At 41.7% G+C, this 51,171-nt stretch carries 44 protein-coding genes, 1 tRNA gene, 1 other RNA gene and 2 pseudogenes; 45 read left to right on the plus strand and 3 right to left on the minus strand.

The genetic code is table 11. The annotated features are described in order from the left end of the window. On the plus strand, positions 1-798 hold a 798-nt coding region (locus B7709_RS10250; protein WP_239822496.1), incomplete at its 5' end, for an SIALI-17 repeat-containing surface protein. Between the two features lie 137 nt (positions 799-935). On the opposite strand, the gene B7709_RS03450 is transcribed toward B7709_RS10250, so the two are convergent. After that, positions 936-1,343, minus strand: coding sequence for a DUF6556 family protein (locus B7709_RS03450; protein WP_084971671.1), 408 nt, complete (start codon positions 1,341-1,343; stop codon positions 936-938). Positions 1,344-1,481: 138 nt separating this feature from the next. Between B7709_RS03450 and B7709_RS03455 the strand changes: the two genes are divergently transcribed. The 10 genes from B7709_RS03455 (at position 1,482) to B7709_RS03500 (ending at position 11,383) form a co-directional block, all read left to right on the plus strand. Next, the gene (locus B7709_RS03455) at positions 1,482-2,624 is read left to right on the plus strand and encodes a cysteine desulfurase family protein (RefSeq protein ID WP_084971673.1); all 1,143 of its coding nucleotides are present in this window, start codon (positions 1,482-1,484) and stop codon (positions 2,622-2,624) included. 11 nt (positions 2,625-2,635) lie between these two features. Continuing rightward, the gene (thiI, locus tag B7709_RS03460; protein WP_084971675.1) at positions 2,636-3,850 is read left to right on the plus strand and encodes a tRNA uracil 4-sulfurtransferase ThiI; all 1,215 of its coding nucleotides are present in this window, start codon (positions 2,636-2,638) and stop codon (positions 3,848-3,850) included. 136 nt (positions 3,851-3,986) lie between these two features. After that, complete coding sequence (locus B7709_RS03465) at positions 3,987-4,811, plus strand: alpha/beta hydrolase (RefSeq protein WP_084971677.1); 825 nt, start codon at positions 3,987-3,989, stop codon at positions 4,809-4,811. Between the two features lie 20 nt (positions 4,812-4,831). Beyond that, positions 4,832-5,572 carry an esterase family protein gene (locus B7709_RS03470; RefSeq protein WP_084971679.1) on the plus strand — a complete coding sequence of 247 codons (741 nt, stop codon included), beginning with the start codon at positions 4,832-4,834 and terminating at the stop codon, positions 5,570-5,572. 12 nt (positions 5,573-5,584) lie between these two features. Continuing rightward, positions 5,585-6,751 carry an ATP-grasp domain-containing protein gene (locus tag B7709_RS03475; RefSeq protein WP_084971681.1) on the plus strand — a complete coding sequence of 389 codons (1,167 nt, stop codon included), beginning with the start codon at positions 5,585-5,587 and terminating at the stop codon, positions 6,749-6,751. 157 nt (positions 6,752-6,908) lie between these two features. Further along, positions 6,909-7,778 carry an aquaglyceroporin Gla gene (gla, locus tag B7709_RS03480; RefSeq protein WP_049477633.1) on the plus strand — a complete coding sequence of 290 codons (870 nt, stop codon included), beginning with the start codon at positions 6,909-6,911 and terminating at the stop codon, positions 7,776-7,778. Positions 7,779-7,901: 123 nt separating this feature from the next. Next, positions 7,902-8,627 (plus strand): CppA N-terminal domain-containing protein, encoded by a 726-nt coding sequence (locus B7709_RS03485; protein ID WP_084971683.1) that lies wholly within the window; start codon positions 7,902-7,904, stop codon positions 8,625-8,627. Beyond that, positions 8,624-9,559 carry a serine hydrolase domain-containing protein gene (locus tag B7709_RS03490; RefSeq protein ID WP_084971685.1) on the plus strand — a complete coding sequence of 312 codons (936 nt, stop codon included), beginning with the start codon at positions 8,624-8,626 and terminating at the stop codon, positions 9,557-9,559. Before B7709_RS03485 ends, B7709_RS03490 begins: the two co-directional genes overlap by 4 nt. 9 nt (positions 9,560-9,568) lie before the next feature. Further along, the gene (locus tag B7709_RS03495) at positions 9,569-10,480 is read left to right on the plus strand and encodes a DMT family transporter (RefSeq protein ID WP_061453419.1); all 912 of its coding nucleotides are present in this window, start codon (positions 9,569-9,571) and stop codon (positions 10,478-10,480) included. Between the two features lie 144 nt (positions 10,481-10,624). Continuing rightward, positions 10,625-11,383: a CPBP family intramembrane glutamic endopeptidase gene (locus B7709_RS03500; RefSeq protein WP_084971687.1), complete on the plus strand. Its 759-nt coding sequence runs from the start codon at positions 10,625-10,627 to the stop codon at positions 11,381-11,383. Positions 11,384-11,472: 89 nt separating this feature from the next. On the opposite strand, the gene def is transcribed toward B7709_RS03500, so the two are convergent. Further along, positions 11,473-12,084, minus strand: coding sequence for a peptide deformylase (gene def / locus B7709_RS03505; protein ID WP_084971689.1), 612 nt, complete (start codon positions 12,082-12,084; stop codon positions 11,473-11,475). A 155-nt stretch (positions 12,085-12,239) separates the two neighbouring features. On the opposite strand from def, the gene B7709_RS03510 reads away from it, so the two are divergent. From B7709_RS03510 to B7709_RS03625, 24 genes and pseudogenes are all read left to right on the plus strand, one after another. After that, positions 12,240-13,547: a CapA family protein gene (locus B7709_RS03510; RefSeq protein ID WP_084971691.1), complete on the plus strand. Its 1,308-nt coding sequence runs from the start codon at positions 12,240-12,242 to the stop codon at positions 13,545-13,547. Positions 13,548-13,570: 23 nt separating this feature from the next. Next, positions 13,571-14,398 (plus strand): HAD family hydrolase, encoded by an 828-nt coding sequence (locus B7709_RS03515; RefSeq protein WP_084971693.1) that lies wholly within the window; start codon positions 13,571-13,573, stop codon positions 14,396-14,398. A 1-nt stretch (position 14,399) separates the two neighbouring features. Then, the gene (locus B7709_RS03520) at positions 14,400-15,035 is read left to right on the plus strand and encodes an SGNH/GDSL hydrolase family protein (RefSeq protein ID WP_084971695.1); all 636 of its coding nucleotides are present in this window, start codon (positions 14,400-14,402) and stop codon (positions 15,033-15,035) included. A gap of 58 nt (positions 15,036-15,093) precedes the next feature. Continuing rightward, positions 15,094-15,441: a transfer-messenger RNA gene (gene ssrA / locus B7709_RS03525) on the plus strand. Between the two features lie 71 nt (positions 15,442-15,512). Further along, positions 15,513-15,600 (plus strand) — tRNA-Ser (locus B7709_RS03530). A 78-nt stretch (positions 15,601-15,678) separates the two neighbouring features. Continuing rightward, positions 15,679-16,590 (plus strand): hypothetical protein, encoded by a 912-nt coding sequence (locus B7709_RS03535; protein ID WP_084971759.1) that lies wholly within the window; start codon positions 15,679-15,681, stop codon positions 16,588-16,590. Positions 16,591-17,195: 605 nt separating this feature from the next. Continuing rightward, positions 17,196-17,606: a GNAT family N-acetyltransferase gene (locus B7709_RS03540; protein ID WP_084971697.1), complete on the plus strand. Its 411-nt coding sequence runs from the start codon at positions 17,196-17,198 to the stop codon at positions 17,604-17,606. Positions 17,607-17,805: 199 nt separating this feature from the next. Then, on the plus strand, positions 17,806-18,015 hold the full coding sequence (locus B7709_RS03545) for a helix-turn-helix transcriptional regulator (RefSeq protein ID WP_001107502.1): 210 nt from the start codon (positions 17,806-17,808) through the stop codon (positions 18,013-18,015). Beyond that, a complete protein-coding gene (locus B7709_RS03550) occupies positions 18,005-18,493 on the plus strand; it encodes a DUF6773 family protein (RefSeq protein WP_084971699.1) in 489 nt (162 codons plus the stop codon). The genes B7709_RS03545 and B7709_RS03550 overlap by 11 nt, the downstream gene beginning before the upstream one ends. A gap of 116 nt (positions 18,494-18,609) precedes the next feature. Continuing rightward, complete coding sequence (locus B7709_RS03555; RefSeq protein ID WP_084971701.1) at positions 18,610-20,070, plus strand: nicotinate phosphoribosyltransferase; 1,461 nt, start codon at positions 18,610-18,612, stop codon at positions 20,068-20,070. Continuing rightward, a complete protein-coding gene (gene nadE, locus B7709_RS03560; RefSeq protein WP_084971703.1) occupies positions 20,067-20,891 on the plus strand; it encodes an ammonia-dependent NAD(+) synthetase in 825 nt (274 codons plus the stop codon). Before B7709_RS03555 ends, nadE begins: the two co-directional genes overlap by 4 nt. 158 nt (positions 20,892-21,049) lie before the next feature. Further along, positions 21,050-21,601, plus strand: coding sequence for a GNAT family N-acetyltransferase (locus B7709_RS03565; protein WP_084971705.1), 552 nt, complete (start codon positions 21,050-21,052; stop codon positions 21,599-21,601). Between the two features lie 163 nt (positions 21,602-21,764). Continuing rightward, the gene (gene ccdA2 / locus B7709_RS03570; RefSeq protein ID WP_084971707.1) at positions 21,765-22,475 is read left to right on the plus strand and encodes a thiol-disulfide oxidoreductase-associated membrane protein CcdA2; all 711 of its coding nucleotides are present in this window, start codon (positions 21,765-21,767) and stop codon (positions 22,473-22,475) included. A gap of 13 nt (positions 22,476-22,488) precedes the next feature. After that, positions 22,489-23,052: a redoxin family protein gene (locus tag B7709_RS03575; RefSeq protein ID WP_084971709.1), complete on the plus strand. Its 564-nt coding sequence runs from the start codon at positions 22,489-22,491 to the stop codon at positions 23,050-23,052. Between the two features lie 9 nt (positions 23,053-23,061). Beyond that, positions 23,062-24,174 (plus strand): peptide-methionine (R)-S-oxide reductase MsrB, encoded by a 1,113-nt coding sequence (msrB, locus tag B7709_RS03580; protein WP_084971711.1) that lies wholly within the window; start codon positions 23,062-23,064, stop codon positions 24,172-24,174. 70 nt (positions 24,175-24,244) lie between these two features. Continuing rightward, positions 24,245-24,982 (plus strand): response regulator transcription factor, encoded by a 738-nt coding sequence (locus B7709_RS03585; RefSeq protein WP_084971713.1) that lies wholly within the window; start codon positions 24,245-24,247, stop codon positions 24,980-24,982. Continuing rightward, positions 24,979-26,670 carry a cache domain-containing sensor histidine kinase gene (locus B7709_RS03590; protein ID WP_084971715.1) on the plus strand — a complete coding sequence of 564 codons (1,692 nt, stop codon included), beginning with the start codon at positions 24,979-24,981 and terminating at the stop codon, positions 26,668-26,670. Before B7709_RS03585 ends, B7709_RS03590 begins: the two co-directional genes overlap by 4 nt. A 109-nt stretch (positions 26,671-26,779) precedes the next feature. Beyond that, on the plus strand, positions 26,780-27,343 hold the full coding sequence (locus tag B7709_RS03595) for a TIGR01440 family protein (RefSeq protein WP_162279149.1): 564 nt from the start codon (positions 26,780-26,782) through the stop codon (positions 27,341-27,343). A 55-nt stretch (positions 27,344-27,398) separates the two neighbouring features. Then, positions 27,399-27,926, plus strand: a complete 528-nt coding sequence (locus B7709_RS03600; RefSeq protein ID WP_084971722.1) for an AAA family ATPase — start codon at positions 27,399-27,401, stop codon at positions 27,924-27,926. A gap of 234 nt (positions 27,927-28,160) precedes the next feature. Next, a complete protein-coding gene (gene pabB, locus B7709_RS03605) occupies positions 28,161-29,882 on the plus strand; it encodes an aminodeoxychorismate synthase component I (RefSeq protein ID WP_084971724.1) in 1,722 nt (573 codons plus the stop codon). Further along, positions 29,883-30,500 (plus strand): alpha/beta fold hydrolase, encoded by a 618-nt coding sequence (locus B7709_RS03610; RefSeq protein ID WP_084971726.1) that lies wholly within the window; start codon positions 29,883-29,885, stop codon positions 30,498-30,500. Between the two features lie 60 nt (positions 30,501-30,560). Further along, a pseudogene (locus B7709_RS03615) lies at positions 30,561-30,971 on the plus strand (excalibur calcium-binding domain-containing protein); the annotation flags it as partial. Between the two features lie 114 nt (positions 30,972-31,085). Further along, positions 31,086-32,045 carry an ROK family glucokinase gene (locus B7709_RS03620; protein WP_007521387.1) on the plus strand — a complete coding sequence of 320 codons (960 nt, stop codon included), beginning with the start codon at positions 31,086-31,088 and terminating at the stop codon, positions 32,043-32,045. A gap of 97 nt (positions 32,046-32,142) precedes the next feature. Continuing rightward, complete coding sequence (locus B7709_RS03625) at positions 32,143-32,982, plus strand: thymidylate synthase (RefSeq protein WP_084971730.1); 840 nt, start codon at positions 32,143-32,145, stop codon at positions 32,980-32,982. Positions 32,983-33,024: 42 nt separating this feature from the next. Here the strand turns inward: B7709_RS03625 and B7709_RS03630 are convergent, their stop codons facing one another. Then, positions 33,025-33,195 (minus strand): DUF3042 family protein, encoded by a 171-nt coding sequence (locus tag B7709_RS03630; protein ID WP_001051782.1) that lies wholly within the window; start codon positions 33,193-33,195, stop codon positions 33,025-33,027. Between the two features lie 120 nt (positions 33,196-33,315). Between B7709_RS03630 and miaA the strand changes: the two genes are divergently transcribed. From miaA to B7709_RS03680, 10 genes and pseudogenes are all read left to right on the plus strand, one after another. Then, positions 33,316-34,200, plus strand: coding sequence for a tRNA (adenosine(37)-N6)-dimethylallyltransferase MiaA (gene miaA, locus B7709_RS03635; protein ID WP_084971732.1), 885 nt, complete (start codon positions 33,316-33,318; stop codon positions 34,198-34,200). Continuing rightward, complete coding sequence (gene hflX, locus B7709_RS03640) at positions 34,193-35,431, plus strand: GTPase HflX (RefSeq protein ID WP_084971734.1); 1,239 nt, start codon at positions 34,193-34,195, stop codon at positions 35,429-35,431. Before miaA ends, hflX begins: the two co-directional genes overlap by 8 nt. Beyond that, on the plus strand, positions 35,424-36,047 hold the full coding sequence (locus B7709_RS03645; protein WP_084971735.1) for a cystathionine beta-lyase: 624 nt from the start codon (positions 35,424-35,426) through the stop codon (positions 36,045-36,047). The genes hflX and B7709_RS03645 overlap by 8 nt, the downstream gene beginning before the upstream one ends. A gap of 14 nt (positions 36,048-36,061) precedes the next feature. Continuing rightward, positions 36,062-36,991, plus strand: coding sequence for a ribonuclease Z (rnz, locus tag B7709_RS03650; protein ID WP_084971737.1), 930 nt, complete (start codon positions 36,062-36,064; stop codon positions 36,989-36,991). Between the two features lie 20 nt (positions 36,992-37,011). Further along, positions 37,012-37,767: an SDR family NAD(P)-dependent oxidoreductase gene (locus B7709_RS03655; RefSeq protein WP_084971739.1), complete on the plus strand. Its 756-nt coding sequence runs from the start codon at positions 37,012-37,014 to the stop codon at positions 37,765-37,767. A 251-nt stretch (positions 37,768-38,018) separates the two neighbouring features. Then, positions 38,019-44,957, plus strand: a complete 6,939-nt coding sequence (gene bgaA, locus B7709_RS03660; RefSeq protein WP_084971741.1) for an LPXTG-anchored adhesin/beta-galactosidase BgaA — start codon at positions 38,019-38,021, stop codon at positions 44,955-44,957. Positions 44,958-45,360: 403 nt separating this feature from the next. Next, the gene (asp1, locus tag B7709_RS03665) at positions 45,361-46,953 is read left to right on the plus strand and encodes an accessory Sec system protein Asp1 (RefSeq protein ID WP_084971743.1); all 1,593 of its coding nucleotides are present in this window, start codon (positions 45,361-45,363) and stop codon (positions 46,951-46,953) included. After that, positions 46,940-48,502, plus strand: coding sequence for an accessory Sec system protein Asp2 (gene asp2, locus B7709_RS03670; protein ID WP_084971745.1), 1,563 nt, complete (start codon positions 46,940-46,942; stop codon positions 48,500-48,502). Before asp1 ends, asp2 begins: the two co-directional genes overlap by 14 nt. Beyond that, positions 48,499-49,533 carry an accessory Sec system protein Asp3 gene (gene asp3, locus B7709_RS03675; protein WP_084971747.1) on the plus strand — a complete coding sequence of 345 codons (1,035 nt, stop codon included), beginning with the start codon at positions 48,499-48,501 and terminating at the stop codon, positions 49,531-49,533. Before asp2 ends, asp3 begins: the two co-directional genes overlap by 4 nt. Before the next feature lie 330 nt (positions 49,534-49,863). After that, positions 49,864-51,171: pseudogene (locus B7709_RS03680) on the plus strand (hypothetical protein); the annotation flags it as partial.

The following is a 51,171-nucleotide window of genomic DNA, read 5'->3' on the forward strand; positions in this document are numbered from 1 at the left end:
GTGGAACTTCCAGAGTACACAGGCCCACTAGGCACAGCAGGAACAGAAGCGACTCCTACAGTGGAACTTCCAGAGTATACAGGCCCACTAGGCACGGCAGGAACAGAAGCACCACCTACAGTGGAACTTCCAGAGTATACAGGCCCACTAGGCACAGCAGGAACAGAAGCGACTCCTACAGTGGAACTTCCAGAGTATACAGGCCCACTAGGCACGGCAGGAACAGAAGCGGCTCCTACAGTGGATCCGTTGAAAGCAGTAGTAGATAAGACCGGAAATATTGAAATTATCGGAAAAAGTCAGGAACTAGCGGATGTTGATCAAGTAGAAAGTAATTCAGAGACTAACAAGAATTTGTCCGGTAAGAAGTATGATGTATATAACCTTCAACTTAAGAACCAAAAAGGACAAGTGGTTAAATCAAACGGTAATCTTCTTGTTAGATTGCCAGTTTCAGGGGAAGTGGAGGCACTTTATGCTATTACTCCAAGCAAGAACTTGCAAGAACTCGCTTACACTATCCAAGATGATAAACTTGAATTTACAACAGCAGACTTGACCGCTTACGCTATCGTCTATAAGGCAGCAAGCAATGATACTCCTACAGCTGTTGATGAGAATGTAAATCCTTCTGCTTCTAATAACCAAGAAGAAGAGCAAAAACCTCAAACGGTTGCTGTTGAAGAGAAGGGACAACTTCCAGCTACAGGGGAACAAAACCCAACTGCTCTAGCTTTGTTAGGTGGTCTAGCTTTAATTTTCTCAGCTGCTTTCATCAGAAACAGAAAGAGAAACTAAACGATAAAATTCCTTTGGACAGATGATTTTTGTAAAATCATTTATCCTAAATAACTACAAAAAAATCAGGAACGTCTGTTCCTGATTTTTTCTATGATACGAAAAAACCAGCTCTAAGTGCTGGTAAATGTTTGAGTTTAGGAGCCACCATTACTTGCAGTTGTCCCAGTCTCACTTGTTGGGCCATTTGATGAGGAAGTGTCTTTTTGTTCAATTTTGCTTGTACCGTCCTCTTTTGTTTTCTCCTCTTTACTACTAGAAGGTTGGGTTTCTTCTTTTTGAGGTGCATCTTGGTTTGGAGTTTGTTTTTGCGTAGGGCTATTTGTATCTGTAGGAGCCTCTTTTTGAATTTCTCTAATGACTGTCGTTTGTTGAGGAGTGGTTGGCTCCTCTTTTTTATTTTTATCCATTGCGTTCATGATGGTGATAGTTGCGGTGATCAGACCAAGGATACTACCGATGGTAGCAATCGTTTTTTGAAAGACCGTAAATCCCTTTTTGATGTGTTCAGTTTTTGGTTTTGAAGTTCGACGATAGTTAGACATGATACTCTCCTTTGATTATGATTTATTATACCTCATTTCTTTAAAAAAATCTTAAAAAAAAGAGGAATTGCCCTTTCTTGTCGCAGGTCTCTTTTCGTGATACAATAGAGGGAGTGATTTTAGAAAGCGTGAGAAAACATGATCTACTTTGATAATTCGGCGACAACCAAGCCTTATCCTGAAGCACTAGAAACTTATACTCAGGTCGCTTCGAAAATTCTAGGAAACCCATCCAGCCTCCATCGTTTGGGAGACCAGGCAACACGAGTTTTAGATGCTTCCCGGCAGCAAATTGCAGATTTGATTGGAAAGAAGAGTGATGAAATTTTCTTTACCTCTGGTGGAACAGAAGGGGATAACTGGGTCATCAAGGGTGTAGCCTTTGAAAAAGCCCATTTTGGCAAGCACATCATCGTATCAGCTATTGAGCATCCAGCAGTCAAAGAGTCAGCCCTCTGGCTGAAAAGTCAAGGTTTTGAGGTGGATATTGCCCCAGTTGATGAGAAGGGATTTGTAGATGTCAAGGCTCTAGCAAGTTTGATTCGATCAGATACGACCCTCGTTTCGATTATGGCAGTTAACAATGAAATCGGCTCTATCCAGCCTATTCAAGCTATTTCAGAACTTTTAGCTGATAAACCAACCATTTCCTTTCACGTTGATGCAGTTCAAGCACTTGCTAAAATTCCAACTGAAAAGTATCTGACGGATCGTGTGGATTTTGCGACCTTCTCGAGTCATAAGTTCCACGGTCTCAGAGGTGTTGGTTTTGTCTATATCAAGTCTGGTAAGAAGATTACGCCTCTTTTAACTGGTGGTGGTCAAGAGGGAGACTATCGTTCGACAACCGAAAATGTTGCAGGGATTGCCGCAACTGCCAAGGCTCTCCGTTTGTCTATGGAAAAGCTGGATCTCTTTACCAGCAAGACAGGACAGATGAAATCAGTCATTCGTCAAGCCCTTCTGAACTATCCAGATATTTTTGTCTTTTCAGATGAGAAAGGCTTTGCTCCTCATATCCTGACTTTTGGGATTAAGGGTGTTCGTGGAGAAGTTATCGTTCACGCCTTTGAAGACTATGATATTTTCATCTCAACGACCTCTGCTTGTTCGTCCAAAGCAGGAAAACCTGCGGGTACCTTGATTGCTATGGGAGTGGACAAGGATAAGGCCCAGTCAGCTGTACGCCTCAGTCTAGACCTGGAAAATGATATGAGTCAGGTTGAGCAGTTTTTGACCAAGCTAAAATTAATTTACAATCAAACTAGAAAAGTAAGATGATAGGAGCATTCATGCAGTATTCAGAAATTATGATTCGCTACGGAGAGCTTTCAACCAAGGGAAAAAATCGTATGCGTTTCATCAATAAACTTCGCAATAACATTTCGGACGTTTTGTCCATCTATCCCCAAGTTAAGGTAACCGCTGATCGCGACCGTGCCCATGCTTATCTTAACGGAGCGGATTATACAGCAGTAGCAACATCACTTAAACAAGTCTTTGGGATTCAAAACTTTTCTCCAGTATATAAGGTTGAAAAGTCTGTTGAAACTCTCAAAGCTACCGTCCAAGAGATTATGAAAGACATCTACAAGGAAGGCATGACCTTTAAGATTTCTAGTAAGCGTAGCGACCACAACTTTGAACTCGACAGTCGTGAACTCAACCAAATCCTTGGTGGAGCTGTTTTTGAAGCTATTCCTACTATTCAAGCCCAAATGAAAAACCCTGATATCACTCTTCAAGTGGAGATCCGTGAGGAAGCAGCCTATCTTTCCTATGAAACCATTCGTGGAGCAGGTGGTTTGCCAGTGGGAACTTCTGGTAAGGGGATGCTCATGTTGTCAGGTGGGATTGACTCACCTGTAGCAGGTTATCTTGCCCTTAAACGTGGGGTAGATATTGAGGTGGTTCACTTTGCTAGTCCACCATATACTAGTCCTGGTGCCCTCAAGAAAGCCCAGGACTTGACCCGCAAATTGACCAAGTTTGGTGGCAATATCCAATTTATCGAAGTGCCTTTCACTGAAATTCAAGAGGAAATCAAGGCCAAGGCGCCAGAAGCCTATCTCATGACCTTGACGCGTCGTTTTATGATGCGGATTACCGACCGTATCCGTGAAGTGAGAAAGGGTCTGGTCATTATCAATGGGGAAAGTCTTGGTCAGGTGGCAAGCCAGACTTTGGAAAGCATGCAGGCTATCAACGCTGTGACCAACACTCCTATCATTCGCCCTGTGGTTACTATGGACAAGTTGGAAATCATTGACATCGCTCAGGAAATTGATACCTTTGAAATTTCTATCCAGCCTTTTGAGGACTGCTGTACTATTTTTGCGCCTGACCGTCCTAAGACCAATCCTAAGATAGAAAATGCTGAGCAGTATGAAAAACGGATGGATGTTGAAGGTTTGGTTGAGCGGGCAGTGGCAGGGATTATGATTACTAAGATCACACCTCAAGCTGAAAAAGATGAAGTCGATAACTTGATTGATAATCTCCTCTAATCAGAAAAACCAGAAGAATTCAGAAAGTATATATGAAAAAGTTAGTTATTTATCCTTAAAATGGACATTTACTGACTTTTTTTCTATTTTTATGGTATAATGAGATAAAATTTTGAATATAGAGAGTTTTCTGACAATGAATCATTCCTACTTTTACTTAAAAATGAAAGAACACAAACTCAAGGTTCCTTATACAGGAAAAGAGCGTCGTGTGCGTGTTCTTCTGCCTAAGGATTACGAGAAAGACACAGACCGTTTTTACCCTGTTGTCTATTTTCATGACGGGCAAAATGTCTTTTACAGCAAGGAATCCTATATTGGACACTCTTGGAAGATAATCCCAGCTATTAAGCGAAACCCAGACATCAGTCGCATGATTGTTGTTGCTATTGACAATGATGGAATGGGACGGATGAATGAGTATGCGGCTTGGAAGTTCCAAGAATCTCCTATCCCAGGCCAGCAGTTTGGCGGTAAGGGCGTGGAGTATGCTGAGTTTGTCATGGAAGTGGTCAAGCCTTTTATCGATGAGACCTACCGAACCAAAGCTGATCGGCAGCATACGGCTATGATTGGTTCGTCACTAGGAGGCAATATTACCCAGTTTATCGGATTAGAGTACCAAGACCGAATTGGTTGTCTAGGTGTCTTCTCATCTGCTAACTGGCTCCACCAAGAAGCCTTTAACCGCTATATCGAGCGCAAGAAACTGTCGCCTGATCAGCGTATTTTCATCTATGTTGGAACGGAAGAAGCAGATGATACAGACAAGACCTTGATGGCTGGCAATATCAAGCAAGCCTATATCGACTCATCACTTCGCTATTACCATGATTTGATTGCAGGAGGAGTACACTTGGATAATCTTGTTTTGAAAGTTCAGTCTGGTGCTATCCATAGTGAGATCCCTTGGTCGGAAAATTTACCAGACTGTCTTCGTTTTTTTGCAGAGAAATGGTAACTTAGGAAAGGAGAAAGCCAATGCATATTGAACATCTTAGCCACTGGAGTGGCCACCTCAACCGTGAAATGTATCTCAACCGTTATGGACACGCTGGGATTCCAGTCGTGGTTTTTGCTTCATCTGGTGGCAGTCACAATGAATACTATGATTTTGGCATGATTGATGCCTGTGCTTCCTTTATCGAAGAAGGTCGTGTTCAGTTCTTTACCCTATCCAGTGTTGACAGTGAGAGCTGGTTAGCCACTTGGAAAAATGGTCATGACCAAGCAGAGATGCACCGTGCCTACGAACGCTATGTGATTGAGGAGGCCATTCCTTTTATCAAGCATAAGACAGGTTGGTTTGACGGTATGATGACGACAGGTTGCTCCATGGGGGCCTACCATGCACTCAATTTCTTCCTCCAGCATCCGGATGTCTTTACCAAGGTGATTGCTCTCAGTGGTGTTTACGACGCACGTTTCTTTGTCGGTGATTACTACAATGATGATGCTATTTACCAGAACTCGCCAGTAGATTATATTTGGAATCAGAATGACGGCTGGTTTATCGATCGTTACCGTCAGGCGGAGATTGTCGTCTGTACGGGTCTTGGTGCTTGGGAACAAGATGGTCTGCCATCCTTCTACAAGCTCAAAGAAGCCTTTGACCAGAAACAAATTCCAGCCTGGTTTGCGGAATGGGGACACGATGTCGCCCATGACTGGGAATGGTGGCGTAAACAAATGCCCTATTTTCTTGGACACCTGTATCTATAAAAGGAGTTGCCTATGAATTACCTTGTTATTTCTCCCTACTATCCACAAAACTTTCAACAGTTTACTATTGAACTAGCCAATAAAGGTATCACAGTTTTGGGGATTGGTCAAGAACCTTACGAGCAACTGGATGAGCCTTTGCGTAATAGCCTGACCGAGTATTTCCGTGTAGACAATCTTGAGAATATAGATGAAGTCAAGCGTGCAGTAGCTTTTCTTTTCTACAAGCATGGTCCTATCGACCGCATTGAGTCCCACAATGAATACTGGCTTGAGTTGGACGCAACACTTAGAGAACAATTCAATGTCTTTGGTGCCAAACCAGAGGATCTCAAAAAAACCAAGTTTAAGTCTGAGATGAAGAAACTTTTCAAAAAAGCAGGTGTCCCTGTGGTACCTGGAGCTGTTATCCAGACAGAAGCAGATGTCGACCAAGCAGTTGAGACGATTGGCCTACCAATGATTGCTAAACCTGATAATGGAGTGGGAGCAGCAGCCACCTTTAAGCTTGAGACAGAAGACGATATCAATCACTTCAAGCAAGAATGGGACCGTTCAACCGTTTATTTCTTTGAGAAATTTGTCACTTCCAGCGAAATCTGTACCTTTGATGGACTAGTGGATAAGGATGGTCAGATTGTCTTCTCAACAACTTTTGACTATGCCTATACACCACTTGATCTGATGATTTATAAGATGGACAATTCCTACTATGTCCTCAAGGATATGGACCCCAAACTGCGCAAGTATGGTGAGGCCATTGTCAAGGAATTTGGTATGAAAGAACGTTTTTTCCATATTGAGTTCTTCCGTGAAGGGGACGACTATATCGTCATTGAGTACAATAACCGTCCTGCGGGTGGCTTTACCATTGATGTTTATAACTTTGCTCACTCCTTGGACCTCTATCGTGGTTATGCGGCTATTGTAGCAGGAGAAGAGTTTCCAAGATCAGAGTTTGAGCCCCAGTATTGCTTGGCAACTTCACGTCGTGCCAATGTCAACTATGTGTATTCAGAAGAAGACTTGCTTACTAAGTATAGCCAACAATTCAAGGTCAAAAAAATTATGCCAGCAGCTTTTGCAGAGCTACAAGGGGATTACCTTTATATGCTAACAACTCCAAGCCGTCAAGAGATGGAGCAGATGATTGCAGACTTTGGTCAACGTCAAGATTAATGAAAAGGATGAAAGGAGTTTGACTTCTTTTGTCCTTTTCTTAAACATAGGTTAAATAAAGCGTTTTCCATAGATTCTTTTAGAAAAGATATTGCTAAAAGGCCTAAAAATTGATAGAATAAGGATTGTCTAAAAAAATTTAAGGAGAATCTATCAAATGGATTTTACATGGGCTATTAAATATGCCACAGAATTCTTGGGAACTGCTATTTTGATCATTCTTGGTAATGGTGCAGTTGCTAACGTTGAACTTAAAGGTACGAAAGGTCACCAAAGTGGCTGGCTCGTTATCGCTGTTGGTTATGGTATGGGGGTTATGATCCCAGCCTTGATGTTCGGTAACGTTTCTGGTAACCACATCAACCCAGCTTTCACTCTTGGACTTGCTGTTAGCGGACTTTTCTCTTGGGATCAAGTACCATTTTACATTCTAGCGCAAGTTTTGGGAGCAATCTTCGGTCAAGCTTTGGTTGTAGCGACTCACCGTCCTTACTACTTGAAAACAGAAAACCCAAACAATATCTTGGGTACCTTCTCAACAATTTCAAGCATCGACCACGGTACAAAAGAATCACGTTTTGCAGCTACTGTTAACGGCTTCCTCAATGAGTTTGTAGGTTCATTTGTTCTTTTCTTTGCAGCACTTGGTTTGACTAAAAACTTCTTCGGTGCTGAGGTTCTTCAATACATGAAACAAATGGCTACTCAAGCTGGACAAACTGTTGATTTAAGTGAATTGGCAGTGAAAGCTCAAGTAGCTCCACATACAGCTGCTGGGATCTCAGTTGCACACTTGGCACTTGGTTTCCTAGTGATGGCCTTGGTAACTTCACTTGGTGGACCTACTGGACCTGGTTTGAACCCAGCTCGTGACTTTGGACCACGTCTTCTTCACGAACTCCTTCCAAAATCAGTTCTTGGTCAACACAAGGGTGATTCAAAATGGTGGTATGCATGGGTTCCAGTTGTAGCTCCAATTGCAGCAGGTATTGCAGCAGTAGCACTATTCAAACTACTTTACCTATAAGAAATGAAACTGGGGAACCCCAGTTTTTTTACCGGAAATTTTTGTAAAAAATTCTGGAATTTAAGTGGAATAGCTTGTAAAAAATCTTAAAATCCTTTAAAATAAAGAGAGTTGGAGGAAGTTATGAATGGAAATCAAATGATACAAATTATTCCGACTTTGAAGGTCAATAACCGAAAATTAAATGAACGATTTTATATTGAAACCTTAGGGATGAAGCCCTTATTAGAAGAATCAGCCTTCCTCTCACTTGGTGACCAAACAGGTGTTGAAAAGTTGATACTGGAAGAGGCTCCAAGTATGCGTACTCGGAAAGTTGAAGGGCTAAAAAAACTAGCCAGACTAGTCGTCAAGGTGAAGGATCCATCTGAAATCGAGGGTCTTCTTTCACAGATGAAGTCTCTTCCTCGCCTATTTAAAGGAAGTCGTGGTTATGCTTTTGAGATTGTTTCTCCTGAACAGGATGTGATTCTTGTTCATGCGGAAAATCATATTAAAGATTTGGTTCCACTGGAAACTGTTCCTGAATTTTCTTCAAATACAAGTATAAGATATTTGAGTCAATTTGAGATTTCTATGGAGTTGCGCTTACCTGAGGGGACGGAGAGTATACTTGCTCCTGAAAAAGTGGGTACAGTTATCACATTTACTCAAGGGGAAGGGCCAGATTTGGCTGTTGAAAACAATGTTACTTGGGACTTGTCTATGCTGAAATTTTTGGTAAAGAATCTAGATTTAACTAGTCTTCGTCAGAAATTTGAAGGCACAGACTATTTTATTCCAAAGTCTGAAAAATTCTTCCTTGGTAAAGATACGAATAACATCGAATTGTGGTTTGAAGAAGCATGAAGTGGACAAAAATTCTAAGAAAAATAGAAGAACAAATCGAGGCAGGGATCTATCCCGGGGCCTCTTTTGCGTATTTTAAGGACGGAGAATGGAGAGAATCCTACCTAGGCTTGAGTGATCCTGAGAAAGGATTAAAAACAGAGTCAGGGTTAGTTTATGACCTAGCCAGTGTTAGTAAGGTTGTGGGAGTAGGGACAGCCTTGACCTTCTTGTGGCAACAGGGGAAATTAGATATTGATCGACCAGTGACGGATTTTTTTCCTGAATGTGATTACCCAGATATTTCTATTCGTCAACTCTTGACCCACGCAACAGACTTGGACCCTTTTATTCCCAATAGGGACCAGTTAGGTGCTGAGGCATTAAGAGAGGCCATGTTTCATCTGAATAGACGTAGTCAGCCTGCTTTTCTATACTCGGATGTTCATTTTTTACTCTTGGGCTTTCTTTTGGAGAAAATCTTTGAACAAGACTTGGATCAGATTATAAAAGAACAAGTTTTGAACCCATGGGGGATGAAGGGAACCATGTTTGGCCCTGTTGAGCTTGCTGTACCGACAGTGAGGGGAGTAGAGGCAGGCAGTATTCACGATCCCAAAGCTCGTCTTTTGGGAAAACATGCTGGAAGTGCAGGTTTATTTTCAACTATTAAGGATTTGCAAATCTTTCTGGAACATTACTTGAAAGACGATTTTGCTGAAAACTTAAGCCGAAATTTTTCTCCCTTAGATGATAAGGAGCGTTCGCTAGCCTGGAATCTAGAAGGAGCCTGGCTTGACCATACGGGCTATACGGGTACCTTCATCATGTGGAATCGAAAGAAACAGGAAGCTGCTATCTTTTTATCCAATCGAACGTATGAGAAGGATGAACGCGCTCAGTGGATAGTTGATCGAAACCAAGTCATGGATATGATTCGTAGTGAAAGGTAGAGGGAAAGTATGTCAAAAACCGTAAAAGGAACTCTCTTTACAGTAGTTGCAGGCATTGCTTGGGGCTTGTCTGGAACTAGTGGCCAATACCTGATGGCACACGGAATTTCCGCTCTAGTCTTGACCAATCTGCGGCTCATTATTGCAGGATTGGTCCTGGTATTTTTAACTTATGCGACCGCAAAGGATAAACTCCTTGCTTTTTTAAAAGACAGAAAAAACCTTTTCTCTCTCTTGTTATTTGCCTTGTTTGGACTTTTCTTAAACCAGTTTGCCTATCTTTCTGCCATTCAGGAGACCAATGCTGGAACGGCGACGGTTCTCCAGTATGTATGTCCTGTTGGGATCTTGATTTATACCTGTATCAAGGACAAGGTAGCACCGACTCTGGCAGAGATTATTTCAATTGGTTTAGCAATTGGAGGAACTTTTCTTATTGCAACGCATGGGGAACTTGACCAGTTGTCGGTCACACCTGCTGGTCTTTTCTGGGGACTCTTTTCTGCCTTGACCTATGCCCTCTATATTATCCTTCCTATCGCTTTGATTAAGAAATGGGGAAGTATCTTGGTGATTGGTGTGGGCATGGTTATTTCTGGTGTGGTGGCTCTTCCTTTCACAGGAGTTTTGAGGGCCAGTATACCGACCAGTTTGGATTTTCTCTTTGCATTTGCTGGCATTATCATCATCGGAACGGTCTTTGCCTACACAGCTTTCTTAAAAGGAGCCAGTCTAATAGGACCTGTTAAGTCTAGTTTATTGGCTTCTATAGAGCCAATCTCAGCTGTTTTCTTTGCCTTTCTGATTATGAAGGAGCAATTCTATGCGATTGATTTTGTTGGTATGGCCATGATTTTGCTTGCAGTCACTATCATTTCTTTGAAAGATTTGTTGCTAGAAAATAAACGGAAGGTTGAATGAGAAACGAGTTACTCGTAAAAAGTGGCTGGTTTGAATATCCTATCGAAATACTGATTGCGGATAAGGAATGGGAGTGGAATTTTATAAAATTTTAAGTTTCTTTTCTTACAATAAACCAATCTTTAACTGCTAGAAGGAGGAGATATGAAAATTTTACAAAGCATTCACCCAACTAAGCCCCTGCGCTACTTGAGATGGTTTGATATTCTGATTATTACAGTTCTAATGTTTGGCCAGTTTATCATTCGGTCAACGGAGCTCTTTTTAGCAAGTATGTTTCCGACAGGTCTGTCAACTACAATGGATACGGTAAGTAATACTGTCGGCGAGGGAGTAGGCTATTCGAGCAACTTCACCTTGCAAGTGATACTTCTGACCTTGACCTTTCTTTACCTTTTGATTCGAAATTATGACTTCAAACAACTTCCCATTCGTTGGACCTGGTCCCTTCTCTTTTGGGTTCCTTTTATATTTGCCATTGTGGGATTGTTTGGAGACCTGGTGACGACACTAACTGGTGAATACAATTACTTAAATCCAGCTCTTTTTGCCCACATAGATCCCATGGAAATTATACGGAAATTCCTAGCGCTTAGTCCGATGGCAATTGCCTATGCCTTGCTAAATGGCTTCTATGAAGAGTTTTTCTTTCTAGGATTATTGACTTCAGTGAAAGAAAAGCACAAGTGGTGGGTTTTGCTTTATTCTACCATCATTCGGATTTCTTTTCACACTTATCAAGGACTGGTGTGGGCACTGGTTATTGGTGTCGTTTATGGCTTATTCTATTACTTCTTATACAAGTATAAATTCAAAAATCTCTTGCCATTTTTCCTCATGCATGCTCTAGCAGATATGTTTGGTTCTAGCCTCATGTATCTCTTGATTGCGTGGGGAGCATGAGAAAAAAACTCCGTTCAATGTACCGCACCACAAAAGTAAGATTCTTCTGTCTAACTTTTTGGGGGCAGTACATTGCAACGGGATTTTCTTTATTCCAGAATTAGTAAACCATCTTTAACAGCAAACGGATCTTTCTCATTGATACGATCGTAAAACATGATTCCGTTTAGATGATCAATTTCATGTTGGACAACGATGGAGTTGTAGCCTTTGAGCTTGATACGATGTTTTTCGCCGTCCTTATCAAAGTAGTCAACTGTAACGCGAGCATGGCGGACTACGTAGCCTGGAACTACACGGTCGACAGATAGGCACCCTTCTCCTTCACCGAGGGCGGCGTCCTGAACAGAGTGAGAGACGATTTTTGGATTGTACATAATAGCTTGTAAATCGTAGGCTTCCTGTGGAGTTTCACCTTCTTCCACAATATTTGGCACTAAAACAGCGATAACGCGTTTTGAGATATCTAACTGAGGAGCGGCAAGTCCAACACCACCACGGAGTCCCATTTTCTCAGCCATAACAGGATCCTGAGAATGTTTGAGGAATTGCATCATTTTTTCACCTAGGATGATTTCCTGATCAGATAGTGGGAAAGTGACCTCCTCAGCAACTGCGCGAAGAGTCGGATTCCCCTCGCGGATAATATCTTTCATATCAATCAAATGAGCAGCTTTTGTAATACGTTCTATAGCAGACATTTTCTCTCCTTTCATTACCTCTACATGATAACACAAAATAGGTTAGAAAGAAAGTCGTAGAAGTTCCTAAAAAATAATATAATAAACGCTATTCCCCTTTTGTCTGTGGTATAATAAAAGAAAAGACTTGCAGTAAAAGCAAGGGGGGAATAAAGATGGAAAAGCGACAAAATAGACGGCCTCATGGTCCTCTTTATGGATTGTTGAAGGCTAGTATTAGTTTCTTTAGGAGATATAAATCTTGGACCAATGCCCAGTTTATTACAGTGTTGTTGCTGGCAGTTGCCTTGTCCATGGGGCTGAACTTGTTAGTTCGAGCAGTACAAGGCAACAAGGGAACGAATCCAGTTGATTCTGCAAGTACTTCTAGTCAATTCAAGGAAAATGATTCTGATGAAAAGACAGCCCGTATCATGGCAAATGGTGACCTTCTCTATCATATCCCTATCTACCGAACAGCTCTAAAAGAAGGTGGGACCTATGATTTTCATGAAAATTTTGAGTATGTGAAGCCCTGGCTCAAGCAAGCGGATTTGGTGATTGGTGATTTTGAAGGAACTGTGAACAAGGATCACTATTTGGCAGGTTATCCTCTTTTTAATGCACCTGGTGAGGTAATGGATGCGATTAAGGAGGCAGGCTATCAGGTTTTAGACTTGGCCCACAATCATATCCTCGATTCTCAGATAGAGGGAGTTGTTTCAACGGCAGAGGCTATTGAAAAGGCAGGGATGACGCCTATCGGAGTTTACACAAAGAAACCACGGGACGAGTCTCCCCTTGTTATCAAGGAAGTCAACGGTATCAAGGTAGCTCTCTTGGCCTATTCCTATGGCTTTAATGGCATTGAGCAGTATATTTCTCAAGAGGACTATAATCGCTATCTTTCTGACTTAGACGAAGAAAAGATGAAGGCGGAAATCGAGCGTGCAGAGAAAGAAGCGGATATCACTGTTGTTATGCCTCAGATGGGAATTGAGTACCAGCTAGAACCGACGGAAGAACAAAAAACACTTTATCATAAGATGGTGGACTGGGGAGCTGATATTATCTTTGGAGGGCATCCTCATGTCGTTGAACCTGCCGAAACGGTTGAAAAAGATGGTGACAAAAAACTGATTATCTATTCCATGGGAAATTTCCTCTCAAACCAGCGCATTGAAACCATGCAAGATGAGGAAAATGCCAAGTGGACAGAGCGCGGTGTTCTCATGGATGTGACCATTAAGAAAAAAGATGGAAAAACAAGGATTGAAACTGCCAAAGCGCATCCGACTTGGGTCAATCGAACTCCAAAAGGAACTTATTCACCAGAAGGCTATCCGCTCTTCCTCTATCAGACCTATATCCTAGAGGACTTCATTGAGGGGGGGGGTCACCGTGACAAGTTGGATGAGGCGACCAAGGAACGAATTGACACAGCTTATAAAGAAATGAATGAACATGTAGGGTTGAAGTGGTAGAAACTCGCCCTAAAGGAGACGAGATGACGATTAAATTGATTGCAACAGATATGGATGGGACCTTGCTGGATCCAAGAGGCCAGCTGGACTTACCACGTTTAGAAAAGATTTTAGACCAATTAGATGAACGAGGTATCCGTTTTGTCATTGCGACAGGAAATGAAGTCCATCGGATGAGACAATTGCTTAAACATTTGGCGAGTCGAGTAGTCCTGATTGTTGCTAACGGTGCTCGGATATTTGAGTACGATACCTTACTTCAGGCTCAGACCTGGGATGATGCTATGGTTGACAAGGCTCTCCTTCATTTTAAAGGAAGAGAGTGTCGAGATCAGTTCGTCGTCACCAGTATGAATGGGAGTTTTGTCAAGGAAGGAACTGTTTTTACAGACCTAGAAAAATTTATGACTCCAGAGATGATTGAAAAACTTTACCAAAGGACCAATTTTGTGGATGAGCTAAACTCAGACCTCTTTGGAGGAGTACTAAAGATGAGTATGGTCGTTGGAGAGAAACGTTCTAGTTCTGTTTTGCAGGAAATCAATGACATCTTTGATGGTCGTGTAAGGGCTGTTTCTAGCGGTTATGGCTGTATTGATATCCTGCAAGCTGGTGTTCACAAGGCTTGGGGATTGGAAGAATTACTCAAGCGCTGGAATTTGACATCGGAACAGATCATGGCTTTTGGTGATAGCGAAAATGATGTCGAGATGTTGGAGATGGCTGGTATTGCCTATGCGATGGAAAATGCAGATGATGAGGCCAAGGCAGTTGCGACTGCTCTAGCACCAGCTAACAGCCAGGCTGGTGTTTATCAGGTTCTAGAAAATTGGTTAGAGAAAGAGGGATAAGGTGGCAGTACAGTTATTAGAAAATTGGCTCCTAAAAGAGCAGGAGAAGATTCAAACCAAGTATCGTGAATTGAATCAAATCTCTGTCCTAGAGCCAGATATCATCTTTATTGGTGATTCGATAGTTGAGTATTACCCTCTTCAAGAGTTACTTGGGACTGCAAAAACGATCGTCAATCGTGGCATCCGAGGCTACCAGACAGGACTGTTACTAGATAACCTTGATGCCCATCTTTATGGTGATGCTGTCGATCAAATTGTTCTCTTAATTGGGACAAACGATATCGGAAAAGATATTCCTATGAATGATGCTTTGGATAATCTTGAAGGTGTGATTCAATCGCTTAACCGAGATTATCCACTGTCACAAATAAAGCTCCTTTCGGTTCTGCCGGTCAATGAAGGAGAAGAATACAAGCAGACAGTATATATTCGTACCAATGAAAAGATTAGAAAATGGAATCAGGCCTATGAGGCTCTAGCCTCCGCCTATATGCAAGTAGACTTTGTACCGATTTATGATAGTTTGACAGATACAGAGGGACAACTTAAATCAGCCTATACAACGGATGGTCTCCATCTAAGTGTAGCAGGTTATCAAGCCCTATCAGATGCTTTGAAAATGTATCTTTTCTAAAGAATAGGCTTGATTTTGCATTTTTTATGAAGATAGGTTATAATAGTTCTATAATCTTGGGGTCGTTACGGATTCGACAGGCATTATGAGGCATATTTTGCAACCCGTGTGGCGACGTAAACGCTCAGTTAAATATAACTGCAAAAAATAACACTTCTTACGCTCTAGCTGCCTAAAAACCAGCAGGCGTGACCTGATTTGGATTGCTCGTGTTCAATGACAGGTCTTATGATTAGCGAGATACGATTAAGCCTTGTCTAGTGGTTTGATAAGAGATTGATAGACTCGCAGTTCCTAGGCTTGAGTTATGTGTCGAGGAGCTGTTAAAACAATACATAACCTATGGTTGTAGACAAATATGTTGGCAGATGTTTGGACGTGGGTTCGACTCCCACCGGCTCCATTTTGAACAGGAATACAGTGTAATTTTTTAAAATTGTATCCTTTGTTGTATCCTATTTATTTTAGTGTGTTTTTGGAGAATTACTCAAGAGGCTGAAGAGGACGGTTTGCTAAATCGTTAGGTCGGGTAACCGGCGCGGGGGTTCGAATCCCCCATTCTCCGTTAGATGAACCCGGTGTTTTTCTAAGTAACTCTACCTGGAGGTGGTCTCCAAGAGTAAGTTTTCATAAAGAGGTGAAACTGAAAAAGATTAAGTTACTAAGTATCTTAGCACTTTCAACAGTTGTCTTGGGTGCATGTTCTGCATTGTCTAAACAGTCATCTGAAGCTTCTTCTGATAACAAGGAGAATACGGAACAAGTTGAGAAGAAGGATGAAGCAGCAGAAGTTAAAGAGAAAGTTACAAAAGATGCTGAGATTCTCTTAGACTCAGTTCTTACTAGTGACTCTGCCCGATTCAAGAAGATTTATGGTGAAACCTATGAAAAATGGACTGAGGCCATATTTGCAGTTCAAACAAGTGAAAAAATCAAAGAAGAAGGTCTTTCGCCTGCATCTACCTACTCAGTACAATGGCACAAAGATTTTCCTGTAGAAACACCAGAAGAAACAATTTCAGGTTTCTTGAAAATGAGACGTAGATTATACCAAGATATTGGTTCTTATTCAGTTAAAGATGTGAAGGTAGATGAATCCGGTAATACAGCAACTGTTACTTTTAACTCTAAAAAGTTGCACTCTAAGGGATTGGCTTCATCTACAAGGGAAGTTCTTACGACTCTAATTGGAGGCATTGACAACTTAGGTAAGTACAACCAATCCGGTTCAGATGTTGACATCAAGCGTTATCAAACATTAATCTCTTACTGGATTTTCGAAAACCTCTTCAAGAATGATTTCACTATCTATAGCGACGTAGATCCAAATCTAGCTCATACACCTTTTACTACTGGGGATTTTGATACAGAAATCAAATTAACCAAGGACAAGGATGGCAACTGGCTCATTTCTCAAGAAGATTATCGTACTCTAGCAACTGAATTGATTGACTATACAGAAGGATATGACAAAATTGTCCGCAATAATTCTCCAAAGTCTAAAGATAAAACTACGGACAAATCTTCAGATAAAAAAGATAAAAGTAATATCTAACCTTTGATTTAAAAGTAAAGCAAGTAGTTCTATGACAGACTACTTGTTTTTAGATTTCAATGACAGTGGAAGTGAGTGATTCATAACTAAACTCGAGGGAGAATCACCTTGCTTCTCTTTTTCTTGGCATTGAAAACGATGACCATATTAGATTTAAATTTTTGAAGTTTTAATATCTAAAAACTCACTTCTTTCACATTTGTAATGTTTGCTGATTACTTTTAATGTAACTCAGGACAGGGAATTCAAGAGTATTAGTGACGTAAGCTTTATTTTAAATATTCGATTTAGAGCAAGCAAATTCTCTTCTATACAAACCAAAGAAATCTGTCTTCTCTCTTTTCTTGGAAGTAGAAAAATGCATGGTAATTGATTTGAAATCATCAGGTGAATAAAATATTGATGTTTGTCTCTTCTCAACTGATTAAATATGTGGTATTCTTAAGATATCTCATAGAAGCCTTACGAGTGAGTTGATTGAATAACTATCATCATAAGGAGGGTGGAATTTGTTTGATAGACAGAAAAATCTATGATATTTTTAGTATTTTTACTCATTAGAGATATTATTGAGGCATTTTAGCCTAAAATCAAAGGAGACAGGGATGTACATTAGATTGGACAATAAGGAGCCCGAGAAAGCGCAAGAAATTGGGAATCAAATTCGTGCTTATAATCGTTCAAAAAGAGAAAAGGCTGAAAGTGAGTCGCTTAATCTTTATGTCGAAGACGAAAAGGGCGATCTCTTGGCGGGCTTGGTAGCAGAGACTTTTGGAAATTGGTTGGAAATCGAATATTTGTTTGTGGAAGAGGAGCTACGAGGACAAGGAATTGGTTCTAAACTACTGCAACAAGCAGAAAATGAAGCCAAGAATCGAAATTGTTGTTTTGCATTTGTGAATACCTACCAGTTTCAAGCGCCAGATTTTTATCTAAGCCATGGCTACAAGGAAGTTTTTACCTTGCAAGACTATCCCTACACAGGGAAAAGATACTATTACCAAAAGGATTTGTGATCTAGACTTATTTCCTTTGAAGAGGAGCTTAGCTAAGTATCAAAAAAGAACGAATACTCTCTATCATGTAAGAGGATAGAGAGTTTTTTTGTTAACAAAACATTACAAAATGACATTTATATATTGCATTGAGTTGGATATATGGTATAATATATTTAAAAAGAAGCGCAACTTTTTAAAAATGTGAAGGAGGACGCTAGTGGCTAAAAATTTAAAATTAAAATTAGCTCGGGTAGAGCGTGATTTAACACAAGGGGATTTGGCAGAAGCTGTAGGTGTTACTAGGCAGACTATAGGCTTGATTGAAGCTGGGAAATACAATCCTAGTCTCTCCCTCTGCCAGTCCATTTGCAGATGCTTAGGCAAAACTTTAGATCAATTATTTTGGGAGGAAGAAGATGAAAAATAGATTTTTTTATTATCAATTATTAGACGAAAGGGAAGAACAACTGATTAACAAAGCTGGGACAGAGTCTTTTAATGTGTTTATCGGGCTCATTCTGCTAAGCTATCTGGTGGCTGTATTATCACCTGCTCTTTTTAATCCTAATATTCTTCTGGTTACCCTTCTTTTAGGAATTTTCTTCTTTTTCAATCGTGCACGACAACTTGGAGTGAACTACTATAGTCGTTTTCATTTTACGATTGTAGGGTGTTTGCTGGTGACTCTCGCTATTACGACTCTCTTGATGTTGGAGAATTATCAATTCAATATCGAAATTTATCAGCACAATCCTTTGAACGTTAAATATTTGTCTGCTTGGGCCATCACTTATCTGATCTACCTTCCTTGGGTTTTTATCGGCAATCTTGGCCTTAAAAGTTATGGCGAATGGGCTCAAAAAAAGTTTGAGCAAGATATGGATGAACTGGAGAATGGAGAATAGCTTGTTAGCTTTTTATCAATCTCAGTAAAATGTGTTATAATAGTACTAATTTATCGGATGGTGTGAAAGTGGTAGAATACATTCATACCTTTGTAAAGTAGGAAGAAGGAAAACAGATGTATCCAGATGATAGTTTGACATTGCACACGGACTTGTACCAGATTAACATGATGCAAGTTTACTTTGACCAAGGAATTCACAATAAGAAGGCGGTTTTTGAGGTTTACTTCCGCCAGCAACCGTTTAATAACGGCTATGCTGTTTTTGCTGGTTTGGAAAGAATTGTACATTATCTTAAAGACTTACGCTTTTCAGATAGCGATATTGCCTACTTGGAAACGCTTGGGTATCATGGAGAATTCTTGGATTACCTCCGCAATTTCAAGTTGGAGTTGACGGTTCGTTCTGCCCAAGAAGGAGATTTGGTTTTTGCCAATGAACCGATTGTGCAGGTGGAAGGCCCTCTAGCCCAATGTCAATTGGTCGAAACGGCTCTTTTAAACATCGTTAACTTTCAAACCTTGATAGCGACCAAGGCGGCTCGTATTCGTTCGGTTATTGAGGATGAACCCTTGATGGAGTTCGGGACACGTCGTGCGCAAGAAATGGATGCGGCTATTTGGGGAACACGCGCAGCTGTGATTGGTGGCGCCAATGGTACTAGTAATGTACGGGCAGGGAAACTCTTTGGTATTCCAGTATTGGGGACTCATGCCCATGCCTTGGTACAGGTTTATGGAAACGACTATGAAGCCTTCAAGGCTTATGCTTCAACCCATCGTGACTGTGTCTTTCTAGTAGATACTTATGACACGTTGCGAATCGGTGTGCCAGCTGCTATTCAGGTAGCTCGTGAATTGGGAGACAAGATTAATTTTAAAGGCGTTCGTATCGACTCTGGGGATATTGCCTACATTTCCAAGAAAGTCCGTCAGCAACTGGACGAGGCTGGATTTACAGAGGCTAAGATTTATGCTTCTAATGATTTGGATGAAAATACTATTCTCAACCTCAAGATGCAACATGCTAAGATTGACGTTTGGGGGGTGGGTACCAAGCTGATTACGGCCTATGACCAGCCAGCCCTTGGAGCGGTTTATAAGATTGTAGCTATCGAAGATGAAACTGGTAAGATGCGCAATACCATCAAGCTTTCAAGCAATGCTGAAAAAGTATCGACCCCAGGTAAGAAGCAGGTATGGCGCATTACTAGTCGTGAAAAAGGCAAGTCAGAAGGTGACTACATCACCTATGACGGTGTGGATGTTGCCAGTATGACAGAAATCAAAATGTTCCATCCGACATATACTTACATCAAGAAGACCGTTCGAAATTTTGATGCCGTTCCTCTCTTGGTGGACATCTTCAAAGCAGGAACATTAGTTTACGATTTGCCTAGTTTGACTGAGATTCAGGCCTATGCTCGTAAGGAATTCGACAAGCTATGGGATGAATACAAGCGCGTGCTTAATCCGCAACACTATCCAGTGGACTTGGCGCGTGATATTTGGCAAGATAAGATGGACTTGATTGATAAGATGCGCAAGGAAGCCCTTGGTGAAGGAGAAGAAGAATGAGTTTGCAAGAGACCATTATCCAGCAACTGGGTGTCAAGCCAGTGATTGACGCCCAGGAAGAAATTCGTCGTTCGATTGACTTCTTAAAAAGATACTTGAAAAAACATCCCTTCCTTAAAACCTTTGTACTAGGGATTTCTGGGGGTCAGGATTCAACCTTGGCAGGGCGTTTGGCGCAATTAGCTATGGAAGAAATGCGAGCAGAGACAGGAGATGACAGCTACCAATTTATCGCTGTCCGCCTGCCCTATGGAGTACAAGCTGATGAAGCAGATGCTCAAAAAGCTCTTGCTTTCATCCAGCCAGATGTCAGCTTGGTTGTGAATATCAAGGAATCAACTGATGCCATGACAGCTGCAGTTGAAGCGACAGGAAGTCCTGTTTCAGACTTTAACAAGGGCAATATTAAAGCTCGTAGTCGTATGATTGCCCAATATGCCCTTGCAGGTGCCCATAGCGGAGCGGTCATTGGAACAGACCATGCCGCGGAAAATATCACAGGCTTTTTTACTAAGTTTGGTGACGGTGGTGCAGACATTCTACCTCTTTACCGCCTCAATAAACGCCAAGGAAAACAACTCTTGAAGGAACTTGGTGCAGACCCAGCCCTTTATGAAAAAATCCCAACAGCAGACCTTGAAGAAGATAAGCCGGGCTTGGCTGACGAAGTCGCTCTTGGAGTCACTTATGCAGAAATTGATGACTACCTTGAAGGCAAAACCATCAGCCCAGAAGCCCAAGCGACTATCGAAAACTGGTGGTACAAAGGTCAACACAAACGCCACCTACCAATCACCGTATTTGATGACTTTTGGGAGTAAAAAGGTCCGGGGGACCTTTTTAGCTTCTTGCCTTGAAACTAGAGAGCAAGAATGACCTCCAGTGGAGGTTTTTACCCTGAGCCTGGAAATGAGAAAGCGAGGAAGGTCCGGGGGACCTTTTTAGCTTGAGCCTTAAGCTTAGAAAGCGAGGTAACATTATGAAAGCAATCGGTACGCAAATGTTAGAGACGGAACGTTTAATCTTGAGAAGATTTGTGGAGAGTGATGCGGAAGCCATGTTTCAAAATTGGGCTTCGTCTGCTGAGAATCTAATCTATGTCTCTTGGGATCCTCATCCTGATGTTGAGGTGACTCGGAACTCGATTCGAAATTGGGTTGCCTCCTATGCCAATCCCAACTACTATAAATGGGCCATTTGTCTCAAAGAGAACCCAGAGCATGTGATAGGAGATATCAGCATCATTGAAATGCACGAGGAAGATTTAAGTTGTGAAATTGGCTATGTTTTAGGAAAAATCTATTGGGGCCGAGGTATGATGACGGAGGCCCTGAAAGCTGTGTTAGACTTTTGTTTTACTCAATCAGGCTTTCAAAAGGTCAGAGCTCGTTATGCTAGTCTCAACCCAGCTTCAGGCCGTGTGATGGAAAAAGCGGGAATGTCTTATCTAAAAACTATTGCCAATGGTGTGGAGAGAAAAGACTACGTTGCGGACCTTATTTATTACCAGATAAGCAGGGAAGACAGGTGATTCTCTTTTCTGTTTCTATCAAAGTCAGACCTTGTCTGGCTTTTTTTGTGCCAGATTTCTAAATAAACTGATTAAATTCCTATTTTTGCCTATCATTGTCCCTGTTTTTTCTGGAGTTTTGGGGATATAATAGACCTATCAAATCAAAGAATGGAGGAAGGCAATGGACAATGCAATCTTTTTTATCAGTGTTTTTCTTGCTGGAATTCTCTCCTTCTTTTCTCCTTGTATTTTACCCTTGTTGCCAGTCTATGCGGGGGTCTTGTTGGATGATAAGAATGATGCTCAGGCTTCTAGTGGAAAATTTTCAATCTCACTTGTTAGTTTATTGCGAACTTTGGCCTTTATAGCGGGGATTTCCTTTGTTTTTATCTTACTGGGTTATGGAGCTGGTTTTTTAGGCAATTTGCTGTATGCTTCTTGGTTTCAGTATGTGACGGGTGCGATTATCATTCTCTTGGGCTTGCACCAGATGGAAGTCTTACATTTGCAGGGACTCTACAAGGAAAGAAGGCTACAATTAAAGAGACAAGGGCAAAAGGGTAACGGCTATAGTCAGGCATTTTTACTGGGGTTAACCTTTAGTTTTGCTTGGACGCCATGTGTGGGGCCGGTTCTGGGGTCTGTTTTGGCCTTGGCGGCTTCAGGTGGTTCAGGAGCTTGGCAGGGTGCTGGTCTCATGTTAGTCTATACGCTAGGTTTGGCGCTACCATTTTTGGTTCTAGCTCTTGCTTCCAGCTATGTTTTGAAACATTTCCGAAAACTCCATCCTTATCTCGGAACCTTCAAAAAAGTGGGTGGTTTTCTCATTATCGTGATGGGAATCTTGGTGCTTTTGGGAAATGCTTCCATTTTGACTACATTATTTGAATAGAGAGGAAAAAGAAATGAAAAAATGGCAAACATGTCTCCTTGGAGTAGGCTCAATTTGTTGCTTGGCAGCCTGTTCGGCTAAAAACATGTCAGACGAGTCTACTATGAAGGAGCAAACCAAAACAGAACAAGTTAGTTCACAAACTGCGACTAAAGGTCAGGAAGTCGCTGATTTTGAACTAACAGGTGTAGATGGCAAGACCTATCGTTTGTCTGATTACAAAGGCAAGAAAGTCTATCTCAAATTCTGGGCTTCTTGGTGTTCCATCTGTTTAGCCAGCCTTCCAGATACGGATGAAATTGCTAAAGAAGCTGGTGATGACTATGTGGTCTTGACAGTGGTCTCTCCTGGTCACAAGGGGGAGCAATCTGAAGCGGACTTTAAGAATTGGTACAAGGGCTTGGATTATAAAAATTTCCCAGTTCTAATTGATCAATCAGGCAAACTTTTGGAAAGTTATGGTGTCCGTTCTTACCCGACTCAAGCCTTTATAGACAAGGAAGGCAAGCTGGTCAAAACGCAACCAGGTTTTATGGATAAGGATATGATTTTAAAAGAATTGAAAGAAATGGGGTAGAGAAAGGCTATGAATGATAAAGTAAAACTATTTGTCTTGGCAGTGGTCATTCTCCTAGCCATAACCGGTCTTTATTTTCTATTGATGCGAAATGCAGGGCAGACAGATAGCTCGCAAATTGAGAAAGCGTCAGTTAGCCAAGGAGGAAAAACAGTGAAAAAAACAGAAATGAGTAAAGACGCAGACTTGCACGAAATTTATCTAGCTGGGGGATGTTTCTGGGGAGTTGAGGAATACTTCTCACGCGTGCCCGGAGTGACAGATGCCGTTTCAGGCTATGCAAATGGTAGAGGGGAAACAACCAAGTACGAATTGATCAACCAAACAGGACATGCAGAGACTGTCCATGTCACCTATGATGCTAATCAAATTTCCCTCAAGGAAATCCTGCTTCATTACTTCCGCATCATTAATCCAACCAGCAAAAATAAACAAGGAAATGATGTGGGGACTCAGTATCGTACCGGCGTTTATTACACAGATGACAAGGATTTGGAGGTAATCAACCAAGTCTTTGATGAGGTGGCTAAGAAATACGACCAACCTCTAGCAGTTGAAAAGGAGCCCTTGAAGAATTTTGTAGTGGCTGAGGATTACCACCAAGACTATCTCAAGAAAAATCCAAATGGCTACTGCCATATCAATGTCAATCAGGCGGCCTATCCCGTCATTGATGCCAGCAAATATCCCAAGCCAAGTGATGAGGAATTGAAAAAGACCTTGTCAGCTGAGGAGTATGCAGTTACTCAGAAAAATCAAACAGAACGAGCTTTTTCAAACCGCTACTGGGATAAATTTGAATCTGGTATCTATGTGGATGTGGCAACTGGCGAACCCCTCTTTTCATCGAAGGACAAGTTCGAGTCTGGTTGTGGCTGGCCTAGTTTTACCCAGCCAATCAGTCCAGATGTTGCCACCTACAAAGAAGATAAGTCTTACAACATGACGCGCATGGAAGTGAGAAGTCGAGTTGGAGATTCTCATCTTGGTCATGTCTTTACAGACGGTCCACAGGACAAGGGGGGCTTGCGCTACTGTATCAATAGTCTTTCTATCCGCTTTATTCCCAAAGACCAAATGGCAGAAAAAGGCTATGCTTATTTACTAGATTATGTCGATTAAGAAGTCTTTCCTAAGCAGTTAGAGGAGAATTTTGCTATACTGATACTAGTAAGTGGTAAAGGAGCAGAGCATGACCTACACAATCTTAATCGTAGAAGACGAGTATCTGGTAAGACAAGGCTTGAGCAAGCTGGTCAATGTAGCAGCCTACGATATGGAAATCATCGGTCAGGCTGAAAATGGAAGACAAGCTTGGGAATTGATTCAACAACAAGTGCCGGATATCATTTTAACCGATATCAACATGCCTCAGCTAAATGGCATCCAATTGGCCAGTCTGGTCCGAGAAACCTATCCTCAGGTTCATCTGGTTTTTTTGACAGGTTACGATGATTTTGATTATGCCTTGTCTGCTGTCAAACTCGGTGTGGATGACTACCTGCTCAAACCCTTTTCTCGTCAGGATATTGAGGAAATGTTGGAAAAAATCAAGCAAAAACTAGACAAGGAAGAAAAGGAAGAGCAGTTACAAGATCTACTGACCGATAAGTTCGAAGGAAACATAGCCCAGAAGATCCAGTCTCATCTAGCTGATAGCCAATTCAGTTTAAAGACCTTGGCCAGTGAATTGGGCTTTAGTTCAACTTATCTGAGTTCTTTGATTAAGAAAGAGTTGGGTTTGCCTTTTCAGGATTATCTGGTGAGAGAACGTGTCAAACAAGCCAAGCTCTTGCTCCTGACAACGGATTTAAAGATTTATGAAATCGCAGAGAAGGTTGGCTTTGAAGATATGAACTACTTTACCCAACGCTTTAAACAGATTGCAGGTGTGACGCCTCGTCAGTTTAAGAAGGGAGAAGGTCGATGAAGCGTTCTTCTCTCCTAGTCAAAATGGTTATTTCCATTTTTCTGGTCTTTCTCATTCTCCTAGCTTTGGTTGGGACTTTCTACTATCACTCTAGTTCTTCAGCCATTGAGGCTACCATTGAAGGCAATAGCCAAACGACTATCAGTCAGGCTAGTCACTTTATCCAGTCTTATATCAAAAAATTAGAAACAACCTCCACCAGTTTGACCCATCAGACAGATGTCCTAGCCTATGCTGAGAATCCCAGTCAAGAAAAGGTCAAGGAAATCCGAGATTTGTTTTTGACCATCTTAAAGGCAGACCAGGACTTGAAAACTGTTGTGCTAGTGACTAAATCCGGTCAGGTCATTTCTACAGATGAGAGTGTGCAGATGAAAACATCCTCAGATATGATGGCTGAGGATTGGTACCAAAAGGCCATTCATCAGGGGGCCAAGCCCATTTTGACACCAGCTCGTAAATCAGACAGCCAGTGGGTCATTTCTGTCACTCAAGAACTTGTTGATGCAAAGGGAGCCAATCTGGGAGTGATTCGTTTGGACATTTCCTACGAAACTCTGGAAGCCTATCTCAACCAACTCCAGTTGGGTCAGCAAGGCTTTGCCTTTATCATCAATGAAAACCATGAATTTGTCTACCATCCTCAACACACAGTTTATAGCTCATCTAGCGAAATGGAGGCCATGAAACCCTATATTGAGACAGGGAAGGGTTATACTCCAGACCACCAATCCTATGTCAGTCAGGAAAAGATTGCAGGAACAGATTGGACGGTGCTGGGCGTGTCTTCACTGGAGAAGTTAGACCAGGTTCGGAGTCAACTCATGTGGACCTTGTTTGGAGCTAGTGTCACATCTCTTCTTGCCTGTCTCTGTTTGGTATGGTTCAGTCTTAAACGATGGATTGCCCCCTTGAAGGACCTGAGAGATACCATGCTGGAAATTGCTTCTGGTAATCAGAATCTTCGTGCCAAGGAAGTTGGTGCCTATGAACTGAGAGAAGTGACTCGCCAATTTAATGCCATGTTGGATCAAGTTGAGCAGCTGATGGCAGATGTTCGTAGACAGGAAGAAACAACCCGTCAGTATGAACTTCGAGCCCTATCAAGTCAGATTAATCCGCATTTCCTCTATAACACCTTGGACACCATCATCTGGATGGCTGAATTTCAGGATAGTCAGCGAGTGGTTCAGGTAACCAAGTCCTTGGCGACCTATTTCCGCTTGGCTCTCAATCAAGGGAAGGACTTGATTTGCCTGTCTGATGAAATCAATCATGTCCGCCAGTATCTCTTTATCCAGAAACAACGCTATGGAGATAAGTTGGAATATGAAATTGATGAGAATCCTGCCTTTGATAACCTAGTCTTACCCAAGCTGGTGCTACAGCCCCTAGTAGAAAATGCTCTTTACCATGGTATCAAGGAAAAGGAAGGTCAGGGTCATATTCGAGTTTCTGTCCAGAAAACGGATATAGGACTAGTCATCCGTGTTGAGGATGATGGAGTTGGTTTCCAAGATGCTAGCGATAGTAGTCAAAGTCAACTCAAACGTGGAGGAGTTGGTCTTCAAAATGTCGACCAACGACTCAGACTTCATTTTGGAGAAAACTATCAGATGGAGATCAATTCTGCACCCGAAAAAGGGACGACGGTTGAAATATACATAAATAGAATAGAAACTAGTTAACTCCCAGTCAATTCTGGGAGTTTTACTTTTAAAAATCAGAATGATCAGTCCGTCTTGATAAAATCAGTAAAAAAAGATATGATAGATAGTGATAAAAGAGGTATCAAGTATGAAGGAAAAAGACATTCAAAGAGCAACAAGCCAGATTGTTGAAGATGTAATAGACAAGGCTAACTTGAAGCAAGGAGCTATCTTTGTTTTGGGCCTTTCTTCTAGTGAGGTGATAGGTGGTCAGATTGGCAAGGAATCCAGCCAAGAAATTGGGGAAATCATTGTGAAGACGATTTTAGATATACTGGGAGGGGAAGGAATTCATCTAGCTGTTCAAGGTTGTGAACACGTCAATCGTGCCCTCGTCGTCGAACGTCAGGTGGCGGAGCAGTTTGGTCTGGAAATCGTCAGTGTCCTTCCTACTCTTCATGCAGGAGGTTCAGGTCAGTTGGCAGCCTTCAAGTTTATGCAGGATCCAGTTGAGGTTGAATTTATCAAGGCTCAGGCTGGATTGGATATCGGAGATACCGCAATTGGTATGCATGTCAAGCATGTGCAGGTTCCGATTCGACCAGTTTTGCGTGAGATTGGGCACGCCCATGTAACGGCTCTCGCAAGTCGTCCAAAATTAATTGGAGGTGCGCGTGCGCAGTATCCAGAAGACTTCATAAGAAAGTCATAAGTGGGCGGAGAATGATCATAAGTTAGAGATCTATTTCAAGTATATAGAGGTTAAAGTGGAAAATTGTGTTTATATTATTTCGGGTCCCCCGGGTGTTGGAAAGAGCACTGTCAGCAAAGAGTTGGCCTATTCTTTTAACAAAAGTGCAGTTATAGAGGGGGATATGATTTACTTAATGATAAAAAGTGGTCTCGTAGCTCCTTGGAAAGATGATGGATTTTACATGGATTTGTTCTGGGATAATATCATCAGTTTGACCAATAATTTCTTGGATCGTGGTATTACTGTCGTGATAGAGTATGTCATATTTGAAGATCAACTGAAGAAAATTGCAGCCTTCTTAAAGGCAAAACAAATTAAGCTAAAATATTGTGTCCTAATGGCAGAAGAAGAAACCTTGAAAGATAGGGATTCTTCTCGGAAAGAAATTGAGAGAACAGGCGATTTATCAATCCAAGCAAGAAATGAATTCTTAGCTAAAAATAGTGAGAAACTTCATTTTCTGTATACGGATGATTTAGATGTCAAAGAAACGGTAGGCATCATTAAAACCTCAAATCAATTTTTAATTTCTGAACAGTAAAAGACAGAGAGAGTAAGGGTATAGAAACCATTACTTCCTCTGTTCTTTTTTGTTGAATTTTTGTGCAAAGTGTTCCAAATAAGGCCTTCTTTAACTAGAAAAACTAGTGCCATCTGATAGAGAATTGCCAAAAGTAGAAAAAAGTAACTTAGAGAAGATATTTCGTTATAGGAATCAGTAAACAAAGCTTGATTTAGCTGTTCTAGGTCGGCTTTTTTATGCTATACTAAAGGTATGCATAGAAAAACAGTGATTGATTTTAGGGATTTGGGTGAGAGATACACCTTTACCCAGCCGATTAAAGAGTTAAAAACGAGAGATTTAGCAGAAGTGGCAGATTTGTTGGCGCAAGTGGAAAGCTACCAAGAACAGGGCTATTATGTCGTGGGTTATGTCAGCTATGAGGCTGCACCTGCATTTGAGGAGAAATTAGCAGTTCGTAAGGCTCCCCTACTGGCAGAGTATTTGCTATATTTTACAGTTCATGATAGGGTGGAAACATCCCCTATTCCTCTGACTTATGAGGAAGTAGATCTACCTTCAAATTGGCAGGAAGTAACGTCAGCAGAGGACTATGAAAAGGCTATTGCCCAGATTCACCATCATTTGCGTCAGGGGGACACCTATCAGGTCAATTACACTGTCCAACTCAAGCAAGATTTAAGTGCCAATCCTTTTTCTATCTACAATCGTATGGTGGTAGAGCAGGAGGCGGGCTACAATGCCTATGTTGAACACGATGAGATGGCAGTGATTTCCATGAGCCCAGAGCTCTTTTTTGAGCAAAATGACCGGGAATTAACGACTCGCCCGATGAAGGGAACAACCCAGCGGGGAGTGACTGACGATGAAGATTTGAAAGAGGCAGCTTGGTTGGAGCAAGATCCTAAAAATCGCTCTGAAAATATGATGATTGTGGATCTCTTGCGCAATGACATGAACCGTATTTCTGAAGTGGGCAGTGAACATGTAGAACGTCTCTGTCAAGTGGAGCAGTATTCGACGGTTTGGCAGATGACTTCAACCATCAAGAGTCAGTTACGAGAGGATGTGGACTTGGTTGTCATTTTTCGCTCTCTCTTTCCTTGTGGTTCCATAACAGGAGCGCCCAAAATTGCGACCATGGAAATCATCAAGGACTTGGAGCCACAACCCAGAGGAGTTTACTGCGGAACTATTGGTATCTTGCTTCCAAATGGGCGACGAATTTTCAATGTCGCTATTCGGACTATCCAACTGCATCAAGGGAAAGCCATCTATGGAGTTGGCGGAGGGATTACTTGGGATAGTACTTGGGAATCTGAATACCGAGAGGTTCATCAAAAGGCGGCTGTACTCTATCGTAAACAAGCTCGTTTCCAACTGATTTCAACTGGTAAAATCAGCCAAAAACAACTGCTGTTTGAAGATCAACATCTGGAAAGACTGACAAAGGCGAGTAGGTATTTTGCCTATCCTTTTGATCCGGAAGACCTGAGACAAAGGATAGAGGAAGAGTGCCAAGCTTGCGATTCCCACCAAGACTATCGTTTGCGAATTACTCTTAACAAGTCTGGAGAGCTGGAACTCAGTCGCCAAATCTTAACACCCCTTAGTCCGACCTTCTGCCAAGCCAAACTTTGCCTTCAGGAAGCTGATTTGCAACAAGTATTTAACTACTTCAAAACCACTCACCGACCACATTTGAACCTAGGGGAACAAGAGAAGATTTACCATAATGAAAGAGGAGAATTGCTTGAAACCTCTATCGGGAATCTAGTTCTGAAAATTGCTGGGAAACTCTACACACCGCCTACCAGTCTAGGAATTTTGCCAGGAATTTACCGTCAGCATTTGCTGGAAAGAGGACAGGTAGAGGAAAAAGTGCTGACTTTGGCAGACTTGAACCAGGCGGAGGCTATCTACGGCTGCAATGCGGTTAGAGGTTTGTATGAGTTGTTATTGAAGGAGAAATAAATGAAATTGATATTTTTACATGGCTTAGGTCAGACAGCCGCAAGCTGGAAGGAAGTTCAGGATCTACTTGTCGACCATCCTTCTGAGGCCCTTGAATTGTTTCCTTCGGGAGTTGGTTCTTATCAGGAAGCCAAAAAACGGATAGCTAAATACCTATCAGAGGAGAAGAAACCTTTTGTTTTAATCGGTTTATCCCTTGGTGCTACTCTTGCACTAGAGCTTTCAAGTTACGATGTGCCAAATCTTCAAGGTTTGGTTTTGTCAGGCTGTCCAGTGAAACTAGCAGGCAATATCTTGTTTAAAATCCAGTTGATGATTTTTAAACTACTTCCAAAAGGTTTTTTTGAAAAGCAGGGAGCAGACAAAGCTCTCATGGTTGGTGTTTCTGAGGAATTGAAAACACTTGATTTAACCCAAATAGCACAGAATTGTTACTATCCAACCTTGTTAATTTGTGGTAGCCAAGACAAGCCTAACCTCAGTTATATGAGAGATCTTCATCAATTGATGTCAGATTCTAAGTTGCAGATTATTCCTGACGGTCCTCATACACTGAATACTGACAAACCGAAGGAGTTTGCAGAAAAGACTAGAAGTTTTCTTGAATTGCTGGGATAAGTCTGGTAAAATAAAAGTGAAAGCGATATCAAAAAAGGAGAAAATAAGGAAAAAACAGTTTTGCTAAAAGTGGCTTTTGCTGCCCTTTTAGTTTGGGGTCTATTTGCCCAACCAGTTACTGCAGAGGAAAATATTCATTTTTCTAGTTGTAGGGAAGCATGGGAAAATGGTTACTCTGATATTCATAGAGGAGAACCAGGTTACTCTTCAAAACTAGACCGTGATGGTGATGGGATAGCTTGTGAACGTGCCAATGCACCTCGGGGAGTCTTTAAACCACGCCAGTCGGGTTCGCAATCCAGTATCACAGTTAGCGGATGGGTCAAACAGGACGGCTATTGGTATTATTTTGCTGAAAATGGGCATGCAGTTAGGAATGCTTGGCAAGGTAGCTATTACCTTAAGTCAGATGGCAAGATGGCTACGAATGAGTGGGTTGATGGTGGTCGCTACTATGTAGATGCTTCTGGTTTGTGGAAACCATAAAGCAAACAAATTCTAGGGAAATCACGCAAACCTTTGCACAAATCTAACGATTTTGTTATACTATATCTGTAAGCATTTTCAATTAAAAAGGAGAAGACGATGAGTCAAAAGATTATTGGGATTGACCTTGGTGGAACATCTATCAAGTTTGCAATTTTAACTCAAGAGGGAGAAATCCAAGAAAAATGGTCTATTAAGACCAATATTTTGGACGAAGGAAGCCATATCGTAGATGATATGATTGAGTCTATTCAGCATCGTTTGGACTTGCTTGGATTGTCAGCTACGGATTTCCGAGGCATTGGAATGGGTTCACCTGGTGTGGTTGACCGTGAAAAAGGAACTGTTATCGGTGCCTACAACCTAAACTGGAAAACCCTTCAACCAATTAAAGAAAAGATTGAAAAAGCCTTAGGTATCCCATTCTTCATCGATAATGATGCCAACGTAGCTGCTCTTGGTGAGCGCTGGATGGGGGCTGGTGACAACCAACCAGACGTTGTCTTTATGACACTTGGTACTGGTGTTGGTGGCGGTATCGTCGCAGAAGGGAAACTTCTCCACGGTGTTGCTGGTGCGGCAGGAGAGCTTGGTCACATCACTGTTGACTTTGATCAACCAATCGCTTGTACTTGTGGTAAGAAGGGCTGTCTTGAGACAGTTGCTTCGGCAACAGGGATTGTCAACTTGACTCGTCGCTATGCGGATGAATACGAAGGCGATGCAACCTTGAAACGCTTGATCGACGATGGAGAAGAAGTAACTGCTAAAACTGTTTTTGACTTGGCAAAAGAGGGAGACGACCTTGCTCTAATCGTTTACCGTAATTTCTCACGTTACTTGGGGATCGCTTGTGCCAACATCGGTTCCATCCTCAACCCTTCAACAATCGTTATCGGTGGTGGGGTGTCAGCTGCGGGAGAATTCCTTCTTCAAGGCGTTCAAAAGGTTTATGACGAAAACACCTTCCCACAAGTACGCACAACAACTAAGCTAGCTCTTGCAACTCTAGGAAACGACGCTGGAGTTATCGGAGCAGCATCACTTGTATTGCAATAAGATAATAAAAGGGGAAAAACACTACTTCAAAGCTAGTGATTTTCCTCCTTTCTTTTTTATGCTATACTAGTTAGGACAATAAATGAGGTGAGAGAGAATGACAAAAGCAGATACGATTTTTAAAGAGAATATTGAACGAATCCTTAAAGACGGTGTCTTTTCTGAACAAGCACGTCCCAAATACAAGGATGGGACTGTTGCCAACTCCAAGTACGTAACGGGTGCCTTTGCAGAGTATGATTTGTCAAAGGGTGAATTTCCCATTACAACCCTACGTCCAATTGCCATCAAATCAGCTATCAAAGAAGTTCTCTGGATTTACCAAGACCAGTCAAATAGCCTAGAAGTGCTAAATAGCAAGTACAATGTTCACTACTGGAATGACTGGGAAGTGGGAGATACGGGAACTATTGGTGAGCGCTATGGGGCGGTCGTTAAGAAACACGACATCATTAATAAGATTCTCAAGCAGTTGGAGGCTAACCCTTGGAATCGCCGTAATATCATCTCTCTTTGGGATTATCAGGCATTTGAGGAGACAGATGGCCTTCTTCCATGCGCCTTTCAGACCATGTTTGATGTCCGTCGAGTAGATGGGGAAATCTATCTGGATGCAACCTTGACCCAGCGTTCTAATGACATGCTAGTTGCTCACCACATCAACGCTATGCAGTATGTGGCACTTCAGATGATGATTGCCAAGCATTTTGGTTGGAAGGTTGGAAAGTTCTTTTACTTCATCAACAACCTCCATATCTATGATAATCAGTTTGAACAAGCTCAGGAATTGCTTGGTCGTGAGCCGTCAAACTGTCAACCACGTTTGGTCTTGAATGTGCCAGATGGGACTAATTTCTTTGATATCAAAGCAGAAGACTTTGAGTTGGTGGACTATGATCCAGTCAAGCCGCAATTGAAGTTTGATTTGGCTATTTAATAACAACAAAAGAAGTTGAGATTTCTCAACTTCTTTTGTTGCTTAATGTGATACGCGACGGCGAGCTGCTTTTTTGCGGTTTTCTTCGATGAAAGCTGCTTTTTGCTCTTCTGGCTCAATCACTTTCTTTTTAATTGCGTATACTGCACCTGCAACGGCAGCGACAGTTCCTGCGACACCTGTTACAAGACCTTTAGCGAATCCTTTAGCCATGAGTCTTCCTCCTTTATCTTCCCGATCAGCCAGGCTCCTTAAGTGGTAGCATTTTTCTGACTGACCTTTTTGTGATATAATAATAGTAACGAAAAAATGGGAATTTTTCAAGGAAAAAAGATGAAAATAAAAATAATTGTAATTATTGGACCGACTGCTGTTGGGAAGACAGCCCTTGCTATTGAAGTAGCCAAGCGCTTTGGTGGAGAGGTAGTCAGCGGTGACAGTCAGCAAGTATACAGAGGGCTGGATATTGGGACGGCCAAGGCTAGCCCAGAGGAGCAAGCTGCTGTTCCTCATCATTTGATTGATGTCAGAGAGGTGACCGAGTCTTACTCGGCTTTTGATTTTGTTTCAGAAGCTAAAAAGGCTATAGAGGACATTCAAAGTCGAGGAAAACTGGCTATTATTGCTGGTGGAACAGGGCTTTATATCCAGAGCTTGCTGGAAGGCTACCATCTGGGTGGAGAGACGCCCCATGAGGAGATTTTAGCCTATCGAGCTAGTTTAGAGCCTTATTCAGATGAAGAATTAGCCCATCTTGTGGAGCAAGCAGGTCTTGAAATTCCTCAGTTTAATCGTCGTCGTGCTATGCGTGCCTTGGAGATTGCCCATTTTGATCAGGATTTGGAAAATCAGGAAAGTCCTTATGAACCATTGATTATCTGCCTGGATGATGAACGAAGTCAACTTTATGAGCGTATCAACCATCGAGTGGACCTGATGTTTGAGGTTGGGCTTTTGGATGAGGCAAAGTGGCTTTTTGACCACTACCCTGATGTGCAGGCAGCCAAAGGCATTGGCTACAAGGAACTCTTTCCATATTTCCGTGGGGAGCAGACTTTTGAGGAAGCTAGTGAGAGTCTTAAACAGGCGACCCGTCGTTTTGCCAAGCGGCAGCTGACCTGGTTCCGTAATCGCATGCAGGTGACCTTTTATCAGATAGGAGAGCCTGGTGTGCAGGAGCGTATTTTTAACCAGATTGAGGAGTTTTTAGATGATTGAAACAGAGAAAAAAGAGGAACGTGTCCTGCTCATCGGTGTAGAATTGCAGGGCATGGACAATTTTGATCTCTCCATGGAAGAATTGGCCAGTCTAGCCAAGACAGCTGGGGCAGTTGTTGTAGATAGCTACAGACAAAAACGTGAAAAATATGATTCCAAGACCTTTGTCGGCTCTGGTAAGTTGGAAGAAATTGCACTGATGGTAGATGCGGAAGAAATTACTACTGTCATTGTCAACAACCGTCTGACACCACGGCAAAATGTCAATCTAGAGGAAGTTCTCGGGGTCAAGGTTATTGACCGTATGCAGCTGATTTTGGATATCTTTGCCATGCGGGCTCGAAGCCATGAAGGCAAACTTCAAGTTCATCTTGCCCAGCTCAAGTACCTCCTACCTCGTCTAGTCGGCCAAGGTATTATGCTCAGCCGTCAGGCAGGGGGAATTGGTTCCCGTGGACCAGGTGAGAGCCAACTTGAGCTGAACCGTCGTAGCGTTCGCAATCAAATCACGGATATCGAGCGTCAGCTCAAGGTAGTGGAGAAAAACCGAGCTACGGTCAGAGAAAAACGTCTGGAGTCGGGTACTTTTAAGATTGGCTTGATTGGTTACACTAATGCCGGAAAATCGACTATTATGAATACTTTAACCAGCAAGACCCAGTATGAAGCAGATGAATTATTTGCGACTCTAGATGCGACGACTAAGAGTATTCATCTAGGGGGTAATCTTCAGGTGACCTTGACAGATACTGTTGGCTTTATCCAAGATTTGCCGACAGAGTTGGTGTCCAGTTTTAAGTCGACCTTGGAAGAAAGTAAGCATGTGGACCTTCTGGTTCATGTCATTGATGCCAGCAATCCTTACCACGAAGAGCATGAAAAAACAGTTCTTTCCATCATGAAAGACTTGGACATGAAAGATATTCCTCGCTTGACCCTTTATAATAAAGCGGATTTGTTGGAGGATTTCACGCCTACCCAAACACCTTATGCCCTCATTTCTGCCAAGTCGGAGGATAGTCGTGAGCAGCTGCAAGCTTTATTTTTAGAGAAAATCAAAGATATTTTCGAACCCTTTACCCTACGTGTGCCTTTTTCTAAGTCCTACAAGATTCATGATTTGGAAAGTGTAGCGATTCTTGAAGATCGTGACTATCAAGAGGACGGAGAACTCATCACAGGCTACATTTCGGAGAAAAACAAATGGAGGTTAGAAGAATTTTATGACTGATATCAAAACCTTGGCTCTAAAATATGGGGGCTATACAAGTCTGGACAAGATTTATCTGGATTCCCTTTTGACCGGTAGAACGGATCAGGAGCAGTTAGCCCTCATCACCCCTCCGCCTAGCGTGGTCAATGCTTATTTTGCAGAGCTCTACCAGAAAAAGAGTCCCGAGGCTGCGACAGCTTACTTTGCTGAACTGAGTCAGGAACTGAATCTCTACAATGCTGAGCCAAGTTTTACTCTAGAAAACAAGCCCTTTATTCGCCTCAACCTATCAGGAAAATCCTTTGGCTTTTGCTATGAGAGTGAGGGGCTTGGTCGAATTTTTTCTGAAAATAAGGAAGCAATCTCGGATGACTTGCTTTTTGAGATTGCGCAAATTTTCCCCCATCAGCTAGTCTTTGAGGAGTCTGGCAAGATTTACATGAAGGCTACCGGAGATGAGGAAGTTGTTAGCGTGAAAAGTCTCACAGCTTTGACAGACTTGGAAAGCTTGGCTGATGGCCGCAAGCGTCTCAAAGGCTATAGTCAAGAGGATCTACTGCAAGAAGCTAGTGCTTTTTCTGGCAAGCGCTATTTCCGATCGGAAAACCGCACAGCCATGTTATATATTGATTAATTAGAAAGTATCGAATGGATATTCAATTTTTAGGAACGGGGGCTGGTCAGCCCTCCAAAGCCCGCAACGTTTCAAGTCTCGCCCTGAAACTCTTGGACGAGATTAACGAAGTCTGGCTTTTTGACTGTGGCGAAGGGACGCAAAATCGCATTCTGGAAACTACGATTCGACCACGGAAGGTTAGCAAAATTTTTATTACTCACTTGCATGGAGACCACATTTTTGGTTTACCGGGTTTCCTTTCTAGTCGTGCTTTTCAGGCCAATGAAGAGCAGACAGATTTGGAAATCTATGGACCTCAAGGAATCAAGTCATTTGTCTTAACCAGTCTTCGTGTATCCGGTTCGCGCTTGCCTTACCGCATTCATTTTCATGAATTTGACCAAGATTCTCTAGGGAAAATCCTTGAGACTGATAAATTCACTGTGTATGCAGAGGAGCTGGATCACACTATTTTCTGTGTTGGTTATCGTGTCATGCAAAAGGATCTTGAAGGAACCTTGGATGCTGAAAAACTTAAGGCTGCTGGTGTGCCGTTTGGACCGCTCTTTGGAAAAATCAAAAACGGGCAGGACATTGTTCTCGAAGATGGGACTGAAATCAAGGCTGCTGACTATATCTCAGCTCCTCGTCCTGGTAAGATTATTACTATTCTGGGTGATACTCGAAAAGCCAATGCCAGTGTGCGTCTTGCTGTCAATGCCGATGTCCTGATCCATGAGTCCACTTATGGCAAGGGCGATGAAAAAATTGCCCGCAACCACGGTCACTCTACTAACATGCAGGCTGCACAAGTAGCGGCAGAAGCAGGAGCCAAACGCCTCTTGCTCAACCATATCAGTGCCCGCTTTCTCTCAAAAGATGTCAGCCAGCTCAAGAAAGATGCTGCCAGCATTTTTGAAAATGTCCATGTGGTCAAAGACTTGGAAGAAGTGGAAGTCTAAAAGATTGAAAAAGGATAAGTATGCGTACGATTCTCATTACAGGTGCTAGTGGTGGTCTAGCCCAAGAAATGGTCAAGCTTTTGCCGAATGACCAACTGATTTTGTTAGGTAGAAACAAGGAAAAACTAGGACAACTCTACGGAAATTATTCTCACACAGAATTAGTTGAGATTGATATTACTGATGACCAAGCCCTAGAAACTTTAGTAGCTGAACTCTATCAACGATATGGCAAGATTGATGTCTTGATTAACAATGCTGGTTACGGAATATTTGAAGAATTTGACAAGATTTCTGACAAAGACATTCACCAGATGTTTGAGATCAATACCTTTGCTCTGATGAACCTGTCTCGTCACATTGGGTGTCGAATGAAGGAGAGAGGAAAAGGGCATATCATCAATATCGTCAGTATGGCAGGTTTGATAGCGACTAGCAAGTCCAGTCTCTACTCAGCGACCAAGTTTGCGGCTATTGGTTTTTCCAACGCTCTACGCCTCGAGCTTATGCCCTATAGTATCTATGTAACGACGGTTAATCCAGGACCGATTCGCACTGCCTTTTTTGACCAGGCAGACCCGGATGGTAGCTATCTCAAGTCGGTTGACCGATTTCTCTTAGAACCAGATGCAGTCGCTAAAAAGATTGTTAAAACCATAGGAAAAAATAAACGGGAACTCAATCTTCCCCTTTTGTTGAACCTAGCCCACAAATTTTATACTCTCTTCCCCAAGCTAGCTGATAAGTTGGCAGGGGAGACCTTTAATTATAAGTAAAAGAAGTTCCTTACAAAAGGAACTTCTTTATAATATTTAACGGAGTGTCAAAAAAATGTTTGTTTTTGTCCTAAATCTACATTCACATTTTTTGAATCTTCTCCAAATTTTAGAAAAAACAATCAAAATTATGATTTTTTAGTTTTAAGGATTGAAGTTATCTATATTATTTTATAGAATAGATATAAAAGACAAAAGGAGAGATATCCGCTATCACATAAAAATGGAAGCGGTTACTAAAGGAGGTTTTTATGGATAAAAGCTATTGGAATCGTAAAAGTGTCTACAGTATTCGGAAGTTTTCTGTTGGGACATGCTCAGTACTGATTGGAACTTGCGCTGTTCTATTTGGTGCAAATCTTGCTGGAACAAGCCCTGTTTTTGCGGACGAAACGCCGATTACTGTGAATGCAGAGAAGGGTCTTGAAGAAGCAGTTCTGGAACAAGTCGCTGATACAAGTCAGACAAGTACAGTAGAGGAGACTGTAGCAAAAGAAAAGGAAGAACAAGGCCAAGTTATTAAGGAGGCGAAAGAGATTTCTAAATCTGTTGAAAAGGACACAAAAGTAGAGTTAGAAGCTTCTAGTCAAGAAAAACCTATCAAGGAAGAAGTTAAAGCTGCGACAAATGAAGAAGTAAATCAAATGATTGAAGACAGAAAAGTGAATTTTAATCAAAATTGGCACTTCAAACTCAATGCGAACTCTAAAGAAGCTGTGAAACCAGATGCAGATGTGTCAACATGGCAAAAATTGGACCTTCCACACGACTGGAGTATCTTTAACGATTTTGACCATCAATCACCTGCCCAAAACGAAGGTGGGCAGCTAAATGGTGGTGAAGCTTGGTATCGTAAGACCTTTAAACTTGATGAAAAAGACCTCAAGAAGAATGTTCGTGTGACCTTTGATGGTGTCTACATGGACTCTCAAGTCTATGTCAATGGTCAGTTAGTGGGGCATTATCCAAATGGTTATAACCAGTTCTCATACGATATTACCAAATACCTTCACAAAGATGGTCGTGAGAATGTGATTGCTGTCCATACTGTCAACAAACAACCAAGTAGCCGTTGGTACTCAGGAAGCGGTATCTACCGTGATGTGACCTTGCAAGTGACAGATAAGGTTCATGTTGAGAAAAATGGAACAACCATCTTAACGCCAAAACTAGAACAACAGCAACACGGCAAGGTTGAAACTCATGTGACCAGCAAAATCGTCAATACAGACGATAAAGACCATGAACTTGTGGCAGAGTATCAAATCGTTGAACGTGGTGGTCAGGCTGTAACAGGCGTGGTTCGGACAGCAAGTCGTACCTTGAAAGCACATGAGTCAACAAGCCTAGATGCTATTTTAGAAGTTGAAAAACCAAAACTCTGGACAGTTTTAAATGACAAACCTGCCTTGTATGAATTGATTACGCGTGTATATCGTGATGGTCAATTGGTGGATGCTAAGAAGGATTTGTTTGGTTACCGTTACTATCACTGGACTCCAAATGATGGTTTCTCTTTAAATGGTGAACGCATTAAATTCCATGGGGTTTCCTTGCACCATGACCACGGAGCGCTCGGAGCAGAAGAAAACTATAAGGCAGAATATCGCCGTCTCAAACAAATGAAGGAGATGGGGGTTAACTCTATTCGTACAACCCATAACCCTGCTAGTGAGCAAACCTTGCAAATCGCTGCAGAACTTGGTTTGCTCGTTCAGGAAGAGGCCTTTGATACGTGGTATAATGGCAAGAAACCTTATGACTATGGTCGTTTCTTTGAAAAAGATGCCACTCACCCAGAAGCTAGAAAAGGTGAAAAATGGTCAGACTACGATCTTCGTACTATGGTCGAAAGAGATAAAAATAACCCAGCTGTCTTCATGTGGTCAATCGGAAATGAAATCGGTGAAGCCAACGGTGATGCTCATTCTCTAGCAACTGTAAAACGTTTGGTCAAAGTTATCAAGGATGTTGATAAAACTCGTTACGTTACCATGGGAGCAGATAAGTTCCGTTTTGGTAATGGTAGCGGAGGTCATGAGAAGATTGCCGAAGAACTGGATGCAGTTGGTTTTAACTACTCAGAAGATAACTACAAGAAACTTCGTGCGAAACATCCAAACTGGTTGATTTACGGCTCTGAGACATCTTCAGCTACCCGCACACGTGGAAGTTACTATCGCCCTGAACAGGAATTGAAACATAGTAACGGACCTGAGCGTCATTACGAACAGTCTGACTATGGAAATGACAGAGTTGGTTGGGGTAAAACGGCAACAGATTCATGGACTTTTGACCGCGACAATGCTGGCTATGCTGGACAATTTATCTGGACAGGTACAGACTATATCGGGGAGCCTACGCCATGGCATAACCAAAACCAAACTCCTGTTAAGAGCTCTTATTTTGGTATTGTAGATACAGCAGGTATTCCAAAACATGACTTCTATCTTTACCAAAGCCAATGGGTTTCTGTTAAGAAGAAGCCGATGGTTCACCTCCTTCCTCACTGGAATTGGGAAGATCCTACTCTAAAAGCGAATGTAGCTGATACAGAAGGTAAGATTCCAGTTCGCGCCTATTCAAACGCTGCAAGCGTAGAATTGTTCTTGAACGGTCAATCTCTCGGAGTCAAAACCTTCAACAAAAAACAAACCAGCGATGGACGCACTTACCAAGAAGGTGCCAATGCCAAGGAACTCTACCTTGAGTGGAAGGTTGCTTATCAACCAGGTACTTTAGAAGCAGTAGCTCGTGATGAAGCTGGTAAAGAAATTGCACGTGACAAGATTACCACTGCAGGCCGACCAGCCGGTGTTCGTCTCATCAAGGAAGACCACGCAATCGCCGCAGATGGAAAAGACTTGACCTACATCTACTATGAAATCGTTGACAGCCAAGGAAATGTAGTCCCAACTGCAAATAATCTGGTTCGCTTCCAATTGCACGGACAAGGTCAACTTGTCGGTGTCGATAATGGGGAACAAGCCAGCCGTGAACGTTATAAGGCCCAACCAGATGGTTCTTGGATTCGTAGAGCCTTTAATGGTAAAGGGGTTGCCATTGTGAAATCAACTGAGCAAGCAGGGAAATTCACCCTTACTGCCCACTCTGATCTTTTGAAATCTGGTCAAGTAACTGTCTTTACTGGTAAAAAAGAAGACCAAGAAAAGACTGTTCTCGGAACAGAAGTACCAAAAGTACGTACTGTTATTGAAAAAGAGCCAAAAATGCCGAAGACAGTCGGTTTTATCTACAGTGATGGCAGTCGTGAAAAACGTCCAGTAACCTGGTCTTCAGTTGATGTGAGCCAAGCAGGAGTTGTGACTGTTAAAGGTATGGCAGACGGACGTGAAGTTGAGGCTCGTGTAGAAGTTCTAGCAATTGCGAAAGAACTACCAACTGTTAAACGTGTTGCCCCAGGAACAGACTTGAGTGCTGTTGACAAATATGTTTCTATTGCCGTTACGGATGGAAGCGTACAAGAATACGAAGTTGATAAGTGGGAGATTGCAGAAACTGATAAAGCTAAACTGTCAGTTGCAGGATCACGTATTCAAATGACTGGTCAACTGGGCGGTGAGACTATTCATGCTACGCTTGTAGTAGAAGAAGGCAATCCTGCAACACCTGTAGTACCGACTGTAAGTGTTGGTGGTGAAGCTGTCACAGGCCTTACTAATCAACATCCAATGCAATACCGCACTCTTGCTTATGGTGCATCCTTGCCAGAAGTCGCAGCAAGTACTGAAAATGCGGATGTTACTGTAGTCCAAGCAAGTGCAGAAAACGGCATGCGTGCAAGCATCTATGTTCAACCAAAAGATGGTGGACCTCTTCAAACCTATGCAATTCAATTCCTTGAAGAAGCACCAAAAATTGACCACTTGAGCTTACAAGTAGAGCAAGCTAACGGTCTTAAAGAAGACCAAACAGTGAAATTGTCCGTACTCGCTCACTATCAAGACGGAACACAGGCAGTTCTACCAGCGGATAAAGTAAACTTCTCTACAAGCGGTGAAGGGGAAGTTGCAGTTCGTAAAGGAATGCTTGAGTTGCATAAACCAGGAGCAGTCACTCTGAAAGCGGAATATGAGGGGGCTACAGGTCAAATCTCCCTCACCATCCAAGCCAATACTGAGACGAAGGTTGCGCAATCCATCCGTCCAGTAAATGTAGTGACAGACTTGCATCAAGAACCAAGTCTTCCAGCAACAGTAACTGTTGAGTATGACAAAGGTTTCCCTAAAGCTCACAAAGTCACATGGCAAGCTATTCCAAAAGAAAAACTAGACCACTATCAAACCTTTGAAGTGCTAGGTAAAGTTGAAGGAATTGACCTTGAGGCGCGTGCTAAAGTCTCTGTAGAGGGTATCGTTTCGGTTGAAGAAGTCAGTGTGACAACACCAATCGCAGAAGCGCCACAATTACCAGAAAGTGTTCGCACCTACGATTCAAATGGTCACGTTTCATCTGCCAAGGTTGCTTGGGATGAGATTCAATCAGACCAATACGCTAAGGAAGGCGTCTTTACAGTCACTGGTCGCCTAGAAGGTACCCAATTAACTACCAAACTTCATGTTCGCGTTTCTGCTAAAACAGAGCAAGGAGCGAATATCTCTGACCAATGGACAGGTTCAGAATTGCCACTTGCCTTTGCTTCAGACTCAAATCCAAGTGACCCTGTTTCAAATGTCAACGATAAATTGATTTCCTTTAATGACCGACCAGCCAACCGTTGGACGAACTGGAATCGTAGTAATCCAGAAGCTTCAGTTGGTGTTCTGTTTGGAGATTCAGGTATCTTGAGCAAACGTTCAATTGATAATCTTAGTGTCGGATTCCACGAAGACCATGGAGTCGGTGCACCGAAGTCTTATGTGATTGAGTATTATGTTGGTAAGGCTGTTCCAACAGCTCCTAAAAACCCTAGCTTTGTAGGCAATGAAGAACATGTCTTTAACGACCCTGCTAACTGGAAACCTGTTACAAATCTAAAAGCTCCTGCTCAACTCAAGGCTGGAGAAATGAATCACTTTAGCTTTGATAAAGTTGAAACCTATGCTGTTCGCATTCGCATGGTTAAAGCAGATAATAAGCGGGGAACTTCTATCACAGAAGTACAAATCTTTGCGAAACAAGTTGCAGCAGCTAAACAAGGACAAACAAGAATCCAAGTTGACGGTAAAGACTTGGCAAACTTCAACCCTGATTTGACAGACTACTACCTTGAGTCTGTAAATGGAAAAGTTCCAGCAGTAACAGCAAGTGTTAGCAACAATGGTCTTGCGACGGTTGTTCCAAGCGTTCGTGAAGGTGAGCCGGTTCGTGTCATTGCGAAAGCTGAAAATGGTGACATCTTAGGTGAATACCGTCTACACTTCACTAAGGACAAAGACTTACTTTCTCGTAAACCAGTTGCTGCGGTTAAACAAGCTCGTTTGGTACAAGTAGGTCAACCGCTTGAATTGCCAACGAAGGTTCCGGTTTACTTCACAGGTAAAGACGGCTATGAAACCAAAGATTTGGCAGTAGAATGGGAAGAAGTTCCAGCAGAAAATCTAACAAAAGCAGGTCAATTTACTGTAAGAGGCCGTGTTCTTGGTAGTGACCTCATTGCGGAGTTCACTGTACGAGTGACAGACAAACTTGGTGAAGCTCTCTCAGATAACCCTGACTATGATGAAAACAGTAACCAAGCCTTTGCCTCAGCAACTAATGATATTGACGACAGTTCTCATGACCGTGTAGACTATATCAATGACAGAGATCATTCTGAAAATCGTCGTTGGACAAACTGGTCTCCAACACCATCTTCTAACCCAGAAGTATCGGCAGGTGTGATCTTCCGTGAGAATGGTAAGATTGTCGAACGGACTGTTGCGCAAGCCAAACTTCACTTCTTTGCAGATAGTGGTACAGATGCACCATCTAAACTTGTTCTAGAACGCTATATCGGTCCAGAGTTTGACGTGCCAACCTACTATTCAAACTACCAAGCCTATGAATCAGGCCATCCATTCAACAATCCAGATAACTGGGAAGCTGTTCCTTATCGTGCGGACAAAGACATTGAAGCCGGTGATGAAATTAACGTTACCTTTAAAGCTGTGAAAGCCAAAGCTATGAGATGGCGTATGGAGCGCAAGGCCGATAAGAGTGGTGTTGCGATGATTGAGATGACCTTCCTTGCGCCAAGCGAATTGCCTCAAGAAAGCACTCAATCGAAGATTCTTGTAGATGGAAAAGAACTTGCTGATTTCGCTGAAAATCGTCAAGACTATCAAATCACCTATAATGGACAACGTCCAAAAGTGACCGTTCAAGAAAGCAATCAAGTAGCTTCAACAGTTGTAGATAGTGGAGACGATAGCCTTCCAGTACTTGTTCGCCTTGTTTCAGAAAGTGGAAAACAAGTCAAGGAATATCGTATCCAACTAGTCAAGGAAAAACCAGTTTCTGAGAAAACAGCCCCTGCTATTCAAGAAGAAAATCCAAGTCTTGAGGTTGTCGAAAAAGAACTTGCCTTCCAGACTGTTGAAAAGGAAGATTCAAGTCTATATGTAGGAGAAAGCCGTGTAGAACGAGAAGGACAAGTTGGCAAGGAACGCATTCTTACATCTGTAAGCCCAGATGGAACTCGTGAAGAGAAACTTCGTGAAGTACTTCAGACTCCTGTTAACCGGGTTCTTCTCGTTGGAACTAAGCGAGGTACAGCCCAACCACTTGATGGAGCTGCAGGTTTAGTTCATGAAAAACCAGAACTTCTAGTAGAAGAAGAGAACATTGATTTCCAAGTGCAAGAACGTAAAAACGATAAACTCCCACTAGGTCAAACCCGTGTTCTTCAAGAAGGTCAAAAAGGTATTCGTGTCCATCTAGTAGAAGTCGAAAATGGTAAGCGTACACTGAAAGAAACCTTTGATAAGATAGTTGCGCAAGATCGTATCGTGGAAGTTGGAACTGCAGTAGCACAAGAGAAACCAGAACCGCAAGCACCTGTTAAGCCAGATGAGCGTGAACAGGGACAGGCGGAACCAAAACCGCAAAAAGAAAAAGCTAGTCAGACTGGAAAAGACCATCTTCCAAATACAGGAAGCGAGTCCTCTATGTCAATATTAGCAGCAGGATTGGCTCTCTTGGGCTTAGGTACAGGACTTGTAGCATCTATGCGTAAAAAAGAAGACTAAGTTTGGTTAGAAACTAAACAGGATAGTAGAAGGCCAGAGTGATGCTCTGGTCTTTCTATCTGTTGTTCTAATAAAGTTGTCCAGATTTCTTGTGATTCTGTTTGATGACTTAAAATAAGAAGATGAACTGCGAATGATTCTTCTAACTCTGCAATCGGCGTAGCTTTAAAGAGCCAAGTGATGTTTGAAGAAAATCGCTAAATATGCTATACTAAAGGGAATTAGTGGATTTTTATAGAACGATTCATTCAGGGAAAATAAGAAATAAATCTAACAAAAATAGGTCGTCTTTCAGAGACTTTTATGTCATTTCTTAGATGAAAATGCTTGACAACCAAGGGATTTATCTTGAGAATTAGAACTGACTACAATGAAAAATTGAATGCTAAGGAGATAGAGGGAAATGTTTTACTTTGTACCATCTTGGTATTGTCAAGGTAGGAAATGGTATTCCACTGCTTTGCCTTTTTATTGTTCATCAAACCAGATAATGTTTGATGATACTATGAATTTATTACAGATGTTTCAACCTGCTGGAAAAGATAGTAGCATTCTGGTGTTGAACTATTCGCCCCATATTCGAAGCCACTGTTATCAGGAGAAAATCGAGCCGGCTGGAATGTGGAATCTATTTGATAATCTACAAGGTTTGACAGATGTTTTGCCTCGAAAGCTCGGCTTGGATGATTTGAAATGGCCACAGGGAGCGGAATTCTTTTATACTCCCTTTCTTGTGGATGTTTATTTAAATCAGAACCACTATGCCCAGATTAATTTTTTTCAGACTGGCAATATTTTCGATATTATCTATTTTAAAAATAATCAGATGGATCACCGTTTGGTCTTTGATGATCGAGGCATAGTTTCTAGTGTGATTTATTTTGAAAATAATCAGCCAGACCATCAAGATTATCTGAATCCACAAGGCCAGTGGCAGTTTAGGGAATTCTTGACAAGAGATAATCATCAAGTGTTTGTCAATCCTGAAGTCCAAGAAGCATTCGCAAAGGATGTTTATAGTGACATTGAGGAGCTAATCAAGGAAAAACTGGACCAGTATTTATCTTCTGCCCTAACAAGAGATGATATGCTTATTGTTTCAGCAAATCCTCAACATAACCATCTTTTCCACAATGCTAAGAGGCATTACAATCTTGCCTTCTCTTTCTTTGGTGAACGCTACCCAATTGAGGATAAAGAAAAAATCCTAGGGGATTTGCAGGGTACACCATTCTTTATTGTTGATAGCTTTAGTAAGGTTCAAAAGATGGATGAACTGATTGGCAAAGCCCAGCTTCCCCCTTATTATGAGGTGGCTCCTTATGACATTCGTCTGCAGGCAGAAGAAAGCCAGCAGGAAAAGCCAGCAACTGTCTATGTCAATGTTGATACTTTACCTCAAGAACATCTTCAAACTGTCTTTAGAACCATATTTGATATGATGCTAGAGAAGGAATGGATGAAGTTACTGATTGGAACCCAGAGTTTGGAGTCTGAAAGAGCGGTATTTATCAGACAATTTCTCAAAGAATATTTATCGTATCAGCTAGGTTCAGAAGAAAAAGCACAGATCCATGAAGATATAAAGCCTAAGGAGAGTAAGGCTCTTTTGGAACGAGGAAAAATTCTCAGAGAGAGAATGGAGATTAAGACACATCGCAGTTCTACTGAATTAGCAAAAATTTTGAAGGAGGTTCGTGTCCTTCTTGATTTGGGAAATCCAGCAGATATGCTTCTACAAATTGCAGGGCTAAGTGGGGGTATTCCTCAGATTAATTTATATAGTTCCTCTTATGTCAAGCATGCAGAAAATGGTTCGATTATAACTGACATTTCTATCCTAAAAAATGTAATATTGTATTATTTGACGGATATAGAGTCAGCATATAAATGCAAGGCTCATTCTTTGAGTAGGATGGAGCAGTACAAAAGGGGAGAAATTGTCGAAATGTGGAAAAACTCAATAAAGGAATTAAGGGAAAATGAGAGAGATTAGTGTTCTACAAATTGCTGATGAGAACTGGCAAGAGCAATATGATATTCCTAGTAATATAAGGTGGAGATTTGTTAAGCCAGAGGATATGGCATCACTTGTACCTACTGATATTGAGATGTTGAGTGGGGGCATAGATGATAGGGCAAGGCTTGCAAAGATTTATGACCTTATATTGGTGGATACGCTAGAACATTTCGAATACATCACTGTTCTGGATAGCCTGATTCAGCCTTATCGTTTGTTTTACCATGAACGTTGCCAGATTACTACGAAAGATTTGGAAACATTCTTGTTTCGTAAGAAAGCAGTCAAATCTCAATTTGAAAGTCCTGAGCAGATTTTGTATCGTTTTTCTCGTGCTTTCTTTCCTCAGCAAAGTGGTTCCAAGCTCAAAGTAAATCATTTAGCAGTTCATTCTCTCTTTAGTGGACAGATTAACTATGAAGGAAGCAATTATCTCAGTTTGGTAGGGGAATTTGGAGAGGACTATCAAACCCTAGCGAACTATCAGTATAATATCTATCTGGATGCAGATACTCCTTTGGATTTATGGCCAGAATTTAGAATTTCTGGTGACTGCTCAGTCCGCTATGTCATCAAAGGGTATCCTGTCGCGCCTTCACCAATGCAAGAATGGGTTTATGATGAAACGGTCTATGACAAACCTCTAATTTTAGACACGCAGGATTCCTACTATCTAAGCATTAGTATTCAAGCTAAGGGACAAGGAATCGTGAAAATAGGTCCCCTTCATCATCGAGATTCTCATTTAGGCTATGGTGACTTGTTAGTTGGTGGAAATCGCATTATTGATAAAAATAGAGAGGAACTGATTTATTTCTTTCATCCAGGTGATTTGAGACCACCTCTTAATGTATATTTTTCAGGTTATCGTCAAGCAGAAGGCTTTGAAGGATTCGATATGATGGCTGGTATGGGAGCTCCCTTTTTACTGATTGGAGATCCGCGTTCAGAGGGCGGTGGCTTTTATCTTGGATCGGATGAGTTAGAACAAAAGCTCATTCAAGTGATTCGCCACTGTTTGGATGAGTTAGAATTTACAGCCGATCAGTTAGTTTTGTCTGGCTTATCAATGGGGACATTTGGCGCCCTGTACTATGCTTCTAAACTAGAACCTCACGCCGTTATTGTCGGTAAACCCTTGGTAAATTTAGGTGATATTGCTGTAAATGAGTCTTCCCTTCGTCCTGGCGGATTCCCAACGTCTTTGGATATCCTTTATCGTACGATGGGTAAGCTATCTGATGAGACAGCAACAAAACTAAATGAGTATTTTTGGAAAGCCTTTAGAGCTGCTGATTTTTCGAGAACAAAATTTATCATGGCTTATATGTGTCAGGATGATTATGATGACCGTGCCTATGCTACCTTGGAGGAAGAGCTCGAAAATCGTAATTATAAGATTAGCCTGATTAGCAAGGGCTTTGAGGGACGACATAATGATGATACACAAGGTGTTGTCGAATGGTTCTTTAATCAATACATAGCACTGCTAATGAATAGTTTTGAAAGGAAGTTTAATTCGTGAGATATAAGGAGGAAGTCTATTTTGCTTATTGGGATATGCAAAGTGTATCTCAGTATTTATATGGTTCATCTGTCAGGGTCTTAGAGGATGGTCGAGTTTTATATGAGAATCAATTTATGCCGTCTGGGACAGTTATTCACGAATGGTACTCGAAAGCCAATTATCAGGATCTGAGAAATACAAGTCAACTTCCTGATTTGAAGCGGGGAGAGAAGTATGTCATTGGAAGCTATCTAGAAACTCTTCCTGAGAATTCAACTTACTTAAAAGTTATCTTTATGGATTCGGCTGATGAGGAAATTTTTTCTCATAGTGTGAAACCAGAGGAGACAGCAAGTGTTTATGTACCAACTGACACCCATCATTATAAAATTCAATTGGTCAGTGGAGGCTGTCAGCGCTTCTTGTTTGAGGGGATTTATATTGCCCAAGAAGGTGTGGCAGACTATACAGTTAATCGCTATTGGATTTCAGATTTGCTTCATAAGAACAATGAGAAGAATACCATTTACGTTTGCTTTACAGAACCTGAGTTCAATCGGACAGGTTTTGTTCCAGAAATAGTGCAGGAACATTTTCCAAATTTGGTAATGGTGAACTCTTCCTACAAAAGTTCACTTTTATACATGGAAAAAGAGTTTTTTGGAAACTTACTCGAAAAAATTGAAAGCCTATCAAGACAGTATTCTTTTGAAAAAGTAGCTTTTATTGGCTATGGACCCATTTCAAATATTGCGGCCCTGTTTTACTCAAAACAATTTTTAACTTCCTATGCTTTAGTGACAGATAGTTTTCTAGCTGAATTAGACTATCATCGCTTACTGGAACGTCATCGAAAACGAGTGAATTATCCGATTTTTAGGGATTTATTGCTATATCGCTTTGATTCAACAAGAGTTAAAGAATATGGAAGTTCGAAGATGGAATCTCAGGACTTATCCAATTTTGTCTATCTGTTAGATCAGTCGGCTTTGTTGAAAAATATAAATCTAGAGACAACTGAAGAGTGGATGAGGGAAAATGTAACCTAAGAATGCCTTTCTATGAATCACTTGTCCTGAAAACCAGTAGGAAAGTCTAATCTGTGTATGACAGATTTTAGCAAAATGTAGTCAATATAAAAATTAGAGTTCAGATTGTCACGACAGTTTACACCTTTTGATGTTGAAAGGCTTTGATGAATTTTGTGAATGAAAAAACAGAAACAGAATGCTATTCACTGTGTAAAATGAGAGTCAATTCTATATTGATATGGATAACAAAAGAAAATTAGCGGTCTTTTCTGGGTAATGCTTTGACAGATTGAACTTCAACCCTTATAATAGTAGTGATAAATAGTTTTTGGGAGAAATAATAATATAATGAGCAAAAAAGAAGAGTTATCAGGATTTCAACGCCTGTTATCGAAGATTAAGCAATTGGTCAATGAGGAAGATAACGATTATGATGATCATCATTCTGATGCAGTCGAACTGAAACCTGTTAGCAAAAAGATGAAGGAACAGAAAGAAATGGTGAGGAAGGCCAGTGAGGACTTTGAATTACCACTAGAGTCTGTTTCGGTTATGGAAGTTTTAGAAGCTTTTCAGGAGAAAAATAGTTTAAACATGGCCGAGTTGATAAAAAATGTTAGCCAGAGTTTATCAACTAGTGCGCTCGCTTCTCTTAGCGACTTCATCGCGATTTCCTACAGTGAATCTTATAGTCAAAGTATTTCTGAAAAAGGCTATTCTCTGCGTAATTCAATGTCTGAGGCTAACTCACTCAGTGATTCTGTTTCGGTGTCAGAATCGCTTACGGCTACGTCTATTCAAGAATCTGTGAGTCATAGTTTATATGTTTCTGATTCGGTGAGTACGAGCATGCTATCAAGCAGTGAAAGTATTGCTAGTCATACTGATTCTAGTGAAGTTTCGAATCAGAGTGAACCTGATTCAGAGAATCTTTCGTCTAGCCAAAGCTCTAGTGTATCTGAGTCAAAATCGCCTAGTCTTTCGCAGTCCTTGTCAGTCATTGACTCTGTTTCAGAGAGTGAAGACCCAAGTGATTTAGGCTCAGAATCAATTTCAGAAAGTGTTTCAGACTTTGTCCCAGCAAGCGAGAGTCACAGTGACTCCGAATTTGAGCAAGACATCGCCTCTGCTTCATTTATCACATCAAACTTTCTCTCAGATAGTGAAGAGCCAAGCGTTTTAGAACCAGAATCAATCTCTGAAAGTGTTTCAGACTTTGTCTCAGCAAGCGAGAGCCACAGTGACTCCGAATTGGAGCAGGACATCAACTCTATTTCCACCAGCACATCAGACTATGTCTCAGAGAGTGAAGACCCAAGCGATTTAGCATCAGAATCAATCTCTGAAAGTGTTTCAGACTTTATCTCAGCAAGCGAGAGCCACAGTGACTCCGAATTGGAGCAAAACATCGCCTCTGCTTCATTTAGCACATCAGACTTTATCTCAGAAAGTGAAGAGCCAAGCGTTTTAGAACCAGAATCAATCTCTGAAAGTGTTTCAGACTTTATCTCAGCAAGTGAAAGTCACAGTGACTCCGAATTGGAGCAGGACATCAACTCTGTTTCCACCAGCACATCAGACTATGTCTCAGAGAGTGAAGACCCAAGCGATTTAGCATCAGAATCAATCTCTGAAAGTGTTTCAGACTTTATCTCA

Source organism: Streptococcus oralis subsp. dentisani, assembly GCF_002096335.1.
Classification (GTDB): Bacteria; Bacillota; Bacilli; order Lactobacillales; family Streptococcaceae; genus Streptococcus; species Streptococcus oralis_Z.

What these genes read in the sequence shown, in the direction of transcription:
- B7709_RS03630 (WP_001051782.1), bottom strand. Translation starts at nt 33,195, where the DNA reads ATGGCTAAAGGATTCGCTAAAGGTCTTGTAACAGGTGTCGCAGGAACT.
- B7709_RS03595 (WP_162279149.1), top strand. Translation starts at nt 26,780, where the DNA reads ATGAAGGAAAAAGACATTCAAAGAGCAACAAGCCAGATTGTTGAAGAT.
- B7709_RS03565 (WP_084971705.1), top strand. Translation starts at nt 21,050, where the DNA reads ATGAAAGCAATCGGTACGCAAATGTTAGAGACGGAACGTTTAATCTTG.
- B7709_RS03555 (WP_084971701.1), top strand. Translation starts at nt 18,610, where the DNA reads ATGTATCCAGATGATAGTTTGACATTGCACACGGACTTGTACCAGATT.
- B7709_RS03550 (WP_084971699.1), top strand. Translation starts at nt 18,005, where the DNA reads ATGAAAAATAGATTTTTTTATTATCAATTATTAGACGAAAGGGAAGAA.
- B7709_RS03575 (WP_084971709.1), top strand. Translation starts at nt 22,489, where the DNA reads ATGAAAAAATGGCAAACATGTCTCCTTGGAGTAGGCTCAATTTGTTGC.
- B7709_RS03490 (WP_084971685.1), top strand. Translation starts at nt 8,624, where the DNA reads ATGAAGTGGACAAAAATTCTAAGAAAAATAGAAGAACAAATCGAGGCA.
- B7709_RS03470 (WP_084971679.1), top strand. Translation starts at nt 4,832, where the DNA reads ATGCATATTGAACATCTTAGCCACTGGAGTGGCCACCTCAACCGTGAA.
- asp2 (WP_084971745.1), top strand. Translation starts at nt 46,940, where the DNA reads ATGAGAGAGATTAGTGTTCTACAAATTGCTGATGAGAACTGGCAAGAG.
- B7709_RS03655 (WP_084971739.1), top strand. Translation starts at nt 37,012, where the DNA reads ATGCGTACGATTCTCATTACAGGTGCTAGTGGTGGTCTAGCCCAAGAA.
- nadE (WP_084971703.1), top strand. Translation starts at nt 20,067, where the DNA reads ATGAGTTTGCAAGAGACCATTATCCAGCAACTGGGTGTCAAGCCAGTG.
- thiI (WP_084971675.1), top strand. Translation starts at nt 2,636, where the DNA reads ATGCAGTATTCAGAAATTATGATTCGCTACGGAGAGCTTTCAACCAAG.
- ccdA2 (WP_084971707.1), top strand. Translation starts at nt 21,765, where the DNA reads ATGGACAATGCAATCTTTTTTATCAGTGTTTTTCTTGCTGGAATTCTC.
- B7709_RS03515 (WP_084971693.1), top strand. Translation starts at nt 13,571, where the DNA reads ATGACGATTAAATTGATTGCAACAGATATGGATGGGACCTTGCTGGAT.
- def (WP_084971689.1), bottom strand. Translation starts at nt 12,084, where the DNA reads ATGTCTGCTATAGAACGTATTACAAAAGCTGCTCATTTGATTGATATG.
- B7709_RS03455 (WP_084971673.1), top strand. Translation starts at nt 1,482, where the DNA reads ATGATCTACTTTGATAATTCGGCGACAACCAAGCCTTATCCTGAAGCA.
- asp1 (WP_084971743.1), top strand. Translation starts at nt 45,361, where the DNA reads ATGTTTTACTTTGTACCATCTTGGTATTGTCAAGGTAGGAAATGGTAT.
- gla (WP_049477633.1), top strand. Translation starts at nt 6,909, where the DNA reads ATGGATTTTACATGGGCTATTAAATATGCCACAGAATTCTTGGGAACT.
- B7709_RS03475 (WP_084971681.1), top strand. Translation starts at nt 5,585, where the DNA reads ATGAATTACCTTGTTATTTCTCCCTACTATCCACAAAACTTTCAACAG.
- B7709_RS03590 (WP_084971715.1), top strand. Translation starts at nt 24,979, where the DNA reads ATGAAGCGTTCTTCTCTCCTAGTCAAAATGGTTATTTCCATTTTTCTG.
- B7709_RS03540 (WP_084971697.1), top strand. Translation starts at nt 17,196, where the DNA reads ATGTACATTAGATTGGACAATAAGGAGCCCGAGAAAGCGCAAGAAATT.
- B7709_RS03585 (WP_084971713.1), top strand. Translation starts at nt 24,245, where the DNA reads ATGACCTACACAATCTTAATCGTAGAAGACGAGTATCTGGTAAGACAA.
- B7709_RS03450 (WP_084971671.1), bottom strand. Translation starts at nt 1,343, where the DNA reads ATGTCTAACTATCGTCGAACTTCAAAACCAAAAACTGAACACATCAAA.
- B7709_RS03510 (WP_084971691.1), top strand. Translation starts at nt 12,240, where the DNA reads ATGGAAAAGCGACAAAATAGACGGCCTCATGGTCCTCTTTATGGATTG.
- miaA (WP_084971732.1), top strand. Translation starts at nt 33,316, where the DNA reads ATGAAAATAAAAATAATTGTAATTATTGGACCGACTGCTGTTGGGAAG.
- B7709_RS03645 (WP_084971735.1), top strand. Translation starts at nt 35,424, where the DNA reads ATGACTGATATCAAAACCTTGGCTCTAAAATATGGGGGCTATACAAGT.
- B7709_RS03625 (WP_084971730.1), top strand. Translation starts at nt 32,143, where the DNA reads ATGACAAAAGCAGATACGATTTTTAAAGAGAATATTGAACGAATCCTT.
- msrB (WP_084971711.1), top strand. Translation starts at nt 23,062, where the DNA reads ATGAATGATAAAGTAAAACTATTTGTCTTGGCAGTGGTCATTCTCCTA.
- bgaA (WP_084971741.1), top strand. Translation starts at nt 38,019, where the DNA reads ATGGATAAAAGCTATTGGAATCGTAAAAGTGTCTACAGTATTCGGAAG.
- B7709_RS03495 (WP_061453419.1), top strand. Translation starts at nt 9,569, where the DNA reads ATGTCAAAAACCGTAAAAGGAACTCTCTTTACAGTAGTTGCAGGCATT.
- B7709_RS03610 (WP_084971726.1), top strand. Translation starts at nt 29,883, where the DNA reads ATGAAATTGATATTTTTACATGGCTTAGGTCAGACAGCCGCAAGCTGG.
- B7709_RS03465 (WP_084971677.1), top strand. Translation starts at nt 3,987, where the DNA reads ATGAATCATTCCTACTTTTACTTAAAAATGAAAGAACACAAACTCAAG.
- hflX (WP_084971734.1), top strand. Translation starts at nt 34,193, where the DNA reads ATGATTGAAACAGAGAAAAAAGAGGAACGTGTCCTGCTCATCGGTGTA.
- pabB (WP_084971724.1), top strand. Translation starts at nt 28,161, where the DNA reads ATGCATAGAAAAACAGTGATTGATTTTAGGGATTTGGGTGAGAGATAC.
- B7709_RS03485 (WP_084971683.1), top strand. Translation starts at nt 7,902, where the DNA reads ATGAATGGAAATCAAATGATACAAATTATTCCGACTTTGAAGGTCAAT.
- B7709_RS03500 (WP_084971687.1), top strand. Translation starts at nt 10,625, where the DNA reads ATGAAAATTTTACAAAGCATTCACCCAACTAAGCCCCTGCGCTACTTG.
- B7709_RS03620 (WP_007521387.1), top strand. Translation starts at nt 31,086, where the DNA reads ATGAGTCAAAAGATTATTGGGATTGACCTTGGTGGAACATCTATCAAG.
- rnz (WP_084971737.1), top strand. Translation starts at nt 36,062, where the DNA reads ATGGATATTCAATTTTTAGGAACGGGGGCTGGTCAGCCCTCCAAAGCC.